This is a genomic window from Streptomyces sp. TRM64462 (genome assembly GCF_013362995.1).
Classification (GTDB): Bacteria; Actinomycetota; Actinomycetes; order Streptomycetales; family Streptomycetaceae; genus Streptomyces.
The window spans coordinates 1-57,671 of the sequence record NZ_JABWDV010000227.1 but is presented as its reverse complement, the minus strand read 5'-3'; the positions used below and the strand labels follow the sequence as shown (position 1 = coordinate 57,671).

The 57,671-nt window shown below is 71.2% G+C and carries 47 protein-coding genes, 1 tRNA gene and 2 pseudogenes (1 of these 50 running past the window's edge); 21 read left to right on the top strand and 29 right to left on the bottom strand.

The window, feature by feature from the left end:
• The 7 genes from HTZ82_RS10565 to HTZ82_RS10535 all read left to right on the top strand — a co-directional run.
• A protein-coding gene (locus tag HTZ82_RS10565; RefSeq protein ID WP_175409068.1) for an MCE family protein crosses the window boundary here: on the top strand, window positions 1-408 show its end. 708 nt of this gene lie to the left of the window's left edge; the window shows 408 of its 1,116 coding nt (coding positions 709-1,116); its start codon lies beyond the left edge, outside the window; its stop codon occupies window positions 406-408.
• Window positions 408-1,424 (top strand): MCE family protein, encoded by a 1,017-nt coding sequence (locus HTZ82_RS10560; RefSeq protein WP_175409067.1) that lies wholly within the window; start codon window positions 408-410, stop codon window positions 1,422-1,424. The genes HTZ82_RS10565 and HTZ82_RS10560 overlap by 1 nt, the downstream gene beginning before the upstream one ends.
• A 116-nt stretch (window positions 1,425-1,540) precedes the next feature.
• Window positions 1,541-2,644 carry an MCE family protein gene (locus tag HTZ82_RS10555; RefSeq protein WP_309235404.1) on the top strand — a complete coding sequence of 368 codons (1,104 nt, stop codon included), beginning with the start codon at window positions 1,541-1,543 and terminating at the stop codon, window positions 2,642-2,644.
• Window positions 2,641-4,041, top strand: coding sequence for an MCE family protein (locus tag HTZ82_RS10550; RefSeq protein ID WP_175409065.1), 1,401 nt, complete (start codon window positions 2,641-2,643; stop codon window positions 4,039-4,041). Before HTZ82_RS10555 ends, HTZ82_RS10550 begins: the two co-directional genes overlap by 4 nt.
• On the top strand, window positions 4,038-5,279 hold the full coding sequence (locus HTZ82_RS10545; protein WP_175409064.1) for an MCE family protein: 1,242 nt from the start codon (window positions 4,038-4,040) through the stop codon (window positions 5,277-5,279). Before HTZ82_RS10550 ends, HTZ82_RS10545 begins: the two co-directional genes overlap by 4 nt.
• Entirely contained in the window at window positions 5,276-5,746 is a 471-nt protein-coding gene (locus HTZ82_RS10540) for a hypothetical protein (RefSeq protein WP_175409063.1), read from the top strand. Before HTZ82_RS10545 ends, HTZ82_RS10540 begins: the two co-directional genes overlap by 4 nt.
• A gap of 30 nt (window positions 5,747-5,776) precedes the next feature.
• The gene (locus HTZ82_RS10535; protein ID WP_175409062.1) at window positions 5,777-6,487 is read left to right on the top strand and encodes a hypothetical protein; all 711 of its coding nucleotides are present in this window, start codon (window positions 5,777-5,779) and stop codon (window positions 6,485-6,487) included.
• A gap of 12 nt (window positions 6,488-6,499) precedes the next feature.
• Here the strand turns inward: HTZ82_RS10535 and HTZ82_RS10530 are convergent, their stop codons facing one another.
• From HTZ82_RS10530 to HTZ82_RS10520, 3 genes are all read right to left on the bottom strand, one after another.
• The gene (locus HTZ82_RS10530; protein WP_175409061.1) at window positions 6,500-7,747 is read right to left on the bottom strand and encodes a beta-ketoacyl synthase; all 1,248 of its coding nucleotides are present in this window, start codon (window positions 7,745-7,747) and stop codon (window positions 6,500-6,502) included.
• Window positions 7,744-7,995: an acyl carrier protein gene (locus HTZ82_RS10525; protein WP_175409060.1), complete on the bottom strand. Its 252-nt coding sequence runs from the start codon at window positions 7,993-7,995 to the stop codon at window positions 7,744-7,746. The genes HTZ82_RS10530 and HTZ82_RS10525 overlap by 4 nt, the downstream gene beginning before the upstream one ends.
• Window positions 7,996-8,099: 104 nt before the next feature.
• Window positions 8,100-9,101: a 3-oxoacyl-ACP synthase III family protein gene (locus HTZ82_RS10520; RefSeq protein WP_175409059.1), complete on the bottom strand. Its 1,002-nt coding sequence runs from the start codon at window positions 9,099-9,101 to the stop codon at window positions 8,100-8,102.
• A 123-nt stretch (window positions 9,102-9,224) separates the two neighbouring features.
• Between HTZ82_RS10520 and HTZ82_RS10515 the strand changes: the two genes are divergently transcribed.
• Window positions 9,225-10,202 carry a diiron oxygenase gene (locus HTZ82_RS10515; RefSeq protein ID WP_175409058.1) on the top strand — a complete coding sequence of 326 codons (978 nt, stop codon included), beginning with the start codon at window positions 9,225-9,227 and terminating at the stop codon, window positions 10,200-10,202.
• A 69-nt stretch (window positions 10,203-10,271) separates the two neighbouring features.
• Here the strand turns inward: HTZ82_RS10515 and HTZ82_RS10510 are convergent.
• The 11 genes from HTZ82_RS10510 to HTZ82_RS10460 all read right to left on the bottom strand — a co-directional run bounded on the left by HTZ82_RS10510 (window position 10,272) and on the right by HTZ82_RS10460 (window position 27,159).
• Window positions 10,272-10,345, bottom strand: a tRNA-Thr gene (locus HTZ82_RS10510).
• 87 nt (window positions 10,346-10,432) lie between these two features.
• A complete protein-coding gene (locus tag HTZ82_RS10505) occupies window positions 10,433-12,073 on the bottom strand; it encodes an alpha/beta hydrolase (protein WP_175409057.1) in 1,641 nt (546 codons plus the stop codon).
• A 108-nt stretch (window positions 12,074-12,181) separates the two neighbouring features.
• Window positions 12,182-13,393 (bottom strand): DNA polymerase III subunit delta', encoded by a 1,212-nt coding sequence (locus tag HTZ82_RS10500; protein WP_175409056.1) that lies wholly within the window; start codon window positions 13,391-13,393, stop codon window positions 12,182-12,184.
• A 98-nt stretch (window positions 13,394-13,491) separates the two neighbouring features.
• Window positions 13,492-16,743, bottom strand: a complete 3,252-nt coding sequence (gene tmk / locus HTZ82_RS10495; protein WP_175409055.1) for a dTMP kinase — start codon at window positions 16,741-16,743, stop codon at window positions 13,492-13,494.
• Window positions 16,744-16,915: 172 nt separating this feature from the next.
• Window positions 16,916-19,780: a type I DNA topoisomerase gene (gene topA, locus HTZ82_RS10490; RefSeq protein WP_175409054.1), complete on the bottom strand. Its 2,865-nt coding sequence runs from the start codon at window positions 19,778-19,780 to the stop codon at window positions 16,916-16,918.
• Window positions 19,781-20,079: 299 nt separating this feature from the next.
• Window positions 20,080-20,277 (bottom strand): hypothetical protein, encoded by a 198-nt coding sequence (locus HTZ82_RS10485; RefSeq protein WP_175409053.1) that lies wholly within the window; start codon window positions 20,275-20,277, stop codon window positions 20,080-20,082.
• Between the two features lie 293 nt (window positions 20,278-20,570).
• Complete coding sequence (locus tag HTZ82_RS10480; protein ID WP_175409052.1) at window positions 20,571-22,127, bottom strand: class I SAM-dependent methyltransferase; 1,557 nt, start codon at window positions 22,125-22,127, stop codon at window positions 20,571-20,573.
• 141 nt (window positions 22,128-22,268) lie between these two features.
• Complete coding sequence (locus HTZ82_RS10475; RefSeq protein ID WP_175409051.1) at window positions 22,269-22,946, bottom strand: small secreted protein; 678 nt, start codon at window positions 22,944-22,946, stop codon at window positions 22,269-22,271.
• Window positions 22,947-23,163: 217 nt separating this feature from the next.
• Window positions 23,164-25,557 carry a sodium-translocating pyrophosphatase gene (locus HTZ82_RS10470; RefSeq protein WP_175409050.1) on the bottom strand — a complete coding sequence of 798 codons (2,394 nt, stop codon included), beginning with the start codon at window positions 25,555-25,557 and terminating at the stop codon, window positions 23,164-23,166.
• A 252-nt stretch (window positions 25,558-25,809) separates the two neighbouring features.
• Entirely contained in the window at window positions 25,810-26,268 is a 459-nt protein-coding gene (locus tag HTZ82_RS10465; protein WP_175409049.1) for an ATP-binding protein, read from the bottom strand.
• Window positions 26,269-26,805: 537 nt separating this feature from the next.
• On the bottom strand, window positions 26,806-27,159 hold the full coding sequence (locus HTZ82_RS10460; RefSeq protein WP_003967428.1) for an STAS domain-containing protein: 354 nt from the start codon (window positions 27,157-27,159) through the stop codon (window positions 26,806-26,808).
• 78 nt (window positions 27,160-27,237) lie between these two features.
• On the opposite strand from HTZ82_RS10460, the gene HTZ82_RS10455 reads away from it, so the two are divergent.
• The gene (locus HTZ82_RS10455; protein ID WP_254711764.1) at window positions 27,238-29,868 is read left to right on the top strand and encodes a DEAD/DEAH box helicase; all 2,631 of its coding nucleotides are present in this window, start codon (window positions 27,238-27,240) and stop codon (window positions 29,866-29,868) included.
• A 40-nt stretch (window positions 29,869-29,908) separates the two neighbouring features.
• On the opposite strand, the pseudogene HTZ82_RS10450 reads toward HTZ82_RS10455, so the two are convergent.
• The 3 genes and pseudogenes from HTZ82_RS10450 to HTZ82_RS31785 form a co-directional block, all read right to left on the bottom strand.
• Window positions 29,909-30,142: pseudogene (locus HTZ82_RS10450) on the bottom strand (Rv3654c family TadE-like protein); the annotation flags it as partial.
• 83 nt (window positions 30,143-30,225) lie between these two features.
• A complete protein-coding gene (locus HTZ82_RS10445; RefSeq protein ID WP_175409077.1) occupies window positions 30,226-30,567 on the bottom strand; it encodes a TadE family type IV pilus minor pilin in 342 nt (113 codons plus the stop codon).
• A gap of 55 nt (window positions 30,568-30,622) precedes the next feature.
• Window positions 30,623-30,733, bottom strand: a pseudogene (locus tag HTZ82_RS31785) (DUF4244 domain-containing protein); the annotation flags it as partial.
• 84 nt (window positions 30,734-30,817) lie between these two features.
• On the opposite strand from HTZ82_RS31785, the gene HTZ82_RS10435 reads away from it, so the two are divergent.
• Genes HTZ82_RS10435 through HTZ82_RS10425 form a run of 3 tightly spaced genes read left to right on the top strand, consistent with a single transcriptional unit; the run spans window position 30,818 to window position 35,093 of the window.
• Entirely contained in the window at window positions 30,818-31,996 is a 1,179-nt protein-coding gene (locus HTZ82_RS10435; protein WP_309235402.1) for a tyrosine-type recombinase/integrase, read from the top strand.
• Window positions 31,993-34,527, top strand: coding sequence for a tyrosine-type recombinase/integrase (locus tag HTZ82_RS32910; protein ID WP_175409048.1), 2,535 nt, complete (start codon window positions 31,993-31,995; stop codon window positions 34,525-34,527). The genes HTZ82_RS10435 and HTZ82_RS32910 overlap by 4 nt, the downstream gene beginning before the upstream one ends.
• Window positions 34,524-35,093, top strand: a complete 570-nt coding sequence (locus HTZ82_RS10425) for a DUF6262 family protein (RefSeq protein ID WP_175409047.1) — start codon at window positions 34,524-34,526, stop codon at window positions 35,091-35,093. Before HTZ82_RS32910 ends, HTZ82_RS10425 begins: the two co-directional genes overlap by 4 nt.
• Before the next feature lie 116 nt (window positions 35,094-35,209).
• On the opposite strand, the gene HTZ82_RS10420 is transcribed toward HTZ82_RS10425, so the two are convergent.
• The 3 genes from HTZ82_RS10420 to HTZ82_RS10410 are packed head-to-tail and all read right to left on the bottom strand — an operon-like array spanning window position 35,210 to window position 37,728.
• Window positions 35,210-35,998 carry a WbqC family protein gene (locus HTZ82_RS10420; protein ID WP_175409046.1) on the bottom strand — a complete coding sequence of 263 codons (789 nt, stop codon included), beginning with the start codon at window positions 35,996-35,998 and terminating at the stop codon, window positions 35,210-35,212.
• Entirely contained in the window at window positions 35,943-36,608 is a 666-nt protein-coding gene (locus HTZ82_RS10415; RefSeq protein ID WP_175409045.1) for a YdcF family protein, read from the bottom strand. Before HTZ82_RS10415 ends, HTZ82_RS10420 begins: the two co-directional genes overlap by 56 nt.
• A 16-nt stretch (window positions 36,609-36,624) precedes the next feature.
• Window positions 36,625-37,728, bottom strand: coding sequence for a DNA-binding transcriptional regulator (locus HTZ82_RS10410; protein WP_175409044.1), 1,104 nt, complete (start codon window positions 37,726-37,728; stop codon window positions 36,625-36,627).
• 155 nt (window positions 37,729-37,883) lie between these two features.
• Between HTZ82_RS10410 and HTZ82_RS10405 the strand changes: the two genes are divergently transcribed.
• The 6 genes from HTZ82_RS10405 (at window position 37,884) to HTZ82_RS10380 (ending at window position 41,342) form a co-directional block, all read left to right on the top strand.
• Window positions 37,884-38,321, top strand: a complete 438-nt coding sequence (locus tag HTZ82_RS10405; RefSeq protein WP_254711762.1) for a hypothetical protein — start codon at window positions 37,884-37,886, stop codon at window positions 38,319-38,321.
• A 7-nt stretch (window positions 38,322-38,328) separates the two neighbouring features.
• Window positions 38,329-38,751, top strand: coding sequence for an ATP-binding protein (locus tag HTZ82_RS10400; RefSeq protein ID WP_175409042.1), 423 nt, complete (start codon window positions 38,329-38,331; stop codon window positions 38,749-38,751).
• Window positions 38,745-39,221 (top strand): hypothetical protein, encoded by a 477-nt coding sequence (locus HTZ82_RS10395; protein WP_309235401.1) that lies wholly within the window; start codon window positions 38,745-38,747, stop codon window positions 39,219-39,221. Before HTZ82_RS10400 ends, HTZ82_RS10395 begins: the two co-directional genes overlap by 7 nt.
• A gap of 51 nt (window positions 39,222-39,272) precedes the next feature.
• Window positions 39,273-40,394 (top strand): adenosylhomocysteinase, encoded by a 1,122-nt coding sequence (locus HTZ82_RS10390; RefSeq protein WP_175409041.1) that lies wholly within the window; start codon window positions 39,273-39,275, stop codon window positions 40,392-40,394.
• 5 nt (window positions 40,395-40,399) lie between these two features.
• A complete protein-coding gene (locus tag HTZ82_RS10385) occupies window positions 40,400-40,942 on the top strand; it encodes an NUDIX hydrolase (protein WP_175409040.1) in 543 nt (180 codons plus the stop codon).
• 160 nt (window positions 40,943-41,102) lie between these two features.
• Window positions 41,103-41,342: a hypothetical protein gene (locus tag HTZ82_RS10380; protein ID WP_217623885.1), complete on the top strand. Its 240-nt coding sequence runs from the start codon at window positions 41,103-41,105 to the stop codon at window positions 41,340-41,342.
• 431 nt (window positions 41,343-41,773) lie between these two features.
• Here the strand turns inward: HTZ82_RS10380 and HTZ82_RS32905 are convergent, their stop codons facing one another.
• From HTZ82_RS32905 to ssd, 7 genes are all read right to left on the bottom strand, one after another.
• Entirely contained in the window at window positions 41,774-43,528 is a 1,755-nt protein-coding gene (locus HTZ82_RS32905; RefSeq protein ID WP_175409038.1) for an ATP-dependent helicase, read from the bottom strand.
• Window positions 43,525-45,261, bottom strand: a complete 1,737-nt coding sequence (locus HTZ82_RS10370; RefSeq protein ID WP_175409037.1) for an ATP-dependent endonuclease — start codon at window positions 45,259-45,261, stop codon at window positions 43,525-43,527. The genes HTZ82_RS32905 and HTZ82_RS10370 overlap by 4 nt, the downstream gene beginning before the upstream one ends.
• Window positions 45,262-45,787: 526 nt before the next feature.
• A complete protein-coding gene (locus tag HTZ82_RS33055) occupies window positions 45,788-45,913 on the bottom strand; it encodes a DUF4244 domain-containing protein (RefSeq protein ID WP_175409036.1) in 126 nt (41 codons plus the stop codon).
• Window positions 45,914-45,988: 75 nt separating this feature from the next.
• Window positions 45,989-46,753, bottom strand: a complete 765-nt coding sequence (locus HTZ82_RS10360; RefSeq protein ID WP_175409035.1) for a type II secretion system F family protein — start codon at window positions 46,751-46,753, stop codon at window positions 45,989-45,991.
• Window positions 46,750-47,619 (bottom strand): type II secretion system F family protein, encoded by an 870-nt coding sequence (locus HTZ82_RS10355; RefSeq protein ID WP_175409034.1) that lies wholly within the window; start codon window positions 47,617-47,619, stop codon window positions 46,750-46,752. The genes HTZ82_RS10360 and HTZ82_RS10355 overlap by 4 nt, the downstream gene beginning before the upstream one ends.
• On the bottom strand, window positions 47,619-48,773 hold the full coding sequence (locus HTZ82_RS10350; RefSeq protein ID WP_175409033.1) for a TadA family conjugal transfer-associated ATPase: 1,155 nt from the start codon (window positions 48,771-48,773) through the stop codon (window positions 47,619-47,621). The genes HTZ82_RS10355 and HTZ82_RS10350 overlap by 1 nt, the downstream gene beginning before the upstream one ends.
• A complete protein-coding gene (ssd, locus tag HTZ82_RS10345; RefSeq protein ID WP_175409032.1) occupies window positions 48,770-49,873 on the bottom strand; it encodes a septum site-determining protein Ssd in 1,104 nt (367 codons plus the stop codon). The genes HTZ82_RS10350 and ssd overlap by 4 nt, the downstream gene beginning before the upstream one ends.
• A gap of 568 nt (window positions 49,874-50,441) precedes the next feature.
• Here ssd and HTZ82_RS10340 point away from each other — a divergent pair.
• The gene (locus HTZ82_RS10340) at window positions 50,442-51,296 is read left to right on the top strand and encodes an HAD family phosphatase (protein WP_175409031.1); all 855 of its coding nucleotides are present in this window, start codon (window positions 50,442-50,444) and stop codon (window positions 51,294-51,296) included.
• A gap of 355 nt (window positions 51,297-51,651) precedes the next feature.
• On the opposite strand, the gene HTZ82_RS10335 is transcribed toward HTZ82_RS10340, so the two are convergent.
• Window positions 51,652-52,470, bottom strand: coding sequence for a Fic family protein (locus HTZ82_RS10335; protein WP_175409030.1), 819 nt, complete (start codon window positions 52,468-52,470; stop codon window positions 51,652-51,654).
• Between the two features lie 102 nt (window positions 52,471-52,572).
• Here HTZ82_RS10335 and HTZ82_RS10330 point away from each other — a divergent pair, with 102 nt between their 5' ends.
• Window positions 52,573-53,607, top strand: coding sequence for an ATP-binding protein (locus HTZ82_RS10330; RefSeq protein ID WP_175409029.1), 1,035 nt, complete (start codon window positions 52,573-52,575; stop codon window positions 53,605-53,607).
• Here the strand turns inward: HTZ82_RS10330 and HTZ82_RS10325 are convergent.
• Entirely contained in the window at window positions 53,595-54,896 is a 1,302-nt protein-coding gene (locus tag HTZ82_RS10325) for a hypothetical protein (RefSeq protein WP_175409028.1), read from the bottom strand. The two genes, HTZ82_RS10330 and HTZ82_RS10325, sit on opposite strands and share 13 nt — an antisense overlap.
• A 273-nt stretch (window positions 54,897-55,169) precedes the next feature.
• On the opposite strand from HTZ82_RS10325, the gene HTZ82_RS10320 reads away from it, so the two are divergent.
• Window positions 55,170-57,584: a bifunctional SulP family inorganic anion transporter/carbonic anhydrase gene (locus HTZ82_RS10320; RefSeq protein ID WP_175409027.1), complete on the top strand. Its 2,415-nt coding sequence runs from the start codon at window positions 55,170-55,172 to the stop codon at window positions 57,582-57,584.
• The last annotated feature ends 87 nt before the right edge of the window (window positions 57,585-57,671 follow it).

Below are 57,671 nucleotides of genomic sequence, written 5' to 3'. Positions count from 1 at the left end.
GATCAGCGCAGCACCCGGTTCTCGGAGCTGCTGAAGCAGCTCCAGCGGCTGATCTCCGGTCTGTCCGCCGACCGCAAGCCGATCGGCGCGTCGCTGGCCGGCATCAACGACCTCGCGGCCGCCACGTCCGGGCTGCTGAAGGACGCCAGGCCGCCGCTGAAGAAGGACATCGCCGAGCTGTCGAAGCTCGCCGGGACGCTGAAGGAGAACGAGAAGACGGTGGAGGGCGTCCTGCAACGGCTGCCGAACAAGCTCGACAAGCTGATCGGGACGGCGTCGTACGGCTCGTGGTTCAACTTCTACCTGTGCGACTTCGACGGGCGGGTCGTGCTGCCGAACGCGGAGGCCGGGAAGCCCGCCGAGACGCTCACTCCGGAGCTGCACGTGGCGCGGGCGAGGTGTGCCTGATGACCAAGACACCAAGGCTTTCCAAAGGGTCGTTCCGCGAGCGGAACCCCGTCGTCATCGGCGCGGTCGGCCTCACGACCGTCCTCGCCCTGATCGTCGCCGCGTTCAACGCCGAGGACCTGCCGCTCATCGGCAGCGGCGACCGCTACAGCGCCGCGTTCTCCGAGGCGGGCGGGCTGCGGCCCGGCGACGACGTGCGGGTCGCCGGGGTCAAGGTCGGCAAGGTGGACGACGTCGACCTGGACGGCGACCACGTGAAGGTCACGTTCCGTGTGAAGGGCGACCCGCCGCTCGGCGAGCGGACGGGCGCGGCCATCCGGGTCAAGACGATCCTCGGCGCGAAGTACCTGGCGCTGGAGCCCGAGGGGCCGGGGCGGCTGGCCCCGGGCAGCGAGATCCCGCTGAACCGCACGGTCCCCGCGTACGACGTGGTCACGGCGTTCAGCGATCTGACGACGACCACGGAGGCCATCGACACGCAGCGCCTCGCGACCGCCCTGGACACCCTCTCGACCACGTTCAAGGACTCGCCGGCCGAGGTCAGGGCGTCCATCGACGGGCTGTCGAAGATCTCCCGCACGGTGGCGTCCCGCGACCAGGCGCTGCGCGGCCTCCTCGCCCGCGCCAACGGCGTGAGCGGCGTCCTGTCGGAGCGGACGACCGAGTTCACGACCCTCGTGAAGGACGGCGACAAGCTGTTCCAGGAGATCACCGCCCGCCGCGCCGCGATCCACGCGCTGCTCACCAACTCCGTGGCGCTCAGCGTCCAGCTCTCCGGCCTGGTCCGCGACAACCGCGCGGCCATCGGCCCGGCGCTGAAGAACCTGAACGCGGTGGTGAAGCTCCTTGAGCGCAACCAGGCCAGCCTCGACCGCAGCGTGCGGCTGATGGCCCCGTACGTCCGGGTGTTCACCAACACCCTGGGCAACGGGCGCTGGTTCGACAGCTACATCCAGAACATGGTGGCCCCCGTGCCGGTGGAGCCCCGGACGAACGGCACCGGAGGTGCCCGATGATGCGGATCCTCCGGCGGTTGGTGCGCCGCATGCGCCCCCGCGTGCGCCCCGGCCTGCCCCCTCGCCTGCGCCCCCGCCTGGGCCTGCGCCTTCGCCTGCGCCCCCGCCGCCGTGGCGTGGCGCTCGGGGTGGTGCTCGCGCTGGTCGCGGGCGTCGCCGCCGTCGCCCTGTGGCCGCGCCCCGACACGGTGACCGTGACCGCGTACTTCCCGCGCACGGTCGGCATCTACCCCGGCTCGGACGTGCGCGTGCTGGGCGTGCGGGTCGGTGAGGTGAAGGCGATCACGCCGGAGGGCGACCGGGTGCGCGTCGAGCTGGCGTACGAGGGCCACCGCAAGGTCCCGGCCGACGCGCGGGCGGCGATCGTCAACGGGTCGGTCGTCAGCGACCGTTACGTGCAGCTCCTGCCGGTGTACCGGGGCGGCCCCGCGCTGGGCGACGGCGCGGTGATCCCGCAGCACCGTACGGCGGTGCCGGTCGAGCTGGACCGGGTCTTCGACAGCCTCCGTACGACGGCCGACGCGCTGGGCCCGCGCGGCGCCAACAAGGACGGGTCGCTGTCGCGGCTGCTGGCGGTGAGCGCGGACAACCTCCAGGGGCAGGGCGCCAAGCTGCACCGGACGGTCGAGGACCTGTCGCAGGCGGTCACCACCCTGTCGGACGGGCGCGACGATCTGTTCGGGACGGTGCGGAACCTCCAGGTGTTCACGGCGGCGCTCGCGACGGACGACGCGCGGATCCGGTCGTTCAACAGCAGCCTCGCCAAGGTGGCCGGGCAACTGGCCGGGGAGCGCGACGACCTGGCGGCCGCGCTCAGCCATCTGGCGGCGGCGCTCGCGGACGTGTCCGCGTTCGTGAAGGAGAACGAGAAGGCGCTGACGGCGGACGTGAAGGGCCTGAGCAAGATCACGCGGGTGCTCGTCACACAGCGGGCGGCCCTGGCCGAGCTCCTCGACGTCGCCCCGGCCGGCCTGTCCAACCTCCAGAACGCCTACAACCCCGGGTCCGGGACGCTCGACACGCGCAGCAACCCGGACCAGCCGCAGGACCCGGCGGCGCTGCTCTGCTCGCTCCTCAGGACGGCGGGCGAGAAGGCGGACTGCGCGGACCTGAAGTCGCTGTTCGACGCCCTGCCGCAGCAGCGGCTCCCGGGGGCCGCCGGCAGTGGCGTGACCTCGATGGACAAGACGCTCGGCGGACTCCTGGAGGACCGTGCATGACCTCGTACCGGCGCAGGACGGCCGCCTGGGCGGCGGCCGCCACGCTCCTCCTCACCGGCTGTGAGTTCAACGGCCTGTACGACGTGCCGCTGCCCGGCGGCGCGGCCGCCGACGGCGACGCGTACCGCGTCACGGTCCACTTCAGGGACGTGCTCGACCTCGTACCGCAGTCGACGGTGAAGGTGAACAACGTGACCGTCGGCGCCGTCGAGAAGGTCGAGCTGGACGGGTGGCACGCGCGCGTACGGCTGCGGATCGACGGCGACGTGAAGCTGCCCGCCGACGCGGTCGCCTCACTGCGGCAGACCAGCATGCTCGGCGAGAAGTACGTGGCGCTGGAGGCGCCATCGGCGGGGGCAGCGGGGGCGGCGGGGGCAGCGGGGGCGGCAGCCGCGACGCGCGCTGCGCCCGTGGGGCGGCTGGCGGACGGGGCGGTGATCCCGCTGGCCCGCAGCGGCCGCAACCCGGAGATCGAGGAGGTGCTGTCCGCCCTGTCGGCGCTGCTCAACGGCGGTGGCGTCGCCCAGCTCAAGACGATCACCGTCGAGCTGAACAAGGCGCTGGAGGGCCGCGAGAACCGCGTCAAGTCGCTGCTCAAGGAGCTGGACACGTTCGTCGGCGGGCTCGACGCGCAGCGCGCCGACATCGTCCGCGCCCTGAAGGGCCTCGACCGGCTGGCGGCCACGCTGCGCCGTGAGAAGGCCACGATCGGGAAGTCCCTCGACACCCTGCCGCCCGCGCTGAAGGTCCTGGCGGACCAGCGCAAGCAGCTCACGGCGATGCTGACCGCGCTGTCGGAGCTCGGAAAGACGGGCACGCGCGTCGTGAACTCCTCGCGCGCCGACCTGATCGCCAACCTCCGCAGCCTCCAGCCGATCCTCCAGCAGCTCAACAAGGCGGGCGACGACCTGCCGAACGCGCTGGAGATGCTGACGACGTATCCGTTCCCGAGGAACGTCGTCGACGCGATCAAGGGCGACTTCGTGAACCTCAAGGTGACCGCCGACCTGGACTTCCGGAGCCTGTACGGGAACCTGGCGGGCGGGCAGCCTCCTGCGGCTCCCGGGGAGCCTTCCGTACCGGGCGCGCCGCAGCCGCCGGACGTCCCGGGCGTCCCCGACCTCCCGGTGGCCCCGGACCTGCCGGGCGCCCCGTCGGCGCCGGCCGTGCCGCCGGCGCCCACGGTGCCGGGCGAGCCGGACGCGCCCGGGCTGCCGGGCGGTGGCGGGGGTGGTGGCGACCTGTGCCTGCCGGTGTGCACGGGCACGCAGGCGTCGCACGCGCACGCGCACTCGTCCTCGCACTCGTACTCGTACTCGTCCACAGACGGCGGGGCGGCGGCCCACGGCATCCACCCCGCCCTCGCGGAACTCCTCCTGAAGGGACTGGGCCTGTGATCACGAGGACGGTCAAGGCCCAGCTCCTCGCCTTCGCGACGGTCACGGCGCTGGGCGTGTCGTACGTCGCCGCCGAGTACACCGGCCTCGCGGACAGCGTCCTGGACCGGGGCTACACCGTACGGGCCGAGTTCGGCGCGTCGGGCGGCATCTACGAGGGCGCCGAAGTCACGTACCGGGGCGTGCCCGTGGGCCGCGTCGGGGAACTGCGGCTGAGCGGCGACGACGGTGTGTCGGTGGCCCTGGACCTGGAGGACGGGACGCGCGTCCCGGCGGACACGGTGGCGGTGGTGGCCAACCGCTCGGCGGTCGGTGAGCAGTACGTGGACCTCCAGCCGCGCGGCCGGGGCGGCCCGTACCTGCGCGACGGCAGCACGATCCCGCGCGACCGTACGCGGACGCCGGCGCCGACCACGGAGCTGATCCTCAGCCTGGACCGCCTGGTGAACTCGGTCGACAAGGGCGACCTGAAGATCACGGTGGATGAGCTGGGCGCCGCGTTCGCGGGCACGGGCCCGCATCTGAGCAGGCTCGTCGACAGCGGGAACAAGCTGGTCGGCTCCGCGACGGACGCGCTGCCGCAGACGATCCGGCTGATCGAGGACTCGAAGACCGCACTGAAGACCCAGGCGGACCAGGGCTCGGCGATCAGGTCCTTCTCCCGCGACCTGGCGGCGCTGACGGAGCAGTTGAAGAAGAGCGACGGCGACCTGCGCGCCCTGATGAAGAACGGCACGTCGGCGTCCCGGGAACTGGACGGGCTGCTCCGGAACAACCGCCCCCACGTCCCGGTCCTCCTCGGCAACCTGATCAGCGGCGGCCAGATCACGATGGCGCGGCTGCCGGGCGTGGAGCAGATGCTGGTCACCTTCCCGGTGGTCGTGGCGGGCAGCTACACGGTGATCCCCGGTGACGGTACGACGCACTTCGGCATGGTGCTGAACGCCGACGACCCGCCGCCCTGCCGCCAGGGCTACGGCGGTACGCGGTGGCGCGACCCCGCCGACACCGCGGACCGCCCGGCCAACACCGGCGCCCGCTGCACCGCCCCGCGCGGCGGCGACACGTCGGTACGCGGCGCCCAGAACGTCCCGGGGGCGACCGGGAGCACTGAGAGCACCGGGAGCACCCGGAGTACTGGCTCGATGAAACCCGTCCGCGTCGGCTCGACGGGCGGACAGCAGAGCGCGTTCGGAAAGGACTCGTGGCAATGGCTGCTCGTAGGACCGATGGCATGAGGACGCGTATCGCGCTGGGGCTGGCGGCCGCGGCGCTGACGGCCGCGTCGGCCTGGCTCGGCGTGGAGGTCCGTGAACGGAGCCAGGCGGACGCCCGCGACCAGGCGGTCCTGGCGGCCGCCCGCCAGTCCGCCCTCAACTTCACGTCGCTGGACTACCGCCACTACGACCGGGACAGCAAGAACGTCCTGAGCGGCGCGACCGGCGACTTCGCCGAGCAGTTCGCGGCGCAGACGGCGGAGCTGACGAAGCTGGTCGCGGCCAACAAGTCGGTGTCGGAGGGCCAGGTCCTGGAGGCCGGCATCGTCCGCTCCGACGCGCGCAGCGCCCGCGTCCTGGTGGTCGCCGACAGCAAGGTCACCAACGTGTCGGCCCCGCAGGGCACGTCCCGCAACTACCGGCTCCAGCTGGACCTGGTGTACGAGGGCGGCCGCTGGCTCACGTCGAACGTCGAGTTCGTCGGCTGAGCGCCCGCCCCCTCTCGTAAGGAGCCCCCCATGCCCCAGCCCGTCCGCGTGGCAGCAGCAGCCCGAGCAGCGGCGAAGCGCGCCGAAAAGGCCCGCACAACGGAACCGACCACTCCCGAACCGAAAACCGCGGAACCGAAAGCAGCGCAACCGAAAACAGCGCAACCGAAAGCCGCGGACCCGGAAGCCGCGGACCCGAAAACCCCGGAACCGAAATCAGCGAAGCGCCGCCGCCCACTGGCCCGCATCGTCACGCCGGCCCTCGCCGTCCTCACGGCGGCGGCCCTGACGGGTACGGCCCTCCTGGCCCTGGAGTACCGCGAGGCGCACCGGACGGCGGAGGCCCGTACGGCGGCGACGGCGGCGGCGCGCAAGGCGGCACCCGTCATCCTGTCGTACGACCACCGCCACCTGGACCGCGACTTCAAGGCGGCCCGCGCCCACCTCACGGCCCCGTTCCTCGACGAGTACACGAAGACGACCCGGACGGTGGTGGCCCCGACGGCGGAGAAGTACGAGGGCGTGGTGAAGGCCACGGTGGCGAAGCCCGCGACGGGCGACACGACGCCGGCGGTGTCCGTCGTGTCGGCGTCCCCCGACAAGGCGGTGGTCCTGCTCTTCATGAACCAGGTGACGACCAGCACCCAGGTGACGGTCCCGCGCGTCGACCTGAACCGCGTCCGCATGACCCTGGTCCGTACGGACGAGGGCTGGAAGGTCAGCGCGGTGGACGCGCTGTGAACACCGGTGGGCTCACGCCTCCTTGAGGACGAGCACGACGTTGTGCCCGCCGAATCCGAAGGAACTGCTGACGGCGGCCCGTACGTTCTGCTGACGGACCTGCTTGGTGACACAGTCGATGTCGAACTCGACGGCGGGCGCTTCGAGGTTGGCGATCGGCGGGACGCGGCGCTGCTCGACGGTGAGGACGGTGAGGGCCGCCTCGATCGCGCCCGCGGCGCCGAGCGCGTGCCCCAGCACGCCCTTGGACGCGGTGACGGTCGGCCGGTGCGGCAGGGCGCGGGTGATGAGGGCGGCCTCGGTCGCGTCGTTGAGCGGCGTCGACGTGCCGTGCGCGTTGACGTGGTCGATGTCGTACGGGGCGAGGCCGGCGTCCCGCAGCGCGCAGCGCAGCGCGGCCTCGGCGCCGGGCGCGCCGTCGGGCGGGGCGGTCGGGTGGTGGGCGTCGGAGGTGGTGCCGCACCCGGCGAGCAGGGCCCGCGGGCGGCGGCCGCGCGCCGCCGCGTCGTCGGCCCGCTCCAGGACGAGCACGCCGGCGCCCTCGGCCATGACGAACCCGTCCCGGTCGGCGGCGAACGGCCGCGAGGCGGCGGCCGGGTCGCCCGTACGGGTGGACAGGGCGCCCATGCGGTGGAACGCGGTCGTGGTGAGCGGGCTGACGGCGGCCTCGCTGCCGCCCGCCACGGCGATGTCGCAGGACCCGACGGCCAGCATGTCGCGGGCCACGGCCAGGGCGCTGGCGCCGGACGCGCAGGCGGTGCTGGTGGCGAGGCTGGGCCCGTGGGCGCGCAGGTCGATGGAGACCTCGCCGGCGGCCATGTTGGGGATGATCTGCGGCAGGGCCGCCGGCGAGACGAGATCGGGCCCCTGTTCCCGGAGGCGCCGGCACTGCTCCTCCCACTTGTGGGTGCCGCCCATGCCGCAGCCGATGACGACGGCGACGCGCGCCCCGTCCCACGTACCCGGGTCGAGGCCGGCGTCCCGTACGGCCTCGCGGGCGGCGAGCACGGCGAGCTTCACGAACCGGCCCATGCGCCAGGACGCCCGTCCGATGCCGCGCTCGAAGCCCTTCGGGCCCTCCAGGCCGCGCACCCGGCAGGAGAAGTCGACGGGAAGCCCGGCGAGGTCCGGGTCGGACGCGGCCGTCGGCTCACCCCGGCACACGCGTTCCCAGGTGTCGGACACGCCGACCCCGGCGGGCGTGACGAGCCCGAGCCCGGTGACGGCGACATCGGGCCTCCGTACGGTCGTCCCGCTCACCGGGTGGCCACCGGCTCGGCGGCGCACCGCTCTTCGAGGAAGGCGACGACCTCGGCGATGGTGGTGGACTTCGACGCGTGCTCGCCGCCGACCCTGACGCCGAGCCGCTCCTGGAGGACCAGGGCGAACTCGGCGAGGGCCAGGGAGTCCATGTCGAGTTCGGCGAGGGTCGCATCGGGCCGGACGAGGTCGTCGGGAACGTTGAAGGAGGCGAGAGCGGAACGGACGGCGTCGTGGACGTCGGACATGGGGGAGAACTCTCCTTTTCAAGAGGGGAGACAGAGGGGCGACAGAGGCGCGCGCAGCGGAGCAGAACGGAGCAGAAGGGAGCAGAGCAGAGCAGCCAGTGGCCTCACCACCGCACGAGCACGACGCCGCCGCTGGCGCCGCTGGCGAGGCCGAAGAGCCCGACGAGGTCGCCGCGCCGCAGCCGCCCGTCGGCCAGGGCCTCGGCGAGCTGGAGGGGAAGGCTCGCGGTGGTGGCGTTGCCGTGGCGCGGGAAGGTGAGGGCGATCTGGTCGGGCCGTACGCCGAGCGCGTCGCAGAAGGCCTGCGTGAACGGCACGGACGCCTGGTGCACGCACACCACGGCCAGGTCGTCGACCTTGTGCCCCAGGGCGTGCAGGGCGTCCCGGGCGGAGGTCTCCATGCCGGCGAAGGAGGCGAGCAGGGCGTCGGAGTCGATGCGGATGCGGGCGTGGGCGGGGTCGTCTGGGCCGAAGTGCGGGTTGCCGAGGGTGGCGGCGCGCCAGCCGGCGGAGTTGGCGGTGAAGTACGTGCCGAGGATCCCGGGCGTCGCGGCGGCCTCCACCAGCAGGGCGGCGCCCAGGTCGCCGGTGGTGAACGCGGGCAGGCGCAGGGCGAGTTCGCGCCGGTCGGGCACGTCCCAGCCGGCGACGCGGCTGCCGAGCTCGCCGGTGACGACGAGGGCGCGGCGGCATTGCCCGTCCCGGACGAGGGCGTCGGCGACCTGAAGCCCGTTCAGCATCCCGTTGCAGGCGTTCTTCACGTCGAAGACCGGGGCGTGGACGCCGAGCCGGTCGGCGACGATGTGCGCGGTGGCGGGCTCCTCCACATCCTCGCTGATGCCGGCGTAGAGGAGGAGGTCGACGGAGTCGGCGGTGAGCCCGGCGTCCGCGAGCGCCCGGCGCCCGGCCGCGGTGGCGAGGTCGGACGGCAGCGTGCCGGCCGGGGCGAGGGGCCGCGCCTCGAATCCGTACAGCTGGCGCAGCAGCCCGGACGGGACGGAGAGGTGGGGGTTGCGGTCCCGGAGCCGCTCCTCGATCTCGTCACCGGTCTGCCGCGCGTCGGGAACGTGGGCGGCCACCTGGCTGATGCGGCTGAAGAAGCTCATGGGTCGCTCTCCCAACGGGGACGCTCACACACGGACGACCAGGGTAACGTTAAGCAACCACCAACCACTCAAAGTGACGGACGGGCTGCCTGGCGCGTCGACCGTTCGTCCGGAGGCAGCGACATGCCCAAGAGCACGACGCAGCACGACTCACGCCACGCAGAACACCCCGACCGCACCGAACGCCCCGACCGCGCAGAACACCCCGACCGCACCGACCGCGGCGCCGACAGGGAGACCGTCGCGGCGCGCCTCCTGACGGCCTCGGAGCGGCACACGCTGCCCCCGGACACGGAGGTCGCCTGGGGCACCCCGTGGGACCCGGACCTGTGGTTCCTGCCGCCGCACCTGGTCTCCCTCTACGACACCCCGCTGTGGCGCGAGATGTCCCCCGCGCGGCGGCGGGAGCTGTCGCGACACGAGGCGGCGAGCCATGCCTGGACCCTGCTCCAGGGCGAGAACATGCTGATCCGGATGCTCGCCCGGCACATCGTGCCCCTGGACCCGACGGCACAGCACGTCCGGTACGCGCTGACGGAGATCGAGGACGAGTGCCGGCACTCCAAGATGTTCGCCCGCCTGATCGGCGAACTGGCCGTCCCGGTCCACCACCGCTCCGCCCTGGACCGGTTCCGTACGGCCCTGTGGCAACTGGGCGCGGGGCCGGTACGGGTGTTCAGCGCGGCCCTGATCATCGAGGAGGTCCTGGACCGCTTCCAGCGCGCCGCCATGGCGGACCCGTCCGTCCAGCGGGTGGTACGGGACGTGTGCCGCGTCCATGTGGTCGAGGAGTCCCGCCACATCCGCTACGCCCGCGCCGAACTGGAACGCCAACTGGCCTCCTGCTCCCGCCCGAAGCGCTGGGCCACCCGACTGGTCTGCGGCCTGAGCGCCCTGGTGGTCTCCCGCCGGCTGATCCCCCCGCAGGTCTACGCCGAGGTCGGCCTCGACCCCCGCCGCGCCACCCGCGAGGCCCGCACCAGCCCGCACCGCCGGACCACCCTCCGCTGGTCCGCCGCCCGCCTGACCGCCTTCCTCACCACCACCGGCGCCCAGGGCCCACCCGGCACCTGGGCCTGGCGCCGCTCGGGTTTCCTGTAGACGGCCGGCTTCTCCCCGGAGACACGCAGAAGGCCCAGACCGGCTGAACCGACCTGGGCCTTCGAACGGAGCCGCCTTCGGGATTCGAACCCGAGACCTACGCATTACGAGTGCGTTGCTCTGGCCAACTGAGCTAAGGCGGCATGCTGCACGTTCCGCCTGGCGGGTGCAGCAGCGAGCCCAAGTCTACACAGGTGGAGAGGGTGCTCGTGCACACCCTTTCGGGGCCGCTAGCGGCAGCGCTTGTCCGGGGGTGGGGGTGTGCCGTCCAACAGGTAGCGGTTGATGGCCGTGTCGACGCAGTCGCTGCCGCGGCCGTACGCCGTGTGGCCGTCGCCTTCGTAGGTGAGGAGGGTGCCGGAGGAGAGCTGGGCGGCGAGGGAGCGGGCCCACTTGTAGGGGGTGGCGGGGTCGCGGGTGGTGCCGACGACGACGATCGGGGGTGCGCCGGCGGCGGTGATGCGGTGCGGGGCGCCGGTGGCCTCGGTGGGCCAGTACGCACAGTTCAGGGATGCCCAGGCCAGGCCCTTGCCGAAGAGCGGGGACGCCTTCTCGAAGGACGGTACGGCGGCGGTGACCTCGGCCGGGGTGCGGAAGGCGGGTGGCTGGTCGAGGCAGTTGACGGCGGCGTTGGCGTACATGAGGTTCGAGTAGGTGCCGTCGCCGACGCGCTCGTAGTAGGTGTCGGCGAGGGCGAGGAGGCCGGAGCCCTCGCCGCCCATGGCGCGGGTGAGCGCCTCACGGAGCTGGGGCCAGGCGGCCTCGTCGTACATCGCGGCGATCACGCCCGTGGTGGCGAGGGACTCGCCGAGGGGGCGGGCCTGGCCGGTGGGGACGGGTTCGCGGTCGAGCCGCGCGAAGAACCGCTGGAGGCGCTCCCCGGCCGCCCGCGGCGACTCGGTGCCGAGCGGGCAGTCCTGCTGCTTCACGCAGTCGGCGGCGAAGGAGCGGAAGGCGGTCTCGAAGCCGGCGGTCTGGTCGCGGTTGAGCTGCTCGGCGGTCAGGGACGGGTCCATCGCCCCGTCCAGGACGAGGCGGCCGGTGCGGGACGGGAACAGCTCGGCGTACGTGGCGCCGAGGAAGGTGCCGTACGACGCCCCGACGTACGTGAGCTTCGCGTCGCCGAGCACCGCCCGCAGGATGTCCATGTCCCGGGCCGCCTCGACGGTCGACACGTGCGGCAGGACCCGGCCGGAGCGCTGGGCGCAGCCCGCCGCGAACTTCCGGAAGGACGCCGCGAGCAGGTTCTGCTCACGGGTGTCGTCCGGTGTCTGGTCGACCTGCGTGTACGCGTCCATCGCCGGTCCGTCGAGGCACTCGACGGGTTCGCTGCGGGCGACGCCGCGCGGGTCGAGGGCGACCATGTCGTAGCGGGCGCGGACGGGCGCGGGGTACGCGATGCCGGCGTAGCCCTGGAGGTAGCCGACCGCTGAGCCGCCCGGGCCGCCGGGGTTCACGAGAAGCGAACCGATCCGCTCGCCGGGGCCCGTCGCCTTGACGCGGGCGACGGCGAGCTTGATCTGGTCGCCGCCGGGTTTCGCGTAGTCGAGCGGGGCCCTGAGGGTGGCGCACTGGAACCCGGGCACCCCGCAGTCGCGCCAGCTCAGCCGCTGGGTGTAGTACGGCTTGAACGCGGCCGACCGGGCGGCTGCCTGTGCGGCGGCCGCCGCGGCTGTGCCCGAGGCCGCGGGCGCGGCAGGAGCGGCCGGGGGTGTGCCGCCGCTGGTGCAGCCCGCCAGGAACAGGGCGAGCGCGGCGACGACGAGCGTGGCCCTGCGGAGGCGGTTGCGGCTGGGGCGGGTGTCGCCGCTGGGGGTGGTGCCGGCGGAGGGGGCGGCGTGGCTGGAGCTGTGGGGGGTGCTGGGGCGCATTCCCGGAGCGTAGCCGCGCGGTGACGGTCCGCAGTAGACCGCGCCCGTTCGGGTGAGCCGCGTGGGTGAGCCTGGTGGGTGAGCCCGGAGGGTGGCGCCCCGTGGGGCTCAGCCCGCGCGCAGGGCCATCGTCATGGCCTCCACCGCCAGCAGCGGCGCCACGTTGCGGTCCAGGGCCTCGCGGCAGGCGAGGATCGCCTCTATCCGGCGCAGCGTGCTCTCGGGCGTCGACCCGCCCGCGACCCGGTCGACCACGTCCCGCACGTCGGCGTTGGCGATCGCCGTGCGGGAGCCGAGCTGGAGGGCGAGGACGTCGCGGTAGAAGCCGGTGAGGTCGCGGAGTGCGAGGTCCAGGCTGTCGCGCTGCGTACGGGTCCTGCGGCGCTTCTGCCTGTCCTCCAGTTCCTTCATCACGCCCGCGGTGCCGCGCGGCATCCGGCCGCCCTGCGCGGCGCCGAGTGCCGCCTTCAGCTCCTCGGTCTCCTTGACGTCCGTCTCCTCGGCGAGCTGCTTGGCATCCTCACCTGCGGCGTCGATCAGCTCCTGGGCCGCCTTCAGGGCGCTGCCGACGTCCTGGACGCGCTGGGGCAGCTTCAGCACGGCGGCGCGCCGGGCGCGGGCCCGCTCGTCCGTGGCGAGGCGGCGGGCGCGCTCGATGTGGCCCTGCGTGGCGCGCGCCGCGGCGGCCGCGGTGTCCGGGTCGATGCCGTCACGCCGTACGAGAAGGTCCGCGACCGCGTCGACCGGCGGCGTACGAAGGGTCAGGTGGCGGCAGCGGGAGCGGATCGTGGGCAGCACGTCCTCGATGGAGGGCGCGCACAGCAGCCACACCGTGCGGGGCGCGGGCTCCTCGACGGCCTTCAGCAGCACGTTGCCCGCGCCTTCGGTGAGGCGGTCGGCGTCCTCCAGGACGATGACCTGCCAGCGCCCGACGGCCGGCGAGAGCTGGGCCCGCCGGACGAGGTCGCGGGTCTCCTTGACGCCGATGGACAGCAGGTCGGTGCGGACGACCTCCACGTCGGCGTGCGTCCCGACGAGCGCCGTGTGGCAGCCGTCGCAGAAGCCGCAGCCCGGTTCGCCGCCGAGCGCCCGGTCGGGGCTGACGCACTGCAGGGCGGCGGCGAACGCGCGGGCCGCGGTGTCCCGGCCGGCGCCGGGCGGGCCGGTGAACAGCCACGCGTGCGTCATCTTCGACTTGGCGGCGTCGGGCTGCGCCGTACCGTTCGCGTCGGCGGTCACGAGCGCGTCCGCGTCACGGGCGGCGGCGGCGAGCTGCGCCTGAACGCGGTCCTGGCCGACCAGGTCGTCCCATACGGGCACGGGTCACCGCCTCTCTCTTCCGCGGGTGCTTCCGGGGTTCCTGCGTGGCTTCCTGCGTGGCTTTCCATTGTGGAGCAGGGGTCTGACAGCGCCCCGCCTCAGCGGCGCCCGCCACCCCCGCGGTGGTCGTCGTCCTCGTCGTACTGGCCGAGCAGTTCGTCGGCGAGCGTCGGCAGGTCGTCCAGCGGGGTCTCCTCCGCCCAGTCGGGGCGGTTCCGCCGCGGCCGGCCCCCCTCGTCGACCTGCGGCAGCTCGCGCGTCCGGTCGTTCGCTCCGGACTGCTCCGCCTCACCGGCGGCCGCCGGTGCCTCGTCCCGGAAGAAGCCGGGCGGCACCCGGTCGGCCGGGCCCTCCTCCCGTACGGGAGGAAGCACGGCCGTCTCCTCCACATCGGCGGACGCATCGGCGGACACATCGGCCGACGCGTCGGCGGGCGCTTCGTCCTTGCGCATGTTGATGCGCTGGGTCTCGTCCGCCGCGCCCGGCGCGTCGTCGTCCTTGCGCATGTTGATGCGGCGTGTCTCGTCGGCGGCCCCGGGCACCTCGGCCGCGCCCGGCTCGTCGTCCTTGCGCATGTTGATGCGGGGCGTCGGCACGGTCTGCGTGATGTCGTCCGGGTGGACGACCGGCGTGGGCACGGTGACGTCGTGCGGCGACACGGTGGGCTGCTGCTGCGCGGACGCAGCGGGGGCAGCGGGGGCAGCAGACGCGGCCGCTGCGGCCGCCGCGGCCTCCTCCGCGGCGCGGCGGCGGGCCTCCTCGGCGCGCAGCAGCGCCTCCTCCGCCTTACGCTGCTTCTCCAGGCGCCGCGCCTCGGCCTCGGCCCGGAGCCGGGCCTCCTCCTCGGCCTGCAGGCGCTGCCGTTCCAGCTCCTCGCGGCGTGCCTTCTCCTCGGCCTCGCGCCGCCGGCGCTCCTCCTCGGCGAGGCGCCGCGCCTCCTCCGCGCGCCGGCGGGCCTCCTCCGCCTGCCGCTCCTCCTCGCGGCGGCGGGCTTCCTCCTCCTCGCGGCGCTTGCGCTCCTCCTCCTCGGCGCGCAGCCGGGCGAGCTGCTCCTGGCGCTCGCGCTCCAGGCGCTCCTCCTCGGCCTTCCGGGCGGCCTCTTCCTCGGCCTTGCGGCGGGCCTCCTCCTCGGCGGCCTTCCGCGCCTCCTCCCGGGCCTTCACCTCGGCCTCGGACAGCGGCAGCATCCGGTCGAGCCGGTGACGTACGACGGTGGTGACGCTCTCGGCCTCCTGGCCCGCGTCGACGACCAGGTAGCGGGCGGGGTCGGCGGCCGCGAGGGCCAGGAACCCGGCCCGTACGCGCCGGTGGAACTCGGCGGGCTCGGACTCCAGGCGGTCCGGAGCCTCCGTGAACCGCTCGCGCGCCGCCTCCGGCGAGACGTCGAGCAGCACCGTCAGGTTCGGTACGAGACCGCCGGTCGCCCAGCGGGAGATACGGGCGATCTCGGTCGGCGACAGGTCGCGGCCGGCGCCCTGGTAGGCGACGGACGAGTCGATGTACCGGTCGGAGATGACGACCGCGCCGCGCTCCAGCGCCGGGCGGACCAGCGAGTCGACGTGCTCCGCGCGGTCGGCGGCGTACAGGAGGGCCTCGGCGCGGTGGGAGAGTCCGGCGGACGACACGTCGAGGAGGATGGAGCGCAGCCGCTTGCCGATGGGCGTGGCGCCCGGCTCGCGGGTGACGACCACCTCGTGGCCCTTGCCGCGGATCCACTCGGCGAGGGCGGTGACCTGCGTGGACTTGCCGGCTCCGTCGCCGCCCTCGACGGCGATGAAGAACCCGGTGGCGGACGGCGCCTGCACCGGGTCGGCGCCGCGCAGCGCGTCCCGAAGGTCGCGGCGGAGCGGCACACCGGACCGGTCGTCGGTCTTGGCCAGGACCAGCGCGGCGACGGGCAGCAGCAGCGCGCCGACCAGCATGAGCGTGAACGCGGCGCCGCCGTGCGCGAAGACGAAGTCGCCGCCCGCGAGGCGGTGCGGGCCGATGGCGGCGGCGAGCAGCGGTGCGGCGAGGGCGCCGAGCGCGATCGAGACCCTGACGACCGCCTGGAGGTGCTCGGTGAGGCGCGGGCGCCGGAACTCCTCGGTCTCCTGGTCGATCAGGGCGTGCCCGGTGCCCGCGGCGACACCGGCGCTGAAGCCCGCGGTGAGCGCGATGAACAGCACGGTCGCCGTGTCGGGTACGAGCCCCATCGCGAGCAGCGCGACGCCGGTCACCGTGAGGGCGAGGGCGAGCAGCCGGCGGCGGGACAGCGCGGGCAGCACGGCGCGGGCACCGCGGATGCCCAGGCCCGTACCACCGACGAGGGCCAGCACGAGCAGCGCGTACGCGGCGGGCCCGCCGCCGAGCTCGGCGCCGTGCAGCACGGCGACGGCCGCGGCGGAGGCGATGGCTCCGGCGACGGCGGCGCAGGCGACGACGAGCAGGGGTATGGCCGCCGTACGACCCTTCTCCAGGCCGGTCCCGTTGGACGGGCGGCGCAGCCCCTCCAGCGGGGAGCGCGGGCGCGGCGTCTGTGTGCCGGGCAGCCGCAGGGCGGCCAGGACGGACGCGGAGGCGGCGAACAGCCCGGCCGCGACGTACGAGCCGAGGGCCGCCTGGTGCGTGGCGAACCAGTCGACGCCCATGGCGAGCAGCCTGGCGGCCAGCGACGCGACGAGCAGCGCCGCGGCGGCGAGCGGGATGGCCGCGAAGCCGGTACGGAGGGAGAGCCGGCGCAGCGCGCCCAGGTGGTCGGGCAGCGGGCGCACGGCCGCGCCTTCGGGGGGCGGTGCGGGCAGCAGCGCCGGGGCGACGCTCTCCTTGGCGATCGTCCAGAACCGCTCGCCGACCCCGGCCAGGAAGACGGTGAGCAGGACGAACAGCATGGCCTGGCCCGGCGTCCAGATGATCCACAGCGGGGCGACGACGAGCAGCGCGACCCGCACGCCGTCGGCCGCGATCATGGTCCAGCGGCGGTCGAGCGGCCCGGCGGGCGCGATGAGCGAGGTCATCGGGCCGAGCAGGACGGCGCCGAAGAGGAGCGTGGACAGCGCGCGGGCGCCGAAGGCCGCGGCGACGGCGAAGGCGGCACCGCGGACGCCACCGCCGAAGGTCTCCTGCGTGACGGCGGCCTGCACGGCGAGCAGCACCAGGACGAGCAGGGCCAGGGCGTCGCCGATCCCGCCGACGAGCTGGGCGCTCCACAGCCGCCGCAGCGGCTGGTTGCGCAGGAGTGCCCGGACGGCACGCTCGCGGGAGTCCGCGGCGAGGGCGGCGTCGGCGGCGGCGTCGGCGTCTGCTGCGGCGGCGTCCGCTGGGTGGCCCAGGACCGTTGGCTGCTCGGCTGGCTGCTCGGCTCGCGTCATCCCCTCAGCCTATCGGGCCCCGCCGACAGAGCGGGGCGCCCGCCTACCGGGGGTCGAACACGTGGACGCACGCACTTTCCGTGGCTCCTGCGCGCACGACCGCCCCGGGCCGGCCACGAGGGCGGCGGTCCGGGGCGGTCGTACGGCCTGCCGACCGGCGGAGCGTGAGTGCCTACTCGTCCGCGGACGCCTTGGCTGCGGACGCCTTGGCCGCCGCCGTCGTCTTGGCAGCCGCCGTCGTCTTCGCGGCCGTCGTCTTCTTCGCCGTCGTCGTCTTCTTGGCGGCCGTCTTCTTCGCCGCCGTCTTCTTCGCGGCGGTCTTCTTGGCGGGCGCCTTCTTGGCCGCCGCCTTCTTCGCGGTCTTCTTCGCCGGGCCCTTCGCCCGCTTCTCGGCGAGCAGCTCGAACCCGCGCTCCGGCGTGATCGTCTCCACGCTGTCGCCGCTGCGCAGCGTCGCGTTCGTCTCGCCGTCCGTGACGTACGGGCCGAAGCGGCCGTCCTTCACGACGACGGGCCGCTCGCTGACCGGGTCGTTGCCGAGCTCCTTCAGCGGGGGCTTGGCGGCGGCCCTGCCCCGTACCTTCGGCTGGGCGTAGATCGCGAGGGCCTCGTCCAGCGTGATCGTGAAGAGCTGCTCCTCGCTCTCCAGGGAGCGCGAGTCGGTGCCCTTCTTCAGGTACGGGCCGTAGCGGCCGTTCTGCGCGGTGATCTCGACGCCCTCGGCGTCCGTACCGACGACGCGCGGCAGCGACATCAGCTTGAGCGCGTCCTCCAGGGTCACCGTGTCGAGGGACATCGACTTGAAGAGGGAGGCCGTGCGCGGCTTCACCGCGTTCTTGCCGGTCTTCGGGGTGCCCTCGGGCAGGATCTCCGTGACGTACGGCCCGTAGCGGCCGTCCTTCGCGACGATCATGCGGCCGGTCTCGGGGTCGTTGCCCAGCTCGAACTCGCCGCTGGGCTTGGCCAGCAGCTCCTCGGCGAACTCGACCGACAGCTCGTCGGGCGCGAGGTCGGCGGGCACGTCGGCCCGCTGGTGGCCCTCGGTGTCCTTCTCGCCGCGCTCGATGTACGGGCCGTAGCGGCCGACGCGCAGCACGATGCCGTTGCCGACGGGAAACGACGAGATCTCGCGCGCGTCGATCGCGCCGAGGTCCGTGACCAGCTCCTTCAGACCGCCGAGGTGGTCGCCGTCGCCGTTGCCGGCCTCGGCGGCGCCGCCGGGCGCGCCGGCGCCCTCGCCCTCACCGAAGTAGAAGCGCCTCAGCCACGGCACGGCCTGCGCCTCACCGCGGGCGATGCGGTCGAGGTCGTCCTCCATCTTCGCGGTGAAGTCGTAGTCGACGAGCCGGCCGAAGTGCTTCTCCAGCAGGTTGACCACGGCGAAGGAGAGGAAGGACGGGATGAGCGCCGTGCCCTTCTTGAAGACGTAGCCCCGCTCCAGGATCGTGCCGATGATCGACGCGTACGTCGACGGGCGGCCGATCTCGCGCTCTTCCAGCTCCTTGACCAGGGAGGCCTCGGTGTAGCGGGCCGGCGGCTTGGTGGCGTGGCCGTCCGCCGTGATCTCCTCGGCGGTCAGCGCGTCGCCCTCGGCGACCTGCGGGAGGCGGCGCTCGCGGTCGTCGAGCTCGGCGTTCGGGTCGTCGGCCCCCTCCACGTACGCCTTCATGAAGCCGTGGAAGGTGATCGTCTTGCCGGACGCGCTGAACTCGGCGTCGCGGCCGTCGGCGGAGCGGCCGCCGATCTTGACGGTGACGGAGTTGCCGACCGCGTCCTTCATCTGGGAGGCGACGGTCCGCTTCCAGATCAGCTCGTACAGCCTGAACTGGTCGCCGGTCAGTCCGGTCTCGGCGGGCGTGCGGAAACGATCACCCGACGGGCGGATCGCCTCGTGCGCCTCCTGCGCGTTCTTGACCTTCCCGGCGTACGTGCGCGGCTTCTCCGGCAGGTAGTCGGCGCCGTAGAGCTGCGTGACCTGGGCGCGGGCGGCGGCGACGGCCGTGTCGGACAGCGTCGTCGAGTCCGTACGCATGTAGGTGATGAAGCCGTTCTCGTACAGCTTCTGGGCGACCTGCATGGTGGCCTTCGCACCGAAGCCGAGCTTGCGGCTGGCCTCCTGCTGGAGGGTGGTGGTGCGGAACGGCGCGTACGGGGAGCGGCGGTACGGCTTCGACTCGACCGAGCGGACACCGAACGCCGTGTCGGCGAGGGCGGCGGCCAGGGCGCGGGCGTTCGCCTCGTCGAGGTGCAGGACCTGGCCCGCGTTCTTGAGCTGCCCGTCGGAGCCGAAGTCGCGGCCCTGTGCGACGCGGCGGCCGTCCACGCTGCTGAGGCGGGCCGTGAGGGTCGACGGGTCGGAGGGGTCGCCGGGGCGGCCGGTGCCGAAGACACCGGTGAGGTCCCAGTACTCGGCGGAGCGGAAGGCGATGCGCTCGCGCTCACGCTCGACGACGAGCCGGGTGGCGACGGACTGGACCCGGCCCGCGGACAGGCGCGGCATGACCTTCTTCCACAGGACCGGCGAGACCTCGTAGCCGTAGAGGCGGTCGAGGATGCGGCGGGTCTCCTGGGCGTCGACCATGCGCTTGTTCAGCTCGCGCGGGTTGGCCACGGCCTGGCGGATCGCGTCCTTGGTGATCTCGTGGAAGACCATCCGGTGGACGGGGACCTTGGGCTTCAGCACTTCGAGGAGGTGCCATGCGATGGCCTCGCCCTCGCGGTCCTCATCGGTGGCGAGGAAGAGCTCGTCGGACTCGGCCAGCTGCTCCTTGAGCTTCCTGACCTGGGCCTTCTTGTCGGCGTTGACGACGTAGATCGGCTGGAAGTCGTGCTCGACGTCCACGCCGAGGCGGCGCACCTCGCCGGTGTACTTCTCGGGGACCTCCGCGGCGCCGTTCGGAAGGTCGCGGATGTGCCCGACGCTCGCCTCGACGACGTAGCCGGGGCCGAGGTAGCCCTTGATCGTCTTCGCCTTGGCAGGCGACTCGACGATGACGAGCCGGCGGCCGCCCTGTGCGGTCTCGCTTGTCGGGGACAACGTTCGCTCTTCTCTCCGGTCGACGCTCGGTGGCACGTGCGGCGCGGTGCGAGCGTCCGTACGGGGTGTACGGCGCGTACCGCGGGCACTGCGGGCACGGCGCCACGGCTGTGACGCTGCTGTCGCTGCGGAGTGTGACGGTACAACCCGCCCCCGTGTCAAACGGCGAAAGCCCGCAACGGCCACTCGAACGGTAACCCGACTTCTGGCATTCCTGCCGCCCGGACTCCCCTCAAGGCGCGGAGGGCCACGTTCCGGCTACGGCCGGGCACAGAGCGGGGCCGGATTCACGCCACCGATCAGATCCGGCCGAAGCACCACACCCCGAGCGTGACGCACACCGCACCGAACGTCGTCGCGAACGCGACCGCCGCCGCGGGGTTCACCCCGTGCGCGACCGGCGCCCGGTGCAGCACGCGGGCCGCGGTCCACACCAGCAGACCCGCCCCGAACACCACGAACGCCGTGCCGGCGAAGATGGCCGGTCCGCTCTCCATCCCGTACCCCGTTCCCTCCGTGTTCCCGGTTCTGGGCGGCCCCGCGGGGCCGCCGTGGCGGCGCCGCGGGTTCCCCCAGGGCCGAGGCTGACACCTCAGGGCGTCGGGAGCGCGAATTACGGGTGAACGGCACGGGACCCGCCCCACCCGTTCACCCGACCGGAGCCCCACGCCCGGGCGTGGGATGCCGGGTGGCCGACGAGCGGGGCGGCCCGACGGGCGGGGGCGGTGGCAGGCGGGCGGCGGGCAGGGGCGGCCGACAGGCGTGGCCGTCAGACGTCAGGCGGCCGACGTCATGCCGTCGCCGGCGAGGGCGTGGGCTTCTCGGCCGGTTCCAGGAAGCCCTCCTCCACCAGGAGGCGGATCGCCTGCGGCGTGCGGTCGCGGAGCAGCACCGGGTCCTCGCCCATCAACTGGGCGATGGCGTCCAGGATGCGGCCGGCGCTGAGGCTGCCGTCGCAGACGCCGGCGAAGCCCGCGCCCACCGTGTCGACCTTCGTCGCCCGCCGCATGCCCCGGTTCTGGCGAAGGATCACATGCTCCGGATCCTCCGCCCCGGGCAGGCCGACCTGCTCCTGCACGACCTCGGGCGCGAGCACGAAGCTGTCGGCGAGCAGCGCCGCGTCGTCCCGGGCCCGCAGGTAGTCCTGGCGGGCGAAGTGCGCGTTCACCGTCTCACCGAGCGGCTGCTCGACCGGGTGCGGCCACTCCTCGACGACGACCGACGCCCCCTCGGCGCCCGCCGTCCGCTTCCGCAGCGTGATCCAGCCGAACCCGACCGCCTTGGTCCCCCGTTCCTCGAACTCGTCGAGCCACGCCTCGTACCGCGCCGCGTACTCCTCGGGCGCCGTCCGGTGGTCCCCCGCGTCCCGCAGCCACAACTCGGCGTACTGCGTCGCGTCCTGCACCTCGCGCTGGACGATCCACGCGTCGCAGTCCTGCGGGACCCACGAGCGGACCCGCTCCTTCCAGTCCTCCCCTTCGACGTGCTGCCAGTTGGCCAGAAACTGCGCGTATCCCCCTTCGTTGAGCCGCTCCCCCGCCTGCTGGACCAGCGTGCGGCACAGGTCGTCGCCGCCCATCCCGCCGTCCCGGTACGTGAGGCGCGCCCCGGGGGAGATGACGAACGGCGGGTTGGACACGATCAGGTCGTACGTCTCCGAGCCCACCGGCTCGAACAGCGAACCCGTCCGCAGGTCGGCCTCCGGTGCCCCCGACAGCGCCAGGGTGAGCCGGGCGAACTGCAGTGCCCTCGGGTTCAGATCGGTCGCCGTCACGCGCGTGGCGTGCTGCGTGGCGTACAGCGCCTGGATGCCGCAGCCCGTCCCGAGGTCGAGCGCCGAGGCGACGGGTGTCCGTACGGTGAGACCGGCGAGCGTGGTGGACGCGCCGCCCACGCCGAGGACCACGCCCTCGCCGCGGCCGCTCGCCCCGCCGGCGCCGCCCACGGCGCACCCGAGGTCGGCGACCACGTACCAGTCCTGGCCCTGCGGTCCGCCGTACGGCCGTACGTCGACGGTGGCCCGTACGGCTTCTCCGTCCGCCCCCGTGTCCCGTATCACCCAGCCGTCGGCGAGCGCCTCGTCCAGCGGGAGGGCGGCACGGGCCTGCTCGGCCGGTACGGGCTGCTGGAGCAGGAACAGGCGCACGAGCGTGTCCAGCGCCCCTTCCCCGCGGGTGGCGCGCAGGGCGGGCACCGTCTCGCTGCGGGCGAGCGCGGCGTAGGCGGACGCCCCGAGCCGTTCGAGGAGCCCGTCGGCGGTGAAGCCGGCGGCGAGGAAGGCGGCGCGCAGGCGATCGGCGTGGTCGGGTACGGGCAGGGTGGCGGCGGTCTGGCTGGTCGTACTCACATGCTCATTGTGACCGCCGCCACGGACATCCGACGAACGGCCCGGCTTCCTGTGGATAACCGGGCCGCCGCTTGTCGCCGGCCGGACCTGCTAGCCGGCCGGACCTGCCAGCGGGTCGGAGCTGCCAGCGGGTCGGAGCTGCTAGTCGGACTTGCGGCTCGCCGACGCCGAGGGCGAGGCCGAGGAGGCCGACGCTCCGTCGGACGGCGACGCCGAGGCGTCCGCGCCGGGCTGCGCCGCCGGGCTGGTCGCCTTGGCCGTGGGGGCCGACGGCGCGGCGTTCTGGCAGCCGGGCTGCTTGGCCATCGCCTGGCCCAGTTCGCCGGACTGGATCTTGCCCAGCGCGTCCTGGTCCATCTTCTCGATCTTCTTCAGCCCGTCCGCGACGCCCTGGAGGCCGTCCGCGAACTTCTGCTGGTCCTTGGGGTCGAGGGCGTCGACCTGCTTCCGCAGACCCTCGTACGCGGTGGCGGTCGAGTTGAGCTCCTTGACCGCGTCCTGCTGGAGCTGCTCACCGTTCTCGATGGGCGGAACTCCAGCGTCCTGGACCGCCTTGGCCAGCGCCTTGTTCGTGTCGGCGATGTCCTGGAACGCCTTCGAGTCCGCGGCCTGGACATCGGCGGGCTTGCCGTCGGCCGCCGTCGAGATGATGGCCTGCTGGGCGTTGGCCCGCTTCTGAATCTGCGGCTTCGCCTGGTCGCAGAACGTCTTCGCCCAGGCGTCCACCTTGCCGTCGTCGCCGCCGTCGTCGCTGCAGCCCGACAGCACGAGTACCAGCACCGCGCCGCCGGACAGTGCGGCTGCAAGCTTCTTGTTCACCGGATCGGTCCCTTCCAAGGCTCTCGGCCCCGGAACATACACGCCAAGTGGGCGACATCCGCGTGTCGTACGCCCGCTATGTTAGGTATTGCAGCCATTTGCACCAAGAGAGACAAGGCTCACGACGGCGGTGGCCCGGCAGCGTGAGGCCCGGGGTCCGCGCCCTCAAGCGGACACGTACGCCGGGCCCCTGATCTTGTGTCATGGACGCTGCGAGTCAGGGCACGGGCGCCTCGTCCGGGGAGCCCGCGACACGCCGGGGCGTGTCCTCGTCGTCCCCGGCGACACGGCGCCGCTTGGACGCGTACACCGCCGCGATGATGATGACGATCGCGATGGCCGCCACCGCCGCCCGTACGCCCGGACTGGCGTCGTCGCCGTAGCCGAACTGCACGACGGCGGGGGCGATGAGCAGCGCCACCAGGTTCATGACCTTGAGCAGCGGGTTGATGGCCGGACCTGCGGTGTCCTTGAACGGGTCGCCGACCGTGTCGCCGATGACCGTGGCGGCGTGTGCGTCGCTGCCCTTGCCGCCGTGGTGGCCGTCCTCGACGAGCTTCTTGGCGTTGTCCCAGGCGCCGCCCGAGTTGGCCAGGAAGATCGCCATGAGGATGCCGGTGCCGATGGCGCCCGCGAGGAACGCGCCGAGCGCGCCGACGCCGAGCGTGAAGCCGACCGCGATGGGCGCCATCACGGCGAGCAGGCCGGGGGTCGCCAGTTCGCGAAGGGCGTCCTTGGTGCAGATGTCGACGACGCGCCCGTACTCCGGTTTCTCGCTGTAATCCATGATCCCGGGGTGCTCCCGGAACTGGCGGCGCACCTCGTAGACGACCGAGCCGGCCGACCGCGACACGGCGTTGATGGCCAGCCCGGAGAAGAGGAAGACCACCGCGGCCCCGAGGATGAGGCCGACGAGGTTGTTGGGCTGGGAGATGTCCATGCTGAGGGTCATCTCGGTCGCCCTGGCCCCGACGTCCGCGACGGCGGTCGCGATGGCGTCCCGGTACGAGCCGAAGAGCGCCGCCGCGGCGAGTACGGCCGTGGCGATGGCGATGCCCTTGGTGATGGCCTTGGTGGTGTTGCCGACGGCGTCGAGGTCGGTGAGGACCTGGGCGCCCGCGCCCTGGACGTCGCCGGACATCTCGGCGATGCCCTGGGCGTTGTCGGATACCGGGCCGAACGTGTCCATGGCGACGATCACGCCGACCGTGGTGAGCAGACCGGTGCCGGCGAGCGCGACGGCGAACAGCGCGAGCATGATCGACGCGCCGCCGAGCAGGAACGCGCCGTAGACGGCGAGGCCGATGAGGAGCGCCGTATACACGGCCGACTCCAGGCCGAGAGAGACGCCCGCGAGGACGACGGTGGCCGGGCCGGTCAGCGACGACTTGCCGACGTCCTTCACGGGGCGTCGGCCGGTCTCGGTGAAGTAGCCCGTCAGCTGCTGGATGAGCGCGGCCAGCACGATGCCGAGCGCGACGGCCACGAGGGCGAGGACGCGCGGGTCGCCGCCGTGCGTCTGTACGGCGGGGTCCGTGACACCCTCCAGCTCGGCGTACGAACCGGGCAGGTAGACGAAGGCGGCGGCGGCCACGAGGGCGAGGGAGATCACCGCGGAGATGAAGAAACCGCGGTTAATGGCGGTCATCCCGCTGCGGTCGGCGCGCCGCGGCGCCACCGCGAAGATGCCGATCATCGCGGTGACGACGCCGATCGCCGGCACGATCAGGGGGAACGCGAGCCCGAGGTCGCCGAAGGCCGCCGAGCCGAGGATCAGCGCGGCGACGAGGGTCACGGCGTACGACTCGAACAGGTCGGCCGCCATGCCCGCGCAGTCGCCCACGTTGTCGCCGACGTTGTCGGCGATGGTGGCGGCGTTGCGCGGGTCGTCCTCGGGGATGCCCTGCTCGACCTTGCCGACGAGGTCGGCGCCGACGTCGGCCGCCTTGGTGAAGATGCCGCCGCCGACTCGCATGAACATGGCGATGAGCGCGGCGCCGAGGCCGAAGCCCTCCAGGACCTTGGGGGCGTCCGCGGCGTAGACGAGGACGACACAGGAGGCGCCGAGCAGGCCGAGGCCGACGGTGAACATGCCGACGACTCCGCCCGTACGGAAAGCGATCTTCATGGCCTTGTGCGAGACGGCCGTCAGATCCTTTTCCGGCTCGCCGGGCCCGGGCGTCGCTTCACGCGCCGCGGCGGCGACGCGCACATTGCTGCGTACGGCGAGACGCATGCCGAGGTATCCGGTGACGGCGGAGAAAAGCGCGCCGACGAGGAAGAAGAGGGAGCGCCCCGCGCGCTGCGACCAGTCGTCGGCCGGAAGCAGCATGAGGAGGAAGAACACCACGACGGCGAAGACCGCCACGGTCCGCAGCTGCCGTGCGAGATATGCGTTTGCGCCTTCCTGGATCGCCGCTGCGATCTTTTTCATCGCGTCGGTGCCTTCGCCGGCCGCCAGTACCTGGCGTACGAGCAGTTGGGCGACGATCAGGGCGATCAGCGCCACGGCCGCGATGACGATCACGATGATCCGGTTCTCGTCGGTGAGAACCGCGGCGGCGAGAGAGACCGAGTCGTAGGACTGCTGTGGGTCGAGGAGCCCCGCCATTCGTCCTCCTTGACGTCAGAGCTCAAGATGTGGACGGATTCTAGGGAGCGGAACCCGATCAAAACAGGGCGCTGGAGAACACAATTGACCGCGGCTTGCCGGTCGGCAAATGATCGATTGGTGATCGATTGCCGAAATACACCCGGACGCAGTAATGGGGCGAAAGCATTGACGCCGGCGTGAAGATCCGCGGAAATGAAAAAGGCCCTGCTCAGCAGGGCCGTGGGAGAGGCGACGATGTGGCGCGGACGCTCAGGACGCGTCGACGGAACGTGTCCTGGGCCAGCTCATCCGAATGACGCCGCCGCGCTCGCCCGCGGACACCTCGACGTCGTCGACGAGGCCGCTGATGACCGCGAGGCCCATCTGGTCCTCGCCCTCCGCGTCGTCGAACTCCTCGGCGGGCGCGCCGCGGCGCGCCCCGGGGACGCCGGCGGCGTCGGCGGCGGCGACTCCGGCGCCCGGGACCTCGTCGCCGACCTCGATGGAGAACGCCTTCTCCTCCTCGGTCAGCAGGACCCGCACGGGGGCCGTGACGTGGTTGCTGCGGTGCAGGCCGACCGCGCGGGAGCAGGCCTCGCCGACGGCGAGCCTCAGCTCGTCCAGTACGGCTTCGTCGACCCCGGCCCGGCGTGCGACGGCGGCCGCCACGAGGCGGGCCGTCCTGACGTGCTCGGGCTGGGCGCTGAAGCGGAGTTCGACGGTGGCCATGCTGTCCCCCTCGGGCGTACGAGCGTGGATCTCGGAGGAGCGGGCCGGGCGCCCGTCACCTCCGCCGTGCCTCCGGGCCCCGGGTGCGGCCCGGAGCGTCCGGAACGGATGCGAACCGGACCGGAAGCGGAGCGGAAGGGAAACCGGGACGCGAAGCCTCGCGCCCGGTGGCCTTCGGTGCGGCCTCAGGCCCGGCCGCCGCCGCGCTGGAGCCGGCACGGAGCCTCCAGCGGCGCTGCTCGGGCGGTCCGCCGGTGGCACCGGCGCCACCCGGGCCGGTCGGAGGCTTCCGCTTCGGAAGCTTCCGCTTCGGAAGCCCTCGCCTCGCAAGCCCCGCCTCGGAAGCCCGCTTCGGAAGCCCCGCCGCCTTGGTTGCCGGCGCTGCCCGGACTGCGGCCCCGGAGATGCGCGCGCCCTGTCGTGGGCGCGGAACCCCGCCGGTCGACAGCCGAGCGGGCGGCCGTGGCCGGTCCGGCATCGGACCGCCAACCCGTGACCGCTCCGGTTCACCGGTGCCGGCCACGGGCCTGCGGTCCGTCAGTCGGTGGCCGCGACGGCCTCGTCGACCGTGGTGTGGATCGGGAACACCTTGGTCAGGCCTGTGATCCGGAAGATCTTCAGAATGCGCTCCTGGTTGCAGACCAGACGGAGCGAGCCCTCGTGGGCCCGCACACGCTTCAGGCCGCCCACGAGCACGCCGAGGCCGGTCGAGTCCAGGAAGTCCACGCCCTCCATGTCGACGACCAGGTGGTAACTGCCGTCATTGACCAACTCGACCAACTGCTCGCGCAGCTTGGGCGCGGTATAGACATCAATCTCGCCACCGACCTCGACGACCGTACGGTCGCCACCAGGGCCGGACACATTGCGAGTCGACAGGGACAGGTCCACGGATCCTCCAGCACCTTGCTATCGAGCGGTCGCCCCCGAGTCTCCCCGACGGAGCCAGGGGACAGATCGCCAGCCGCGATGGCATTCAATCACTTACCAGCAGCCATGCACGACGCCTTGGGAGCATTGTCCGTCACGCCGGTGACACACTCGGTGCCGATGGCCAGGAATCACCGCCCCAGTCGCCCTGCCGAGAGCGGGGCCCACAGCCCCTCCCCCGGCGCGGTCCTCGACCGGCTCACCGCGGGGGCGAGCCGGGCTGCGCGCATCACTCATACGGAGCACCTGCCCCCGAGAGAGGGTCGGCATGCCCTCTGGCCCGATCGCATCCGACCGGAAGTGATCAACGCCATTCACGGGGCGGGCATCGACCACCCCTGGGCCCACCAGGCGGCCGCCGCCGAGCACGCGCTGGACGGCGAGTCGGTGGTGATCGCCACCGGCACGGCGTCCGGCAAGTCGCTCGCCTACCTGGCGCCCGTCCTGTCCACCCTCCTGGACGGATCCGAGGCGGCGAACGGGCGGGGCACGACCGCCCTGTACCTGGCGCCGACCAAGGCGCTCGCCGCCGACCAGCGACGCGCCGTGAAAGCCCTCGCGGCACCGCTCGGCAACCGGATCCGCCCGGCCGTGTACGACGGCGACACGCCCGTGGAGGAGCGCGAGTGGGTCCGTCAGTACGCCAACTACGTGCTGACCAACCCGGACATGCTCCACCGCGGCATACTCCCGTCCCACCCCCGCTGGTCCTCCTTCCTGCGCGCGCTGCGCTACGTCGTCATCGACGAATGCCACACGTATCGGGGCGTGTTCGGGTCGCACGTCGCGCAGGTGCTGCGCCGCCTGCGCCGGCTCTGCGCCCGGTACGGCTCCGAACCGGTCTTCCTCCTCGCCTCCGCCACCGCCGCCGAACCGGCCGTCGCCGCGGGCCGCCTCACCGGCCGGCCCGTCCACGAGGTCGCCGACGACGCGTCCCCGCGCGGCGAACTCGTCTTCGCCCTGTGGGAGCCGCCGCTCACCGAACTGCACGGCGAGCAGGGCGCCCCGGTGCGCCGCACCGCCACCGCCGAGACGGCCGACCTGCTCACCGACCTGACCGTGCAGGGCGTGCGGTCGGTCGCCTTCGTCCGCTCCCGGCGCGGCGCCGAGCTGATCTCGGTCATCGCGCAGGAGCGCCTCGCCGAGGTCGACCGCTCGCTCGCCCGCCGGGTCGCCGCATACCGGGGCGGCTACCTGCCCGAGGAGCGGCGCGCCCTGGAGCAGGCCCTCCACTCGGGTGAACTCCTCGGGCTCGCCGCCACCACCGCCCTGGAGCTCGGCATCGACGTGTCAGGCCTTGGGGCGGTGGTCATCGCCGGCTACCCGGGCACCCGCGCCTCGCTGTGGCAGCAGGCGGGGCGGGCCGGCCGCTCGGGGCAGGGTGCCCTGGCCATCCTGGTGGCCCGCGACGACCCGCTGGACACGTATCTCGTCCACCATCCCGAGGCGCTGTTCCGGCAGCCCGTGGAGTCGACGGTGCTGGACCCGGACAACCCGTACGTCCTCGCCCCGCACCTGTGCGCGGCGGCCGCCGAGGCCCCGCTCACCGACACCGACCTCGCCCTCTTCGGGCCGGCGGCGACCGGTCTGCTGCCGCAGCTGGAGGGCGCCGGGCTGCTGCGCCGGCGGGCCTCCGGCTGGTACTGGACCCGCCGGGAACGCGCCTCCGACCTCACCGACATCCGGGGCGGGGGCGGCAGCCCGGTCCAGGTCGTCGAGGCGGCCACCGGCAGGCTCCTCGGCACGGTGGACGCGTCGGCCGCCCACGCCTCGGTCCACGAGGGCGCCGTCCACCTGCACCAGGGGCGCACCTATCTGGTGCGGCAGCTCGACCTGAAGGAGTCCGTCGCCCTGGTGGAGGAGGCAAGCCCGCCGTACTCGACCACCGCCCGTGACACCACCTCCATCTCCGTCCTGGAGACCGACACCGAGATCCCCTGGGGGGACGGCCGGCTCTGCTACGGGTCCGTCGAAGTCACCAACCAGGTCGTCTCCTTCCTGCGCCGACGTCTCATCACGGGCGAGGTGCTGGGCGAGACCAAGCTCGACCTGCCGCCGCGCACCCTGCGCACCCGGGCCGTGTGGTGGACGGTGACCGAGGACCAGCTGGACGCCGCCCGGGTGAACCCGGAGCAGCTGGGCGGTGCCCTGCACGCCGCCGAGCACGCGTCCATCGGGCTCCTGCCGCTGTTCGCGACCTGCGACCGCTGGGACATCGGCGGCGTGTCCGTGCCGCTCCATCCCGACACGCTGCTGCCGACGGTGTTCGTGTACGACGGCCACCCGGGCGGCGCGGGCTTCGCTGAGCGCGCGTTCCGCACGGCCCGCGCCTGGCTGACGGCGACCCGCGAGGCCATCGCGTCCTGCGAGTGCGACGCGGGCTGCCCGTCCTGCATCCAGTCCCCCAAGTGCGGCAACGGCAACGACCCGCTCCACAAGCGCGGCGCCGTCCGCCTCCTCACGGAACTCCTCCGCAGAGCCCCGCAGGACCCGCAGCCGGAGGCCCGGCCGACGGAAGCTCAGCATGTGGAGGCCCAGTCGGCGGAGGACCAGCCGGCGGAAGCGCGCTCGGCGGATGACCGGTCAGCGGAGGCCCCGCGTGGGGGTCGCCCGTCGACAGAGGTCCCGCCGGCGGAGGCCAAGCCCCCGGAGGGCCCGCCCTCGCCCTGATCCGCGGGGCGTACGGGCCGATCCGCACCTGAGCCGTCACCTCGGCGACCTCGCCCTGCACAGCGCACCGCACCACCTCGGCGCCCTGCGCCCGTGCAACCCGGGCAGCGGCGTCGCACGCGGCCGCGGAGCCCCGCAGCGCCCGGTCGGCGGCGGCGAGGGCCGCCAGGTCGGCCGCACCGCCTGCGCGGTGCCGGGCGGCCACCGCCTGCCCGAGGGCGAGCACCGCGGCGAAGACCACGCAGAGCGTGCCCGCCGTCACGGTGGCCCACACGGTCGCGAAACCCCGGTCACCGGCCCGCCGCGGTGCACCGCGCCGGCCCCCGGCCGTGCCGCAGCCGGCGGCTTCCGCGGCGCTCACGGCGTCGCCTCCGGTTCGGCGCCCACCGTGTCCTCGGCCAGAGCGGCCGCGTCCGCCCGCAGCGTCATGGCCCACGCGGCCGGCCCTGGTGCGGGCGCCTCGACCCGTACCCGCCACAGCTCCCCGTTCCGCTCCAGCGAAACCCGCGCACCGTCCGGTGCGGCCGCCCGGGCCGCGGCCACCGCGGAACCTTCCGGCTCCGACCGGGCCGCCGCCCTGGCCCCCGCCCGCGCCGCGTCCACGCACTGGATGTGCGCAGCCGCCGCGGCAAGACCCCAGAGCAGGGCGAGCGCGAACACCACCAGTGCGGGCACCGCCAGCGCCGCCTCCGCCGTCACGGAGCCCCGATCGGTCCGGACCCTTCCGCCGGGGCGGCGGGCGGGGCGTGCGGCCTCAGAACGGCGCATCGAGCGCCCTCCCGATCGCCGAGCGCAGGCCCGCCGACACAGCGTCGCTCGTGACGACCTTGTACAGCACCGCCGCGAAGGCACACGCGGCGATCGTTATCTTGGGGTTGTTCTTGCTCTCTGGCACGTGAGGTACGTCTTGCCTCCACCTACGTGCCTCACAACTATTCGGGGGGTTTCTGTGACGTTGGCTACGGCTGCCGTCGATGCCCGTCCGTTCCGTAGCGAGCGGGCGATCTCACCGCTTGACGGCTCGGTCTCATGGGCGGTGATCAGTGCCGGGTACGAGCTGCACCCGGAAGCGTGTGCCTTTCTGGAGAACCTGCGAGGCCCGGAGTCCTCGGTGAACACCGAGCGGACCTACGCGGGGCGGATTGCGCTCTATCTGTCGTACTGCGCCGGGCGCGGGATCGACTGGACCCGTCCGACGCTGGGACAGCTCTCAGCGTTCCTGCGCTGGCTTGTCGAAGAGCCGTTGCCGCCGAAGGGCCGCGCCGCGTCGGCCGAGCCGCGCTACAGGGAGGAGAAGACGGCCAACGTCATCCTCTCCACCACGGCGAGGTTCCTCGATTTCTGCTCGACCCGTGGATGGGTGCCGCCCGAGGTCGTGAACATGCTCTGGGAGCCGAAGTTCCTACGGCACCTTCCGCCCGGCTACGACGCGGGCGAGGACGGGCAGTTTCGGGTCGTCAGGGCCAGGACGATCAAGTTCCGGGTTGCTGTCGAGGGCTACGAGTGGCTGTCGTCTGAGCAGATCGAGACGCTGATTGGGCTGACCCTCAACGCCCGGGACCGGTTCCTGGTCACGTTGCTCGCGGCCACCGGGGCCCGGATCGGTGAGGTGCTCGGGCTCCGGCGTGAGGACATGCACTTCCTGGCGGATTCACGGATGCTGGGCTGCTACGAGCGTGGTCCGCATGTCCACATCCGGCGACGGGCGAACAACGCGAACGGCGCTCTGGCGAAGTCGCGCAAGCCGCGTTCGGTGCCGGTGGAGACCGATGTCGTCGGCCTCTACACGGAGTACCAGCACGAACGGAACGCCGTCGCGGAGGCGGCCGAGTCGGACATGGTCTTCGTCAACCTGTTCCGCCAGCCGCTGGGCGAGCCGATGAAGTACCACGGCGCCAAGGACCTGTTCGACCGGCTCGCGAAGAAGGCTGACTTCGCTGCCCGGCCGCACATGCTGCGGCACTCGGCGGCCACCCGGTGGATCCGCGGCGGCGTCGATCGTGATGTCGTCCAGGACCTCATGGGGCACGTCTCCAGCCAGTCCATGGAGCCCTACATCCACTCGACCAGCGAGGAACGGCGCGAGGCCGTTGAACGCGGCGCCGCACACCGAAAGGCCAGCTCGTGAGTATCGCCACCGTCACCGCTCTGCCCGAGCCGAAGCGGCCGGCGGACGGCTTCTACACCCGCGCCGCTCTGGAGGGCTGGAGAAGCTGGCTCCGCGACGCCCTGGTGCCCGACTGGCGGCCGGGCGAGTGGGATCCGGAGCTGATGCTGTTCACCGGCGATCCGGACAACCCCCGCACCACCCTGTTCAGGTGCCTTGTCGAGCGGTGCGACACCGTGGTGGCGACGAGGAGCCACTGCTCGATCTGCGGGATCGCGTTCCGGGCGGGCAAGCTCGATGCAGAAACGTTCAACTCGACGCATGTGCCGACTCCGAACCGGCTGGTCGGAGCCCGGCGGCCGAACTGCCTGATCGGCGGTGGGACGTGCCAGCGCGAGAGCCACAACCAAGGCATGTGTGCTGCCCACATGTCCCGCTGGCACCAGGTTCGCAAGGCTCGCCCGGACACGGTCTTCGAGGACTGGGTGGCCACGAAGAAGCCCTACGGCCCGATGCCCGCCTGCCGCATCGTGGGATGCGCTCACGACGCGAGCCGGGCCGAGAATCTGTGCTTGAACCACCGCAAGGACTGGAAGAAGCACTCTGGACAGCACGGCCTCGACATCGGCGATGAGGCAGCGCGGAAGGCATGGGCGGCAACGCGGTTCCCCTTCATGACGACCGGGCAGTTCTCGTTGCACCCGCTTCAGGAGACCGTCCGGCTGGAGTTGCTGTTCGCGATGCAGCAGCGGGAAGCCCGCGGCATGGTCTTCAGCCCGCGGGCGGTCCGGCTGGCGGTGAAGCGCCTGCTGGATCTGTCATCGATCGCCGCGAGCGGGGATGCCTACCCTCGTCTGGAGGAGGTCACCGAGTGCGCCGTTCGGAGCTTCCTGCGGGAGACGCGCCGCACGATCGACCGGGCCTACAAGGACTACCAGGGCATTTCGCCGACGGACGGGACCGTCTGGGACCTCACGGAGCTGGACATTCCGTCGGTGTTCAGCGCTTCGGGGGTCCGGGTCCGCGAGGGCAAGATCGACTTCACGGAGATCCAGCAGCCGTGGATGCGGCAGCTTGCGATGACGTGGGTCGACAAGGTCCGGCCCGACAGCAGGGCTCTGCGATATGCCTTCCGGGGGCTGGTGGTGGCTTCCCAGGCTCTCTACGGGCTGCCCGGCGGCGGTATGGACCCGACGAAGCTGGCCTTCGCCGACATGGACGTGATCGTGGACGCCTTCCGTGTCATGCCGCGTTGGGACGGCACGGACATGGGGCCGAAGGGCAAGCGGCTCTATCTGTCGAACTTCTTCGAGGTGATCGACTACGGGCGGCGCAACGGGCTGCTGGACCAGGTCCCGGGGCCGTTCGCCCGGCACAGCTCGCATCGCATCCCCGACGAGGTCCAGGACGAGGACGAGACCGGCAAGGCCATCCCGGAGTCGGTGATCCGCCAGCTCGACCAGCAGCTTCACCTCCTCGGCGAAGGCATCCCCTACGGCAGGATGGCGGCCGGGGACATCAAGGCGATGTTCCAGACGGCCTACGTCGTGCTGCGGGACACCGGCCGGCGGCCCCAGGAGGTTGCCCGGCTGGTCCTGGACTGCCTGGAGAAGGACGGCGACGAACACCAGCTGATCTGGGACAACCGCAAGAGCAAGCGTCTGCGCCGGCGTCTGCCGGTCACCCAGGAGACGGTGGATGTCATCAACGCCTGGAAGGCCCGGCGGGCGGGACTGGATCTGCCGCCGAACAGTGCCCGCTTCCTGTTCCCGGCGATCACGAACAACACGGCCCACCACCAGATGGAGAGCTCCAGCATCTCCCGCGCGATGCGGGCCTGGGTGCGGTCCCTGGAGCGGATCGACTCCGAGACGCTGGGGCCGGACGGCACACCGCTGCCGTTCGACAGGTCGCTAATTTACCCTTACGCCTTCCGGCATTCCTACTGCCAGCGGCACGCGGACGCGGGCGTCCCGCAGGACGTCCTTCGTGACCTTATGGACCATCGCTCGGCCAACACCACGGCCGGGTACTACAAGGTCTCCCTGAAGCGGAAGCGGGAGGCGGTCAAGACGATGCGGCAGCACGTGATGGACCGTGTCGGCCTGCCCGCCCCGATGGCTTCGAACACGTCCTACGAACTGCGATCGGTGGCGGTGCCGTTCGGGAACTGCACCGAGCCGTCGAACGTGAAGGCCGGCGGTCAGGCATGTCCGATCCGGTTCCAGTGCGCCGGCTGCGGCCACTACCGGCCCGACCCGTCCTACCTGCCCGCGGTCGAGGACCACATCCGCACGCTCAAGGGCAACCGGGAGATGGCCATGGCCACCGGGGCCGCCGAGTTCGTCACACGGGGTCTGGGCGAGGAGATTGCCGCCTTCCAGCAGGTGGGGGCGAAGATGAAGGAGTACATGAGCAACCTGCCCGAGGACGAGCGCAACCAGGTCGAGGAGGCCGCGAAGGTGCTTCGCAAGGTGAGGGCCGCCAGCGGAGAGCGCCCGCTGCTGCCGCTGACGGTGGTCAGCCGCAACAGGACCAGGGAGGGCCGGTGACGGCCGCGAGGACCCCCGCTCAGGTTTTGCTGGAGTCCCGCCAGCGCGACAGTCAGGAGAAGCGAGCCCGGGTGATGTCCACGGTCGACGCGATGAAGGCCAAGGGCGAGACGATCACCTTCCTCGGCGTCGCCCGCGCGGCCGGAGTGTCGAACTGGCTGGTCTACTCGGCAGGGATGCGCGAGTACATCGAGGAGGCCCGCAAGGGCCAGGCCGGGACGAAGGCCCGTGAGAAGACCTCGGGCGGCCGCGCGAGCGCTGCGAGCCTGGCCACCGACCTGGAGCTGGCCCGGGCCGAGCTCGCGGCTGTCCGCGAGGAACGGGACCGCCTCAAGGACGCGGTCCAGCGTCACCTGGGCCAGCAGCTGCACCAGACCGGCGCGAAGGAACTCGCGGCCCGCGTCAACGAGCTGCAGGCGGCCAACAAGGAGCTGGAGGGGCGGCTGGCCGCGTCGGAGGCTGACCGGCGGGGCCTGCAAGATGCCTTGCAGGAGACCCAGGACGACCTGATCGCGGTCCGTGAAGCGATGAGGAACATGATGCGGGAACAGAACCGGTCGTCCTGACGCCCCGGCCGGCTGGCCGTCGGTCTCCCAGGGTCCGGCGAGATTCGCACACGCGGTTGAGCACGTTCGTCTGTACTTCCCTCCCCCTCGAGAAGGGGAAGTACAGCGATACGTGCTCAGGCCGCGGCTTCGAGCGAGTCCGGTGTTTTAGTGAGGGTCCGGAGTCGGGCGGCAAGGCCGTCGGGGCCGAGGTGGGCCAGGGCCCACAGGGAGGTGACGCGCCGGGCGGAGGTCCAGATCCCGGCGGCCGGTGGCAGGAACGGGGCGACGGCGATGCCGCGGGCGGTGAACGGGGCCGGGTCGAGATACGTCATCCCGCCGGTCCCGCATAGATACGCGTCGGCGCCGGCTGCGGCGGTGAGGCTGGCGAGCCGCTCGGACCGCCCGGGGCGGGCGGGAAGCAGGCTCGCGGTCAGGACGCGGCCCCGCCAGCCGAGGAGGTCCAGCAGCACGCGGGTGGAGGTTGCGGCGACGGCGGCGGTCCGGCCAGTGTCGAACGCCGCCCAGACCGGCTCCAGCGCCTGCTGGAGGGCGGGCCAGTGCGGGCTGGACCGGTATTCCTGCCGGATCATCGCCTGGGTCCGTCGCCGGGCCAGGGCGGGATCGACGATCAGAGCCTCGCGGATGGCGGTCTGGCGGCCCTGGGGCAGGTGGGTGGGGATGGACAGCCACCGGATCTTCTCAGGGGCCTCCAGGGCCGCCAGGCGGCTGCGGTGCTGGTAGTCGCGGCGTGTGAACTGGACGTCATCGAGAACGATCCAGGTGTCCGCCGCGAACAGCTTGGCCAGCGTGGTCAGCCGCGGGAACAGGTTGGGCTGGTGGATCGCGCACAGCCCGCCGGCCGGTCGGTCAGGAGATGAGGCGGCTGGTGAAGCCGTCGCGGATGAGGGACTCGTACGCGTCATGCACGTCCTCCGGGACATCCTGGTCGATGGCGAAGCCGAGCCTGGGATACTCGATCACCCGCTGGAGATCGCCGACGAGCATGTCCAGGACGAGCTTCTCGTCACCGATGCTCTTGAGGTAGTCGTCCAGCTCCAGCAGCTCAGACGCGCACAGCACCTCGACCTCGGGCCACAGCTTGCGGGCGGTGGCGAACGATCGCCTTTCCATATAGGGCTTGGAGACCAGCAGCACCGTCGTCGGGGTGATCCCGGCGGCGGCGAGGACCTGACGGGACAGGGTGATGTTCTGCCCGGTGTTCGCCGCGTTCGGTTCCAGCAGGATCGCCTCGGCGGGGACGCCGAGCTCGATGGCGTGCTCGCGGAAGTGGACGGCCTCACCACGCGGGAAGACCTTGGCGGTGGTGGGGCTGTTGCCGCCGGTGAACACCACGGTCGGGAACAGGCCGGAGTGATAGAGCTCGGCGGTGGCCGCGGCGACCCCGAGGTCGTGGCTGCCCAGCCCGATCGCGACGTCGGCCGGGGCCAAGTCGTGGCCCATCTGGTGGTAGTCCCAGATCAGCTTGGCCTTGCGCCACTGGTCCTCGGTGATCGTCCGCTGGTTGTCGGTCACGCGATCTTCTCCCTGGTCACCGTCGCCGGGGGCCGGCGGGCCCCTCGCTCATGGCCTTGATGTTCTCGATGCTGGCGAGCTGGTGGCTGAGGTTGAAACGTTCGGCCACCCTCGCGGCTTGGTCGAGGACGTGAAGGCCATCATCGCGGGTCGCGGGGTCGCTGAGCAGGATGTGTCCGTGGGCGGTGTCCAGGCGGACCCGCTGCATCGGCGCGTCCGTGGAGGCGGTGTTGCGGGCGACGGTGATGAAGTGCAGGGCGGAGGCCAGGTCACCGGCGCCTCGGTGGGCCAGGGCGAGCTTCTGGTGGGCCACCGACCAGTCCTCGGGTTCGGAGAGGTCTTCGAACTCCCGGGTCGCGGCGGTCATGACACGGGCCGCATAGTCGTGGTTGCCGTCCTTGCTCAGGGCGGTTCCCACCCACAGCCGGGACCGGGCACGGTCGCGGCGGGAGAGCCGGTCGTCGACCGCGAGGTGTTCGTACTGGCGGGCGGCGATCTCCAGCCTCCCGGTCATCTCGGTGACCACGGCGAGGGAGAGGTCGAGCTGGGCGATCCGGCGGGGGATGTCGAGCTGGGTGAACAGTGACTTGGCGGCGGCATAGGAGTGCTGGGCCGACAGCGGACCGATCAGGGCTCCCTGGTCGCGCTGGAGGTCGCCCAGCAGAGCGGTCGAGCGGGCGAGGAGATACAGGCCCCTGTCGTCCAGCGCAGAGGGCTTGAACCGGGTCGTCCACCGGCTGATCAGCCTGTCGGCGGCAGGGAAGTCCTGCCTGGACAGAGCCACCACGACCCGGTCCAGGTCGTCCGTCCACGATTCGTACTCCCAGGCCAGCGGCCCGCTGGGGGTGACCCGGCGGACGCCCCCGGAGGCGCCGGCCGCTCCGGTTTCGGACAGGAACGTCTCGAACCGCAGGTGGGCCGCGGCGTCCGCGCGGGCCAGCGCGGTGTCCAAGATGGCCTGGGTGTCCTGACGGGGTTCGGTCGCGGCCAGGTGTTTCTCCCAGTTGGAGACGGTCCTCACCGCCACGCCGAGATGCTCGGCGAACCCCCTCACGCTCATCCGCAGCGCGAGCCGCAGGGCCTTGGCCTCCAGCCCGGTCCAGTGGTGCACGGTCGCCACGCGTCGCTCCCTTCCCGCAGCCATCGAAGCACGCGAAGTACGGGTGGGGGACAGAACTGCCACGGAAGTGCAACAGACGGTCATTGGCCGGGGGTTGGGGACGGGACAGGCTGGGCGGCGACACCCCGTTACCCGGATTTTGGACGGTCACGAAGATGGAACCCCTCACCGAGCATCGCGGCGTCCGCGGCCCGGTTGTCTACGGCTTTCTGCGGCTGGTGCGGGTCTCCGCCGCCCGCCAGGAGGCACTGCGAGCCTCCCTTGCCGAGTACTGCCACCAGCACGAGCTGACGCTGTCGGGGGTCTTCATCGAACGCACGGTGAACACCGACGGCTCGGCGGCGTTCACCGGCCTTCTGGACGTCCTGGAACTCCCGGACGCCTACGGCGTCGTCGTCCCTGCCGTCTCGCACCTGGGCCCCAAGTCGATAGCCGCCGCCCGGCAGGCCCGCATCACCTCGGCCGGAGCCCGGCTGCTGGCGATCCGAAGGCCCCGCGACGGCCGCCCGGCCGACTCCGGGCCCGCCCGAGGAACCCCTGAGCACGTCCGCCGCCGCTGCGGCCCCGCCCCCGCCCTGGACACCGATACGTGAGGCCCCGATGCCTGATGCGAAGCAGAAGTACTTCGAGCCGAGGCCCGAGTCGGTCCGGCTGGCCCGCGAGTTCGCCGTCACGACCCTGAACGGGTGGGGTCTTCACGGCCCGGCCGACGATGTCCGGCTCTGCGTCTCCGAGCTGGCCTCCAACGCCTTCACCCACGGCAGCGAGCCCGGGCACGGCTTCCTGGTGAGGCTGGAGGCCGCCGACGACATCGTCCGCCTGGAAGTACACGACAGCCGCCCCCGCAGCCACCAGCAGCCCCGGGTCGCGCACCCCGCCGACACCGACACGACCGGTCGCGGCCTGCGGATCGTCAGCGTCCTCGCCGATGGCTGGGGCGTCGAGGACCGCCGCCCGCTCGGCAAGATCGTCTGGAGCCTGTTCAAGACCGCCCAGCACCAGGAGGAGGTCCAGCCGTGCTGACCCGGCTCCCCCAGTCCCCCGCCGTCCCTGAGACCGGGCTACTGACCGGGCTGAGCACCTGGACCTGGCCCGGCACCACCCCCGACGGCCGGCACGTCGCCCACATCCTGCTCGCCCACCGGCCCGGCCGCGCCAGCCACGACACGCCCGCCGTGATCGAAGCCCGGATGCGGCACCTGGCCGAATGCCTCGGCGGCCTCGCCCGAGCCGAGGAACCCGTCCCCGACCTGCACGGCCGCCTGAAGATTATCGGCTCCCAGGTGCTGCTGCACTTCCCCAGCGCCCGCTGGGGCCTGCGGCTGCCCACACACCCCAGCTGGACCCGGCTCGTCCACGACGCCGGGCACGCGGCCCTGATCCTGGGCCTGGACCCGCTCGCGCAGTCCGCGGACGCCTCCCGGCTGGACACCTACCTCGATGCCGCACTGGCCGCCGACCGGCTGCTGTTCGGCTTCGCCCGCACCGCCTGAACCCACCAGCCCCCATGCACGGCCCGCATCTCGCCACGAGAGGTCACTGCCATGGAAACCTTCGAACGCGCCCGGCTGGACGCCTACTTCGCCAAGATCGCCAGCCAGTTCGCCCCCGACGAGAAGACCGCGTCCTTCCTCGTCACGCACCTGCTGCCCGAACGGCCCTCCTTCGTCCGCGCCGTCGCGACGATGACCACGCTCACGGCGGTGCTGCCCAAACCCAAGTCGATCAGCCCGGCCGCCCGCCGGGAGGTCGAGCACACCGTCCCCGTCGACGCGCTCACCCGCGAACTGTTCACCGACCCCGTCACCGCCCTGGACTACTTCGAGTCCCGGGCCGCCGGCGAGACGACCTGCCTGCTGGACGTTGGCGGCTACTTCGCCCCCACCCTCGAAGAAGTACACAGCCGCTTCACCGGCCACCTCGCCGGAGTGATCGAGGACACCGAGAACGGCCACCGCCGCTACGAGGACCTCGACAAGCTGCCCTGCCCCGTGATCTCCGTCGCCCGGTCCCCGCTGAAGGACCCCGAGGACTTCCTCGTCGGCCAGTCCGTCGTCTTCTCCACGGAGGCCGTCATGCGCGGACGCGGTGACATCCCCCACGGACGGCCCGCCCTGGTGATCGGCTTCGGCAAACTCGGCAGCTCGATCGCCCGGCTCCTGCACGCCAAGGGCGTCCAGGTCACCGTCTTCGACATCGACCCCGTCCGCCGCACCCAGGCCCTCTCCCAGGGCTTCACCGTCGCCCGCGACCGCGAAGCCGCACTGACCGGCGCCGGCCTGGTCCTCTGCGCGACCGGCGCGATCTCCCTGCGCGGCGAGGACTTCGCCCACCTCCGCAACGGCGCCTACGTCGCCACCGTCACCTCCAGCGAGGACGAGCTCGACCTCGCCGGACTCCCCGACGTCTACACCCGCACCACCGTCGGAGACCACGTCACCCGCTACCAGACCACCGGTCACTACTTCTATCTGGCGAACGGCGGCAACGCCGTCAACTTCATCCACGGCGCCAGCGTTGGGCCGTTCATCTTCCTGGTCCAGGCCGAGATCCTCGCTGCGATCAGGATGCTCACCCGCAAAGACCTCGCCCCCGGGATCCACGAGGTCCCCGCGGCCGACCGCGCCGCTATCGCGGCGACCTGGCTCAACTACTTCAACAGGTGATCACCATGGCCATCACGGCAGACCACATCCGCACCACGCTGACCGCCTACCTCGACCAGCACCCCGACGAGAAGCGCGAACTCGGCGTCCTCCTCGGCCTCCTCGACGACGGCGACGACCTCACCAGCCGCAAGACCCTGCCCGGCCACGTCACCGCCGGAGCGATCCTCATCGGCCCCGACAGCCGCATCCTGCACATCCTCCACAACGCAACCCAGAAGTGGCTGCTGCCCGGCGGCCACCTCGAAGCCTCCGACGCCACCCTTCTCCAGGCCGCCGGACGCGAGCTCACCGAGGAGACCGGCATCCCGCCGCACGTCATCACCCCGGACGGAGAGATCCCGCTCCACATCGACGCCCACCCCATCAACGCCAACCCCGCCAAGGACGAGCCCGCCCACCAGCACTTCGACTTCCGCTTCCTCTTCCGCACCACCGCCGACATCGGCGAACTCCAGACCGAGGAGGTCTCGGGCGCCACCTGGCGCAACCTCGAGGAGCTGTCCGATGCCCAGCTGCGGCAGCGGGTCACAGAGACCCTTCGTTGAGCACCGCGACATAGTCGGCCGGGACGGCGGCTGCACATGTAGCCCTGGCACGAAGCCTCGGCGGCCACTGACCTCGGCCGCCGGGGCTGAGGCTCTGAGGCGTGGCATGATCCCCTCACCGTTACGAAGTGTGGGGGTGGTCATGCGCTTGACGAGGGAAGTGCGCCAGCAACTGCTGGACCAGAACGAGGGCTTTGAGAAGCGGACCAGCTCGTCGGGAAGGAACTTCACCGAATACCGGCACTACCGGATCACGGGCGGTCAGTTGCTTATCCGCGCCAGTGGTAAGACGTCCTGGGCAGACAGTCGTTTCGACACCGGATACGTTGGCGCCACCGACGATCAGACACGCCGGTTCCTGCGGGAGTACCTGGCTGAGCTGAACACCGACGGGCTGTAGGAGGACCCAAGCCGAACGTGCACTACCTGCGGCGTTTTCGCACGAACGAGGGGCGGTCTCCGTGAGGCCGCCCCCGCGCGATCAAAGTCCCGCTACACTCCAGCCGCCCAGCGAAACCTGCAGGTCAGACAGCAAAATACTGCTGGAGGACTAGCTGGTTGAAGGCCAGCGTCAAGGGAGCTGTTCGACTGTCAGCACAGTTCCTGTCTTGCGCGTATCGCATCAATGGCAATCTGGCCCTCGACCCCTTGATATGAATCGGACCTGATTTGCCGGTTAGATCCATGACCTTGCGGGTGAAACAGTCCTAGACGTCTCATTGCGGGAGGCTGGCCCACGACACCTGGGAGGGCAGCCATGGGGCTACGCGGCGTGAATCGGTCGCCGGCGAGTGGACGGACTTCGCAGAGCACAGGCGGAACGGCAAATCGCTATGCGAGCCTCATCTGGCGTAGAAACCGGCTGGGGCCACTTTGGCGACTATTTCCTGTGGTCAGCCATTCACTTCGGTCCGAGTAGTAAATGTGCGTTTCTAGCCTTGCTCGCGTGACCGATACGTAGAACTTCCGCTGATCCTCTGCCATCTTTACCGCCGAGTACTGGGAAGAGAAATGTGGAATTATGCCGTCGTTGGCGCACATGATGAACACGTAATCAAACTCAAGACCTTTACTTGAAGACATCGTACAAACCTGAACCTGGCCATTCCGGCGACCCCGTTCGCTCAGTTCACTAACGGTCCATTGCGCCAACTCTCCTCCTGAATCAAGCATCGCTCGTAGCTCGACGTAGGACGTCTCATCCTCCGGGCGAAGAAGTCCAGATTCGTCGCCCGGCCCGCTCGACATAAGACGGCTTAGGAACGAGCTGGCAGATTCGGTCGGCTGTGTATCCCTCAGCACCTTCAAGAGTGCCACTTCTGAGTCAAGCCCGTCTGGTACCTCCTCTTGCAGGTATTTCCACTCTAGGAGCAACCGCGACCTTTCGATCGAGTAGTCGTCGCTGTGCACTACCCATACCGCCAATTGCTCAATCAGTGCCGTGAAGGTGGTTGAGACATAAGGAGACCCTTGGTCAACTGCTGGAATATCAATCTGTCGACACAGATTGACGAAGCGCGCCGAGTGATCATTCGTTGGGCACAGCACGGCAATCTCATGGGGAGGAACCCCCTTGGAAATCAGTCGTGCGATGGAATTAGCCGCTTTGTTGTATTGGACGAGAAGGGTGCCAGGGCAGTAGTGGGCCTCCACTGATCCGCCGCTGCGAGTTCCCTCGACCCCACCAACCTCTAGGAGGCGATTGGCGGCATCGATGATCTCTTGAGCGCAGCGGTAGTTGACCTTAAGTTCAACCTTTGTCACGCCATCAAGTGCACCAAGTTCTTTCAGAAGTTCGGGTCGACTTCCGAGCCAACCGTAAATCGCCTGATTATAGTCGCCCACGGCAAAAAGAATTGCCTTGCTCTTCTCGCCGAAACAGAGCAACCGCACGATCCTGTCTAGTGCTGGCGCAAGGTCTTGGTACTCGTCGACGTAGATTCGAGGAAACTTTGAGACCAGGAGATGCCGGACAAAGGAATTCTCCTCCACCATGCGCAATGCAGATCTAATCAGCGTGTTAAAGTCGACAAGCCCCTGAGTGGCCAGGATCTCTGAGTACCGATGAGCCACCTTCTGAATGCGTGGGCCCGCTCTACGCCACTCATCTTCGGTGGCCAGCATCGTTAGATGCTGCTTCGCCGTAGACACGACGTTTCGAGTATCTTCACCGCGCAGGTAGACCTCGGATACAGCCTCGCGATATGCAGCATTGACCTGCTTATTGGTTGCAATTTTCCGATCAAGCAGGTCTGGGTAACCACAGACTGAGGCAAAGGGGCGAATAATTTCCTTGAGCGCGAAAGCGTGAACGGTGCCTACAAACAGGTTTCGTCGCCGTTGATCCGTTAGCGCACGGACGCGACGGTTTAGCTCGCTAGCCGCAGCATTCGTCAACGTGACGCACGCTGCACCTTGTGGTGCAGGAATGTGAGTCGCCAGATCGAAGGCGATACGGGTCGAGAGCAACTTAGTTTTTCCGCTTCCAGGAGGAGCGGAAACCACGCAGTGACCATCAACATTGAAGGCTTGCCATTGTCGTTCGTTCCGTTCTAGCTCTGCGATGGACTCTGAGAGGGGCTTCACTCTGCCACCAGATACTCAATGGCCTTCTGTACATAGGCGGGACAGTCCAACTCATAGCCTAGGACGGCGTTAGCGTAGCGTCCCTTACCACCAACACGGCCGATCATTCCCAGGTACTTTTTGTACGTCGGCAGCGAGCCGCCCCAAGATGCAATATCCTGGAGCGCTTGCTGAGTACGGGCGAGTTCCTTGAGCGTGGCGATGCCGGCCCGAAGGTTGGCATCTGAAGCGGCCGCCAGGTCGTACTCGAAGGTGGTATTTCCCACAAACACGCCAGCTTCTTCAGCGGTGCGCTGCTCTGCGAGGGCTGTCAACCACCTGCGGGCGCGAACACGACCGGTGACCACCTTTCTTCCGTTTGCTCGGGGACCAGTCTCGTCGCCGTCTGTGATGACCGCACATGGGATGCCGACTGCCCTGCAAAATTTGATGTATGGAAGAAAATGGGTCCCGTGGATCGCGCAGACGGTGATGCCATGCTTATCTAGCTCGTACCCCATAGCCTCGGCCAAGGAAGGGATGATTGCCTGTTCCGCGTAGCCCTCGACAAGGAGTACGCGCTTGGAAAAGATCATCTCAGCACGCGTGACGTCCAAGTAACGAGTGATGTCCTCCCACTCCTCGTCAGTAAGGTCGACATCCGCTGCGGAGAGTACGGTGGAGCGGTCCTCCTCGCTTCGCACGAAGATGATATTTCGTGGTCCGGCGACGCTTGCAATATGAGGAGATTGGGTTGTAACGAAGACAGTGTGCGTGTCGCTGGGGTTTTCTAGAAGACGGCGAAAAACCAGGCGTTGCAGGTGAGGGTGAAGGTGGGCTTCCGGTTCCTCAATGGTCAAGATAGCGTGAGCAATCTCCTTGGCCAGTCGCTGTTCCAACCCTAGTTCCATTAGGGTGAAATAGAGGATGTTAAGACTTCCCAGGCTTGCACTCGACAGGGGACGCTTGTTGTCGCCATCGACGAATACACGTAGCGTCCGGATCAGACGCTGCGGATCCGTGGAGGCCACACTGAGTTCTGACTGAAGTGCGTGGGATGAGCCCACCATGTCAGTCATCAGCTCTGTGATTTTCTCACCGAGATCCTTAATGGATGGCAGAGCGCTGACTTGACTATTGGCCTGCTCAATAGATTGAGCTATCTTCGCAAGTTCTTCTGCCGTCGATGAATCGGCGGCAGCTTCCAGTAGTTGACGCAATGGCGAACGGCGCCAGTTCGTCACGTCTGACTCGACATCTCTTAGGGCGTGGAGAAAGGCCATGTGCAGGAATCCGCGGAGTTCCGCTGGCATGAAGTTGCTTTCATCGTCACCCTGGAAGATGAAACCTCGGTAGGTTGTGGCATCCGTTGCATCACCCGGCAGATCCTTAGGTGCATATTTGAATGTAAGTCGAGCAACAAGCGGTGACTTGCTGACCAGGGCGCCTGACAGTACGGCTGCAGCGCGATCCTCATCCTCGAAGTCTTCAATGTCTACCGAGATGGATATTTCGGCTTCCTCAACGAAGGGGTCCCAATCCACCTTGCCTTTCGCGAGGCCGTCCCAGAAGTCCTCGCGACGGAGGTTTCGGTCACTGTTTGGGAGGGTCGGATCAAAAAGTAGGCGCAAGGCATGAACGAGATTCGATTTTCCGGCCCTGTTCTCGCCCACGACCACGTTGTAGGAACCTAGCGGAATGTCAACCGAGGCGAGATTGCGGAAATTCTTGATTCGCAGTCTGCTGATCCGCATTATCGGTGCCCCCTGCAAGCTGAGTGCTCGAAACTTGTGGATCTACCATAGAGGGTGCCCCGCGGCCTTGGAATATAGTTCTGGCAGATCGCCCCAAAGTCGTACGGATGTTCGGCTTTGAGGGGTAGTAACGCACCGCGGCCGCAGTACCTTCGGCCGCGCAGTCCACGCTTCCTGTCCCGCGGGCCCAGGCTCGGCTGTACAACAGGGAAGCACAGCAACCATGGCCGTCCGCCACAGGCCTCGGACGACCGCCGCACCTGCCGAGCACACCTCAGCGACCGCCCCGCACGTAGTTCGGGATGAAGAGGCCGCCGTGCCAGAAGCCGAGTGGCAGTAGGCCACTCTCAATGAGCGATGGAATCACGATTCCCCCTCACGCCGGCGCGACCCGGCCCGTCCCGGAGCTCAGGCCGGTCACCCTAGCCCTGCCGCAGATGCCCCGGACGCTCGCTCTCACCCGGCCCCGTCCCTCACGTGCCTCATTCAGCTTTGTGATCCTGAGCTGGCGAAACACTTGACAACCCTAGATAATCGCCGTGCCCATCGCGTACTCGGCCGTGTTCATGCCCGCGTCGCCCCGCGCACGGGCACGGACACGGGCACAGGCACGCACCCACGTCCTGTCCCAGCGAGCCTTCGTCCACCTCATCACACGCCGCCACACAGCAACCTCCTCAATTCGTTCCTGTCTTGTGTCGCTCTGACATGTCGTCTTGTCGCCCGTTCACAGCAGCCGGCCGGCCAGTCCGATGACCACGGGCGCCACGCCGACCGCGAGGAAGGCGGGCAGGAAGCACAGCCCGACCGGTGCGGTGATCAGCACCTGGGAGCGCTGGGCGCGGGCGGCCGCCGTTCTCGCCCGATCGGCGCGCAGCCCGGCGGCCAGCCGTGCCACAGGTGCGGCCGCCGGGGCGCCCGACGCGCCCGCCCGTTCCAGGCAGCGGGCCAGCGGTCCCGCGCCCTTGATGTCGCCGAACCGGCCCCAGGCCTCGCCCGGGTCACCGCCCAGGGCCAGTTCGGCCGCCACGCGCGTGAGCCGGTCGCCGACGGGTCCGCCCAGGGATCTGCCGACCGCCTCGGCCGCCTCGCGGGGTCCCGCACCGGCCGAGAGACAGGCGGCCAGCAGCTCGGCGGCCAGCGGCAGCCGCCGGGCCGCGTCGGTGTCGGCGGCGTCAGGGCGGGGACGGCGCTGCCACCTCCGTACGGCGTAGGCACCGGCAGCACCGAGCATCCAGCCCGTGACCCCGCCGAAGAGAACCCAGCCGGTGAACAGGGCCGCCACCGGCGCCGCCCACGGGCCGATGTGCGCAGGCAACCGTGGCCTCCCCGGCCGACGCTGCGTGTCCGCGTCGCGGGCGGGCAGCAGCACCACGAGCCGACCGCGGCTCCGGCGGGCCCGGCGGACCCGGGTGAGCGTCCAGACCGCCCACAGGGCGGCGGCGAGGACCGCGACCGCTGTCCACAGGCGGTGGACGAGCTCGCCGTTCACGCCTCCTCACCCGCCCGTACGATCCGGCCGACCCACCACAGTCCGGCGGCCTCCAGGGCTCCGCCCACCGCGAGGCAGACCAGGCCGGCGGGCGTGTGCAGCAGAACCCGCAGCGGCTCGGCGCCGAGGACGGAGCCCATCGCGAGGCCCGCGGCCGGCAGGACAGCCAGCAGCACGACCGTCGCCCACGTGCCGGACAGCTGTGCCCGCAGCCGCTCGCGCTGTTCACGCTGTTCCCGCAGGGCCGACTCCAGCCGGTCGAGGCCCGAGGCCAGGCCCGCCCCGCCGTCGACGGCCACCTCCCAGCACGCGGCAAGTCCGGCGAGGCCGCCCGCCCCTTCGGCTCGCGCGGCGCGCCGCAGCGCCTCCGCCACGTCCCCGCCGAACCGCGCGGCAGCGAGTACGGCGGCCTCTTCGGCTCCGAGGGCGCCCGTGGTCCGGGCCGCGAACCGTAACGCCTGGCCGGGCTGGGCCCCGGCGCGCAGCTCACCGGCGACCGCACCGCACAGCGCGATGACCGCGTCCGTGCGCCGGTCCCGTTCCCTGCCGCGGTCCCTGGCCCGCAGCCGCCGCCCCACCAGCGGCACTGCCGCCGCGCCCGCGAGCAGCGGCAGAAGCGACTCGCCCCACACGGCGAGCAGCACCCCGGCGACCGGGCAGAGCCACTCCGGCCGGAACCTGAGGCGGGCACGCCGCTCCGGCCACCACCGGGCCCGCGCGGCGGCCACGGGCAGCGCTCCGTCCGCGAACAGCAGCCGTCCCCGGCGTGCTCCGTGGCCCCGTTCCACACACAGCCAGGCCATCGCCCCCGCGCACAACGCCGCCGCGTACCAAGGATGTCCGGCAACCGGTTGCCCCTGTGCCATCAGCACGACGCACCTCCCAGCAGCGCGCGCAGCCGCTCCCAGCCGCGTTCCTCGACGAATCCCCCGGGCCCCCAGCGCAGGGCCGGAGCCGTGGCGACCAGCCCGTCGGCGCGGCGCTCCAGGACGTGCACCTCGGAGACACGCCGGCGCCCGTCAGTTCCCCGCACCAGGTGCACCACGGCCGACAGACCCGCGGCCACCTGGCTGTGCAGGGCCGCCCGGTCCAGCCCGGCGGCGGTGCCGAGGGCCTCCAGCCGGGCCGGTACGTCGGCCGCGGTGTTGGCGTGGACGGTTCCGCAGCCACCCTCGTGACCCGTGTTGAGGGCGGCCAGTAGGTCGGCAACCTCGGCGCCGCGTACCTCTCCGACGACGAGCCGGTCCGGTCGCATCCGCAGGGCTTGGCACACCAGGTCGCGCAAGGTCACATGGCCCGCGCCCTCCTGGTTCGGGGGCCGCGCCTCGAGGCGTACGACGTGCGGGTGATCGGGTCGAAGCTCCGCCGAGTCCTCGGCCAGGACGATCCGCTCCCGCTTCCCGACGAGCCCCAGGAGCGACGCGAGCAGCGTGGTCTTTCCTGAGCCCGTCCCGCCACTGACCAGGTACGACACGCGGGACTCCACGAGCGCCCCGAGGATGCGGTCGCCGCCCGGGGGTACCGTGCCCGCGGCGACGAGTTCGCCGAGGGAGAAGGCCCGGGGCCGGACCACGCGCAGCGACAGACAGGTCGAGCCCACCGCCACCGGAGGCAGCACCGCGTGCATCCGCGTGCCGTCGGGCAGCCGGGCGTCGACCCAGGGCCGGGCGTCGTCCAGCCGGCGGCCCGCGACGGCTGCGAGGCGCTGGGCGAGCCGCCGTACGGCCGCCGCGTCCGGGAACGCCACGCCGGACAGTTCGAGGCCGTCGCCCCGGTCCACCCACACGCGGTCCGGTGCGGACACGAGCACGTCCGTGACCGCCGGGTCGGCCAGGAGCGGCTCCAGCGGGCCGGTGCCCACGAGTTCGCCGCGAAGCTGCTCGGCGACGCCGAGGACCTGGGCGTCGCCCAGGAGCGCGCCCTGCGCGCGGAGCGCGGCCGCCACACCCGCGGGTGTCGGTTCCGTCCCGCTCTCCGCGAGCCGCTGCCTTACGGCCTCCAGGAGCGCCGCCGCCGTCATGAGGCACCGTCCGCGACGAGCGCCCGCTCCCAGAACGCGGCGCAGAACCGCCCCAGTGGCCCTGAGGCGCTGCCACCCGGCGGCAGGCCGTCGTCCAGCGAGTCGAGGAGCCGGGGCTCCACGGGGAGCTCGCCGGCGAGTGGGAGCCGCAGGACGCGCGCCACCCAGGCCTCGTCGATGCCGGCGGCGTACGGGCCACGGACCACGACGCGCAGGTCCTTGACGACCATGGCCGCCGTGGCCGCCACCCGCTTGGCCGCCGCGACCGCCCGCAGCTCGCCCGGTACGACCAGCAGGCCCAGGTCCAGCTGGGCGAGCGCCTCGACGGTCGCGTCGTCGACACGGCGCGGGAGGTCCACGACCACGACCCCGCCGCGTCTGCGGGCGGCCGCGAGAACGGACCGCATGGCTTCCGGGGGGATCGTCACGGCGTCGCCCCGGTCCCAGCTGAGCACCCGCAGCCCGCGCAGCGCGGGCAGTGACTCCTCCAGGGCGGCACCGGCGACACGCCCCTTGGAAGCGGCGAAATCAGGCCAGCGCAGGCCTTCGGCGCGTTCCCCGCCGAGGAGGACGTCGAGGCCGCCTCCGAGTGGGTCGCCGTCCACGAGCATCGTGCGCCGCCCGCCGCGTGCCGCGCTGACGGCCAGGGCGCACGCCAGGGTCGAGGCGCCCGCCCCGCCGCGTCCGCCGAGCACCCCGACGGTCAGCGCCTGACGCCCGACGCCCTCCACGACGTCGGCGATCCGGTCGACGAGCCAGCTCTCCGCGTCGGGCAGGCGGAGCACGCAGTCGGCGCCGATCTCGACCGCCCATCGCCAGACGTCCGGGTCGTCCTGGTCGCGTCCGACGAGCAGCACCCCGCGCCGCCGGGCGGCACCTCGGCAGCGGGCGGCGGCGTCGTCGCCCACGAGCACGAGCGGCGCGGCGTCCCAGACCGCTCTTCGGTCGGGGACGGTGTGGTGCACGTCGGGCCGGGCTCCGGCGGCGGCGCACAGCCGCAGCAGGTCGTCCAGCAGCTCCGGGTCCTCGGTCACGATCAGCGGTTCGGCCCGCTGTCCTTCGACGGCCGGCGCATGGTCGGACGTGATGGATCCAGCCATGGGCTCCGCCCCCTCTCCGTCTTCCGCGTCCCTACGCGCCGGTCGGCGCGCGGTATCGGGACGCGTCATGTCCACTGGTCTCTCGGCGCCATGGCGGCACCGAGTCCGCACAGCGGCAGCACGACGGGAGATCTGCGATTCCCGGCACTGCGGCTTCGCGGTCGGGAATCACGGTGACGGGGTTCCGGAAATAAAGTGGATCTTGCTCAAAAACTGTGGACAACCCACCGCTTGTGAATATCCCCGTCGCCCATACCAGCGACTTCCGCAGCGCATCTCATCGACTACGCTGAGTGATGAACCGGGCGGCCTCGACCGTCGTCGCCGCCGGTGGACGAGAGGAGTGAGGGTGTCCGCATCGACCTGCGCTCGACGGGCGAAAACCCCTTTGGACATGCGACGACCCCCGCCGGGGGGGAGAGCGGGGGTCGTCTCTCCGGCCGACTCGGGGGGGGAGGAGTCGGACCGGGTTAGCACGGTCGCGAACGATCCGTGACTTCCATGGTGTACCCGAGAGCCTTCTCAGGCAAACCCACACGCCTCAGCGTACGCCGAATGGCGGGCACCTATGCTCGGGCTCGTGGAAAACCACTCCTTGCCTCGCACAGCAGCGTTCTTTGACCTGGACAAGACGGTCATTGCGAAGTCATCGACGCTGACCTTCAGCAGGTCCTTCTACCAAGGCGGCCTGATCAACCGCCGCGCCGCGCTGCGCACGGCGTACACGCAGTTCGTCTTCCTGGCGGGCGGCGCGGACCACGACCAGATGGAGCGGATGCGCGAGTATCTCTCCCGGCTCTGCAAGGGCTGGAACGTCCAGCAGGTCAAGGAGCTGGTCGCGGAGACCCTGCACGACCTGATCGACCCGATCATCTACGACGAGGCCGCGTCGCTCATCGAGGAGCACCACGCCGCCGGCCGGGACGTGGTGATCGTCTCCACCTCGGGCGCCGAAGTGGTGGAGCCGATCGGCGAACTCCTGGGCGCGGACCGCGTCGTGGCCACCCGGATGGTCGTCGGCGACGACGGCTGCTTCACCGGCGAGGTGGAGTACTACGCGTACGGGCCCACCAAGGCGGAGGCGGTCCGGGAGCTGGCCGAGTCCGAGGGGTACGACCTGTCGCGCTGCTACGCGTACAGCGACTCGGCCACGGACCTGCCGATGCTGGAGGCCGTCGGGCATCCGTACGCCGTCAACCCCGACCGGGCGCTGCGCCGTGAGGCGGCGGCGCGGGACTGGCCGGTTCTCGTCTTCAACCGTCCAGTCCGGCTGAAGCAGCGGCTGCCTTCGTTCCGGCTGCCGCCGCGCCCCGCACTCGTCGCCGCGGCGGCGGTGGGCGCGGCCGCGGCGACCGCCGGCCTCGTCTGGTACGCGAGCAGGCGCCGCCAGTCGGCCGCGGCGAAGGCGGTAACAGCAGTCTGAGTTGCCCCCGTTTGAACCTAAAAGTAAAGAAGTGAGGCCAGGACTTTCCGATACCGGCGGTTGGGAGTACAAAGGAGTTACGGCCCGCGAGACCGAGGACATCCGAGAGGATCACCTGTTGAGCAAGAAGGCCACACGGACCGAACCGCACGGAAGCTGAGCACCCACGCGACGTCGACCCGTCGATTACGGGCCAGCCGCACCAGGCGTAGGGCAGAGTTCCCCGCCTGATGGGCACATATCGAGGACGCATGGTAACTCGGCGGACGTGCCAGCGGCGGTACCGATTCCGGTACCGCCGCAACCCCGTTCCGGGCCCCGGCGCAAGCCCTCCTGAGCCTTGCCCCGCAGTCCGTCAGGCGGCGCCGCGCTGGAGCGCCTCGCACACGGCCGTCGACTCCCGCACGCCGAGCTCCACGGCCCGCCCGCAGTGCGCGATCCACCGGGCCATGCCCTCCGGCGTACCGGAGCGGTAGCCCTCGAACGCCGCGACGTAGGCGGCGCGGCCCACCTCGGCGTGGCCGACCTCGGACGGACAGATGGCCTTCGGGTCGAGGCCGCTCCCGATCAGCACGATCCGCTCGGCCGCACGGGCGACCAGGCCGTTGTACGAGGTGAAGGGCCGCAGCGCCAGAAGTTCGCCGTGCACGACGGCCGCCGTCACGACCGCCGGGGCGGACGTGCCGGCGACGATCAGGTCCGCCAGCCCCTCCAGCCGGCCCACGACCTCGTCGGCGCTGGGCAGGGGCGCCTCGATCAGCGGCTCGTCGACCGCCTCACCGTCCTGCCGCGGACGCCCCACCGACTCACCGGCGTCGCCCGCCGCCACGAGGTGCAGCCGGGCCAGGACCCGCAGCGGCGACTGCCGCCAGATGGAGAGCAGTTGCCCCGCCTCGGCGCCCAGCCGCAGTGCGGCTCCGACCGTGCGCGCCTCCGCGTCGACTCCGAAGTCGCTGCGCCGGCGCACCTCCTCCAGTGCCCAGTCGGCGCCGGCGAGCGCCGCCGACCCGCGGGCCCCCCGCAGCGCCGCCTCCGAGGAGATCTCGTTGCTGCGGCGCCGCATCACACGGTGCCCGTACACACGGTCGACGGCCTTGCGGACGGAGTCCACGACTTCGGGCACACCCGGCAGCGCACCCAGCGCGGCCAGCGGGTCAGCGGCATGCGTACTCATAAGTAGCGAGGCTACGCGCCCCCGCATCCCCGCCCCACCCGGAGTGGGGTTCCTCATAAGAGATGGCAACATTGCGCGATCGAACTACTACCCTAGGTGAACATGAAGATCGCTTTCGTTGGGAAGGGCGGGAGCGGCAAAACGACGCTGTCCTCGCTCTTCATCCGCCATCTCGCGGCCACCGGCGCACCCGTGGTCGCGGTGGACGCAGACATCAACCAGCACCTGGGAGCCACACTGGGCCTCGACGAGGACGAGGCCGCCGCGCTGCCGTCCCTGGGCGCCCACCTGCCGCTCATCAAGGACTATCTGCGGGGTACGAACCCACGTATCCCGTCCGCCGACGCGATGATCAAGACGACACCGCCGGGCGAGGGCTCGCGGCTGCTGCGGATCCGCGAGGACAACCCGGTCTACGCGGCCTGCGCGCGGCCGCTGCCGCTGGACGTCGGCGGCGACGGCGGCAGCAGGGGCAGCGGCAGCGGCAGCGGTGAGATCAGGCTCATGGTGACCGGTCCGTTCACCGAGGCGGACCTGGGAGTGGCCTGCTACCACTCGAAGGTCGGCGCCGTCGAGCTGTGCCTGAACCACCTCGTGGACGGCGCGGACGAATACGTCGTCGTCGACATGACAGCCGGTTCGGACTCGTTCGCGTCCGGAATGTTCACCCGCTTCGACATGACGTTCCTGGTGGCCGAGCCGACCCGCAAAGGCGTCTCCGTCTACCGCCAGTACAAGGAGTACGCGCGGGACTTCGGCGTGGTCCTCCGCGTTGTGGGCAACAAGGTCCAGGGTCCGGACGACCTGGACTTCCTGCGCGATGAGGTCGGTGAGGACCTGCTGGTGACGGTGGGCCACTCCGACTGGGTGCGGGCCGCCGAGAAGGGACGCCCCGCCCCGTTCGCCGCGCTGGAGCCGGAGAACCTGAGCGCGATGCGGGCGTTGAAGGACGCGGTGGACGCCACGTACGAGCATCGCGACTGGGAGCGCTACACGCGCCAGATGGTGCACTTCCACCTCAGGAACGCGGAGAGCTGGGGCAACGCGAAGACGGGCGCCGACCTGACCGCTCAGGTCGACCCCGACTTCGTACTGCGGGAACGCGGAGTGCGGGAAGCGGTGCCTCAGCTCTCCTGAGGGGCCGGCTGAGAGGCGGGCGTCCCGGAAGCCCTCTTCTGGGGGCCCTGCGCGGTGGATCCGGCGGGCGGCTGGGCGGCGAGGAACTCCGTCCAGCCTCCGGCCGGGGCCTCGCCGACCTTCAGGGTGCGCAGCTTCGCGAGGACGGCCGGGTCCTGGGCGTCCAGCCAGTCGGCGAGCTGCCGGAACGACACACAGCGCACATCTGTCTGGACGCAGACGTGAGCAATCGTTTCTTCAATGGCGCGCATGTACGTGCCGCCGTTCCAGGACTGGAAGTGGTTGCCGATGATCAGCGGCGCCCGGTTGCCCTGGTACGAACGATGGAAGGCCTGCAGCAGCCCGTCGCGCATCTGGTTGCCCCAGTACCGGTGCATCGAGGGGGCACCCTGGGTGGTCTTGCCCGACTGGTTGACCATGAAGTTGTAGTCCATGGACAGCGTTTCGAAGCTGCGCCCGGGGATGGGGACGAGCTGCATGGACAGGTCCCACAGGCCCATCTTCTTGTCGGGCCAGACCTGGTTGTTGACGCCGCTGGTGTCGTAGCGCCAGCCGAGCTCGGCGGCGGCCCGCATGAAGTTCTCGCGGCCTTCGAGGCAGGGGGTCCGCGCGCCGATGAGCTCCTTGTCGTAGTCGAACGGCAGCGGCTCCTCGTTGACCAGTCCCGAGTTCGTCCGCCAGCTCTTCACGAAGGACTTGGCCTGTGCGATCTCGCTCTTCCAGTCCTCCACCGACCAGGTGCCGACCCCGCGCTCCGGGCCGCAGAAGTGGCCGTTGAAGTGGGTGCCGATCTCGTTGCCCTCGAGCCAGGCGCCGCGCAGCTGGCGCACGGTGTCACGGATGCCCTCGGTGTCGTTGAAGCCGATGTCGGAGCGGCCGGGGGCGTGGCCGGGCGGCCGGTAGAGGGACGCCTTGGCTTCCGGCAGCAGGTAGACGCCGCTGAGGAAGTACGTCATGGTCGCGCCGTACTTCTTGGCGACCTTGCGGAAGTGGGAGAAGAGCTGCTGGCTGTCCTCGCCGGCGCCGTCCCACGAGAAGACGACGAACTGTGGCGGCTTCTGACCCGGCTTCATCCGCTCAGGCCTGGTCAGCCCCGGCTGGGCACCGGTGTAGGCGGTGGAGCCGTCGCCGATGAGGCGGACGGTGCTCTTGGGCGGTCCGGCGGCCTGCTTGGGGCCGGGAGCGCCGGCGCCGGAGCCCGGTTCGCCGGAGATCCCGCACCCGGCCAGTCCGCTGATCAGCGCCACCGCGACGGCGCCGACGGTGATCCTCTTGCTGACGGCCATCATCGGCCCACCCTCCTGTGCTTCCGCGTTGCTGTGCGAGCGCCGTCAACGTCGCATCAGAAGCGGTAAGCGGGCGGTGCGACGAGCCGCGATAGAACGACTAATCACCTCTACGGGTGAATCGATGCCCCATTTGCCCCGAAAGTAATGCCTAACTCTTTACTCTGCATTACGATTCATTTACTCAGAGTTGGCAAAGCCATCAGTCACGGTCCTGCACGTCCAGCGCCGTTCTGCACGTCCATCGCCCCGCACACCCTCAGAGGAGACGGGAACATGACTGCCTGCATCCCCCCTCATCCGAACAAGGACGACCACACCGCCGAACACTCTCGGCCCCCCGGTCCCCCACCCGCCTCACACAGCCACGGCGCCCTGCCGAAGGGCTGCCCGCCCCATGAACACAGTCCGCCGACGGGCCGTCGGCGCCGCTTCCGGATCGCCGGGGCCGACCTCTCCGCCTCGATCTCCGTCTTCCTCATCGCGCTCCCACTCTCCCTGGGCATCGCCCTCGCCACCGGAGCGCCCCTCCAGGCCGGTCTGGTGGCCGCCGCCGTCGGCGGCATCGTCGTCGGCCGGCTGGGTGGCGCACCGCTCCAAGTGAGCGGCCCAGCGGCCGGGTTGACCGTGGTGACGGCCGAACTGATCCAGCGGTACGGGTGGCGTACGACATGCGCGATCACCGTCCTCGCGGGGCTCACGCAACTGGCCCTGGCGTCCCTGCGCGTGGCGCGCTCGGCGCTCGCCGTGTCCCCCGCGATCGTCCACGGCATGCTGGCCGGCATCGGCGTGACGATCGCCCTCGCCCAGCTCCACATCGTCCTGGGCGGCACCCCGCAGAGCGCGGTCGTCGACAACCTCGTCGAGCTGCCCCAGCAGTTGGCGAACCTGCACCCGGCCGCCCTTTCCGTCAGCGCCCTCACCATCGCCGTGCTGCTGTTCTGGCCGCGGCTTCCCGGCCGTGGCGGCCGGCTGGCGGGCAAGGTCCCCGCCGCGCTCGCCGCCGTGGCGATGGCAAGCCTCCTGGCGCTGGTCGTCGGCCTGGACGTGCCCCGTGTCGACCTGCCCTCCTGGAGCAGTCACGCTCTGCCCGGTCTTCCGGAGGGCCCCGTGCTGGGCATCGCCGCCGGGGTCCTCACCATCACGCTGGTGACCAGTGTCCAGTCCCTGCTGTCGGCGCTGGCCGTCGACAAGCTGGTGGCGGCACGCAAGGAGCCCGGGCCGCGAGTGCCACGGGCAAACCTCGACCGCGAGCTGGCCGGATTGGGGGCCGCGAACATCGCGTCCGGCGCGCTGGGGGGCCTTCCAGTGGCCGGTGTCGCGGTACGGAGCGTGGCCAACGTGACGGCGGGCGCGGTGAGCCGGAACTCCACGATCCTGCACGGTGTCTGGGTGGCGCTGGCCGCACTGCTCCTCGTCCCTGTGATCGACCTGATCCCGCTGTCGGCGCTGGCCGCGCTCGTCATGGTGATCGGCATCCAGATGGTCAGCATCACGCACATCCGCAGCGTCACCCGGCACCGCGAGGTGCTTGTGTACGCGGCGACAGTCATCGGCGTGATCCTGGCCGGGATCCTCCAGGGCGTGGCCGTCGGCATCGTCGTCGCCACGGCGGTCTCCCTCCACCGTCTCGCCCGGACGCGGATGACGCGGGAGCGGAAGGACGGCGTCGAGCACGTGCGGGTGCGCGGACAGCTGACGTTCCTGGCCGTGCCGCGGCTGAGCCGGACGCTGCACCAGATCCCGGGGGACGCACGGGTGGTGATCGAGCTGGACGGCTCGTTCATGGACCACGCCGCGTACGAGACACTGCACGACTGGCAGATGTCCCATGTGGCGCACGGCGGCCAGGTGCAGATGACCGGGCGCTCCGGCACCCGCATCGCCGAACCCGCCTCCGGGGCGCACAGCTGCTGCCGGCCTTGGACGCCCTGGCGCAACCACCACTGCGGCGAGCATCCGCCCGCGCGGGAGCGGACGACGGGGCATCAGCTCGCCAGCGGACTCAGCTCGTTCCAGCGGAACACGGCACCGCTCGTACGGGACGAGCTCGCCCGGCTCGCCCGTGAGGGGCAGCGGCCGTCGCAGCTCTTCCTGACCTGCGCCGACTCCCGGCTGGTCACCAGCATGATCACGGCCAGCGGGCCGGGCGACCTGTTCACGGTGCGGAACGTGGGCAATCTGGTGCCGCTGCCCGGCGAGGAGAGCGGGGACGACTCGGTGGCCGCGGCGATCGAGTACGCCGTGGAGGTGCTGCGCGTACGGTCCATCACGGTGTGCGGGCACTCGGGGTGCGGCGCCATGCAGGCCCTGTTGCAGAACCCGCCGGACGCCGCGCCGGTGCCGGGAGCCGCGCGGACCCCGCTGGGGCGGTGGCTACGGCACGGCCTGCCGAGCCTCGAACGGGTACGGAGCGGGGAGCAGGCCTGGGCGCGGCTGTCGGGGCGGCTGCCCGCGGACGCGGTGGAGCAGCTGTGCCTGACCAATGTGCTGCAGCAGCTGGAGCACCTGAAGGCCCACGAGTGCGTGGCGCGGCGGCTGGCCGAGGGATCGCTGGAGCTGCACGGCATGTACTTCCACGTGGGCGAGGCCCAGGCGTACCTGCTGACCCGGCCGGGACATGTGGACGAGGTCTTCGACCAGGTCCCGGCGGCCGCCGAACGCCACCACCGGGAGCAGGCACCCGCCTGAGGGGCCGGGTCGGGCGGGGACGACGCCAGGCGCCGCGCCGATGGGCGGGCCCGGCCGGCCGGGGGGCCGGGGCGGAGTCGGCCGGCC

What these genes read in the sequence shown, in the direction of transcription:
- HTZ82_RS10560 (WP_175409067.1), top strand. Translation starts at nt 408, where the DNA reads ATGACCAAGACACCAAGGCTTTCCAAAGGGTCGTTCCGCGAGCGGAAC.
- HTZ82_RS10550 (WP_175409065.1), top strand. Translation starts at nt 2,641, where the DNA reads ATGACCTCGTACCGGCGCAGGACGGCCGCCTGGGCGGCGGCCGCCACG.
- HTZ82_RS10540 (WP_175409063.1), top strand. Translation starts at nt 5,276, where the DNA reads ATGAGGACGCGTATCGCGCTGGGGCTGGCGGCCGCGGCGCTGACGGCC.
- HTZ82_RS10535 (WP_175409062.1), top strand. Translation starts at nt 5,777, where the DNA reads ATGCCCCAGCCCGTCCGCGTGGCAGCAGCAGCCCGAGCAGCGGCGAAG.
- HTZ82_RS10525 (WP_175409060.1), bottom strand. Translation starts at nt 7,995, where the DNA reads ATGTCCGACGTCCACGACGCCGTCCGTTCCGCTCTCGCCTCCTTCAAC.
- HTZ82_RS10520 (WP_175409059.1), bottom strand. Translation starts at nt 9,101, where the DNA reads ATGAGCTTCTTCAGCCGCATCAGCCAGGTGGCCGCCCACGTTCCCGAC.
- HTZ82_RS10515 (WP_175409058.1), top strand. Translation starts at nt 9,225, where the DNA reads ATGCCCAAGAGCACGACGCAGCACGACTCACGCCACGCAGAACACCCC.
- HTZ82_RS10505 (WP_175409057.1), bottom strand. Translation starts at nt 12,073, where the DNA reads ATGCGCCCCAGCACCCCCCACAGCTCCAGCCACGCCGCCCCCTCCGCC.
- tmk (WP_175409055.1), bottom strand. Translation starts at nt 16,743, where the DNA reads ATGACGCGAGCCGAGCAGCCAGCCGAGCAGCCAACGGTCCTGGGCCAC.
- HTZ82_RS10485 (WP_175409053.1), bottom strand. Translation starts at nt 20,277, where the DNA reads ATGGAGAGCGGACCGGCCATCTTCGCCGGCACGGCGTTCGTGGTGTTC.
- HTZ82_RS10470 (WP_175409050.1), bottom strand. Translation starts at nt 25,557, where the DNA reads ATGGCGGGGCTCCTCGACCCACAGCAGTCCTACGACTCGGTCTCTCTC.
- HTZ82_RS10465 (WP_175409049.1), bottom strand. Translation starts at nt 26,268, where the DNA reads ATGGCCACCGTCGAACTCCGCTTCAGCGCCCAGCCCGAGCACGTCAGG.
- HTZ82_RS10455 (WP_254711764.1), top strand. Translation starts at nt 27,238, where the DNA reads ATGGCATTCAATCACTTACCAGCAGCCATGCACGACGCCTTGGGAGCA.
- HTZ82_RS10420 (WP_175409046.1), bottom strand. Translation starts at nt 35,998, where the DNA reads ATGACGCGTACGAGTCCCTCATCCGCGACGGCTTCACCAGCCGCCTCA.
- HTZ82_RS10405 (WP_254711762.1), top strand. Translation starts at nt 37,884, where the DNA reads ATGGAACCCCTCACCGAGCATCGCGGCGTCCGCGGCCCGGTTGTCTAC.
- HTZ82_RS10400 (WP_175409042.1), top strand. Translation starts at nt 38,329, where the DNA reads ATGCCTGATGCGAAGCAGAAGTACTTCGAGCCGAGGCCCGAGTCGGTC.
- HTZ82_RS10390 (WP_175409041.1), top strand. Translation starts at nt 39,273, where the DNA reads ATGGAAACCTTCGAACGCGCCCGGCTGGACGCCTACTTCGCCAAGATC.
- HTZ82_RS10385 (WP_175409040.1), top strand. Translation starts at nt 40,400, where the DNA reads ATGGCCATCACGGCAGACCACATCCGCACCACGCTGACCGCCTACCTC.
- HTZ82_RS10370 (WP_175409037.1), bottom strand. Translation starts at nt 45,261, where the DNA reads ATGCGGATCAGCAGACTGCGAATCAAGAATTTCCGCAATCTCGCCTCG.
- HTZ82_RS33055 (WP_175409036.1), bottom strand. Translation starts at nt 45,913, where the DNA reads ATGAGGTGGACGAAGGCTCGCTGGGACAGGACGTGGGTGCGTGCCTGT.
- HTZ82_RS10355 (WP_175409034.1), bottom strand. Translation starts at nt 47,619, where the DNA reads ATGGCACAGGGGCAACCGGTTGCCGGACATCCTTGGTACGCGGCGGCG.
- HTZ82_RS10350 (WP_175409033.1), bottom strand. Translation starts at nt 48,773, where the DNA reads ATGACGGCGGCGGCGCTCCTGGAGGCCGTAAGGCAGCGGCTCGCGGAG.
- ssd (WP_175409032.1), bottom strand. Translation starts at nt 49,873, where the DNA reads ATGGCTGGATCCATCACGTCCGACCATGCGCCGGCCGTCGAAGGACAG.
- HTZ82_RS10340 (WP_175409031.1), top strand. Translation starts at nt 50,442, where the DNA reads ATGCTCGGGCTCGTGGAAAACCACTCCTTGCCTCGCACAGCAGCGTTC.
- HTZ82_RS10335 (WP_175409030.1), bottom strand. Translation starts at nt 52,470, where the DNA reads ATGAGTACGCATGCCGCTGACCCGCTGGCCGCGCTGGGTGCGCTGCCG.
- HTZ82_RS10330 (WP_175409029.1), top strand. Translation starts at nt 52,573, where the DNA reads ATGAAGATCGCTTTCGTTGGGAAGGGCGGGAGCGGCAAAACGACGCTG.
- HTZ82_RS10325 (WP_175409028.1), bottom strand. Translation starts at nt 54,896, where the DNA reads ATGATGGCCGTCAGCAAGAGGATCACCGTCGGCGCCGTCGCGGTGGCG.
- HTZ82_RS10320 (WP_175409027.1), top strand. Translation starts at nt 55,170, where the DNA reads ATGACTGCCTGCATCCCCCCTCATCCGAACAAGGACGACCACACCGCC.